The sequence below is a fragment of the Burkholderia sp. L27(2015) genome (assembly GCF_009765705.1).
Taxonomy (GTDB): Bacteria; Pseudomonadota; Gammaproteobacteria; order Burkholderiales; family Burkholderiaceae; genus LMUX01.
On sequence record NZ_LMUX01000008.1, the window covers coordinates 145,149 to 202,819 of the forward strand.

Annotated in this window: 51 protein-coding genes, 1 other RNA gene and 2 pseudogenes (1 of these 54 only partly in view); 18 read left to right on the plus strand and 36 right to left on the minus strand. The window is 58.4% G+C overall.

The genetic code is table 11. The features are described 5' to 3' along the window. The 4 genes and pseudogenes from GSQ77_RS03690 to GSQ77_RS03705 all read right to left on the minus strand — a co-directional run. A pseudogene (locus GSQ77_RS03690) lies at nt 1-299 on the minus strand (hypothetical protein); the annotation flags it as partial. Nucleotides 300-572: 273 nt separating this feature from the next. Next, on the minus strand, nt 573-1,787 hold the full coding sequence (locus GSQ77_RS03695; protein WP_158899172.1) for an NAD(P)/FAD-dependent oxidoreductase: 1,215 nt from the start codon (nt 1,785-1,787) through the stop codon (nt 573-575). A gap of 8 nt (nt 1,788-1,795) precedes the next feature. Beyond that, nucleotides 1,796-2,992, minus strand: coding sequence for an amidohydrolase family protein (locus tag GSQ77_RS03700; protein ID WP_158899174.1), 1,197 nt, complete (start codon nt 2,990-2,992; stop codon nt 1,796-1,798). A 43-nt stretch (nt 2,993-3,035) separates the two neighbouring features. Continuing rightward, on the minus strand, nt 3,036-3,611 hold the full coding sequence (locus tag GSQ77_RS03705; RefSeq protein WP_158899176.1) for an amino acid synthesis family protein: 576 nt from the start codon (nt 3,609-3,611) through the stop codon (nt 3,036-3,038). A gap of 129 nt (nt 3,612-3,740) precedes the next feature. Between GSQ77_RS03705 and GSQ77_RS03710 the strand changes: the two genes are divergently transcribed. The 4 genes from GSQ77_RS03710 (at nt 3,741) to GSQ77_RS03725 (ending at nt 6,376) form a co-directional block, all read left to right on the plus strand. After that, on the plus strand, nt 3,741-4,403 hold the full coding sequence (locus GSQ77_RS03710) for a DUF4286 family protein (protein WP_158899178.1): 663 nt from the start codon (nt 3,741-3,743) through the stop codon (nt 4,401-4,403). Nucleotides 4,404-4,421: 18 nt separating this feature from the next. Beyond that, nucleotides 4,422-5,087 carry a GntR family transcriptional regulator gene (locus GSQ77_RS03715; protein ID WP_158899180.1) on the plus strand — a complete coding sequence of 222 codons (666 nt, stop codon included), beginning with the start codon at nt 4,422-4,424 and terminating at the stop codon, nt 5,085-5,087. A gap of 122 nt (nt 5,088-5,209) precedes the next feature. Then, nucleotides 5,210-5,568, plus strand: a transfer-messenger RNA (tmRNA) gene (ssrA, locus tag GSQ77_RS03720). Between the two features lie 319 nt (nt 5,569-5,887). Next, complete coding sequence (locus GSQ77_RS03725) at nt 5,888-6,376, plus strand: hypothetical protein (protein ID WP_301951137.1); 489 nt, start codon at nt 5,888-5,890, stop codon at nt 6,374-6,376. Between the two features lie 167 nt (nt 6,377-6,543). On the opposite strand, the gene GSQ77_RS03730 is transcribed toward GSQ77_RS03725, so the two are convergent. The 9 genes and pseudogenes from GSQ77_RS03730 to GSQ77_RS03765 all read right to left on the minus strand — a co-directional run bounded on the left by GSQ77_RS03730 (nt 6,544) and on the right by GSQ77_RS03765 (nt 17,302). Continuing rightward, nucleotides 6,544-7,455, minus strand: coding sequence for a LysR family transcriptional regulator (locus GSQ77_RS03730; protein WP_216854844.1), 912 nt, complete (start codon nt 7,453-7,455; stop codon nt 6,544-6,546). Between the two features lie 49 nt (nt 7,456-7,504). Next, nucleotides 7,505-9,529 (minus strand): hypothetical protein, encoded by a 2,025-nt coding sequence (locus tag GSQ77_RS03735; protein ID WP_158899184.1) that lies wholly within the window; start codon nt 9,527-9,529, stop codon nt 7,505-7,507. Between the two features lie 17 nt (nt 9,530-9,546). Beyond that, nucleotides 9,547-10,836, minus strand: coding sequence for a YadA-like family protein (locus GSQ77_RS03740; protein ID WP_254067423.1), 1,290 nt, complete (start codon nt 10,834-10,836; stop codon nt 9,547-9,549). A gap of 24 nt (nt 10,837-10,860) precedes the next feature. After that, a pseudogene (locus GSQ77_RS29885) lies at nt 10,861-11,388 on the minus strand (ESPR-type extended signal peptide-containing protein); the annotation flags it as partial. Between the two features lie 134 nt (nt 11,389-11,522). Further along, nucleotides 11,523-11,987, minus strand: coding sequence for an EAL domain-containing protein (locus GSQ77_RS03745; RefSeq protein ID WP_158899188.1), 465 nt, complete (start codon nt 11,985-11,987; stop codon nt 11,523-11,525). 149 nt (nt 11,988-12,136) lie between these two features. After that, a complete protein-coding gene (locus tag GSQ77_RS03750; RefSeq protein WP_158899190.1) occupies nt 12,137-12,865 on the minus strand; it encodes an EAL domain-containing protein in 729 nt (242 codons plus the stop codon). Nucleotides 12,866-13,320: 455 nt separating this feature from the next. Beyond that, nucleotides 13,321-14,232, minus strand: coding sequence for a LysR substrate-binding domain-containing protein (locus tag GSQ77_RS03755; RefSeq protein ID WP_158899192.1), 912 nt, complete (start codon nt 14,230-14,232; stop codon nt 13,321-13,323). A gap of 182 nt (nt 14,233-14,414) precedes the next feature. After that, nucleotides 14,415-15,677: a RimK family alpha-L-glutamate ligase gene (locus GSQ77_RS03760; protein WP_158899194.1), complete on the minus strand. Its 1,263-nt coding sequence runs from the start codon at nt 15,675-15,677 to the stop codon at nt 14,415-14,417. A 662-nt stretch (nt 15,678-16,339) separates the two neighbouring features. Continuing rightward, on the minus strand, nt 16,340-17,302 hold the full coding sequence (locus tag GSQ77_RS03765; RefSeq protein WP_158899196.1) for a GlxA family transcriptional regulator: 963 nt from the start codon (nt 17,300-17,302) through the stop codon (nt 16,340-16,342). Between the two features lie 85 nt (nt 17,303-17,387). Here GSQ77_RS03765 and GSQ77_RS03770 point away from each other — a divergent pair, with 85 nt between their 5' ends. Next, the gene (locus tag GSQ77_RS03770) at nt 17,388-17,804 is read left to right on the plus strand and encodes an MAPEG family protein (protein ID WP_254067424.1); all 417 of its coding nucleotides are present in this window, start codon (nt 17,388-17,390) and stop codon (nt 17,802-17,804) included. A gap of 63 nt (nt 17,805-17,867) precedes the next feature. Next, entirely contained in the window at nt 17,868-18,809 is a 942-nt protein-coding gene (locus GSQ77_RS03775; protein ID WP_158899200.1) for a PLP-dependent cysteine synthase family protein, read from the plus strand. 208 nt (nt 18,810-19,017) lie between these two features. On the opposite strand, the gene GSQ77_RS03780 is transcribed toward GSQ77_RS03775, so the two are convergent. Then, nucleotides 19,018-19,566: a hypothetical protein gene (locus GSQ77_RS03780; RefSeq protein ID WP_158899202.1), complete on the minus strand. Its 549-nt coding sequence runs from the start codon at nt 19,564-19,566 to the stop codon at nt 19,018-19,020. Nucleotides 19,567-19,663: 97 nt separating this feature from the next. Next, a complete protein-coding gene (locus GSQ77_RS03785; protein WP_158899204.1) occupies nt 19,664-20,560 on the minus strand; it encodes a LysR family transcriptional regulator in 897 nt (298 codons plus the stop codon). Between the two features lie 184 nt (nt 20,561-20,744). Between GSQ77_RS03785 and GSQ77_RS03790 the strand changes: the two genes are divergently transcribed. The 3 genes from GSQ77_RS03790 to GSQ77_RS03800 all read left to right on the plus strand — a co-directional run bounded on the left by GSQ77_RS03790 (nt 20,745) and on the right by GSQ77_RS03800 (nt 23,325). Further along, on the plus strand, nt 20,745-21,428 hold the full coding sequence (locus GSQ77_RS03790) for a haloacid dehalogenase type II (RefSeq protein WP_158899206.1): 684 nt from the start codon (nt 20,745-20,747) through the stop codon (nt 21,426-21,428). A gap of 51 nt (nt 21,429-21,479) precedes the next feature. Further along, nucleotides 21,480-21,905 (plus strand): cupin domain-containing protein, encoded by a 426-nt coding sequence (locus GSQ77_RS03795; RefSeq protein WP_158899208.1) that lies wholly within the window; start codon nt 21,480-21,482, stop codon nt 21,903-21,905. Nucleotides 21,906-22,017: 112 nt separating this feature from the next. Next, nucleotides 22,018-23,325 carry an MFS transporter gene (locus tag GSQ77_RS03800; protein WP_158899210.1) on the plus strand — a complete coding sequence of 436 codons (1,308 nt, stop codon included), beginning with the start codon at nt 22,018-22,020 and terminating at the stop codon, nt 23,323-23,325. Nucleotides 23,326-23,341: 16 nt separating this feature from the next. Here GSQ77_RS03800 and GSQ77_RS03805 read toward each other — a convergent pair whose 3' ends face one another. Beyond that, nucleotides 23,342-23,602, minus strand: coding sequence for a hypothetical protein (locus GSQ77_RS03805; RefSeq protein ID WP_158899212.1), 261 nt, complete (start codon nt 23,600-23,602; stop codon nt 23,342-23,344). A gap of 363 nt (nt 23,603-23,965) precedes the next feature. Here GSQ77_RS03805 and GSQ77_RS03810 point away from each other — a divergent pair, with 363 nt between their 5' ends. Then, complete coding sequence (locus tag GSQ77_RS03810; RefSeq protein ID WP_158899214.1) at nt 23,966-25,156, plus strand: porin; 1,191 nt, start codon at nt 23,966-23,968, stop codon at nt 25,154-25,156. Nucleotides 25,157-25,726: 570 nt separating this feature from the next. Here the strand turns inward: GSQ77_RS03810 and GSQ77_RS03815 are convergent. Continuing rightward, nucleotides 25,727-26,413 carry a M24 family metallopeptidase gene (locus tag GSQ77_RS03815; RefSeq protein WP_158899216.1) on the minus strand — a complete coding sequence of 229 codons (687 nt, stop codon included), beginning with the start codon at nt 26,411-26,413 and terminating at the stop codon, nt 25,727-25,729. Nucleotides 26,414-26,723: 310 nt separating this feature from the next. Between GSQ77_RS03815 and GSQ77_RS03820 the strand changes: the two genes are divergently transcribed. After that, nucleotides 26,724-27,719 (plus strand): GlxA family transcriptional regulator, encoded by a 996-nt coding sequence (locus GSQ77_RS03820; RefSeq protein WP_158899218.1) that lies wholly within the window; start codon nt 26,724-26,726, stop codon nt 27,717-27,719. A 103-nt stretch (nt 27,720-27,822) separates the two neighbouring features. Then, complete coding sequence (locus GSQ77_RS03825) at nt 27,823-29,226, plus strand: MFS transporter (protein ID WP_158899220.1); 1,404 nt, start codon at nt 27,823-27,825, stop codon at nt 29,224-29,226. 29 nt (nt 29,227-29,255) lie between these two features. On the opposite strand, the gene GSQ77_RS03830 is transcribed toward GSQ77_RS03825, so the two are convergent. The 12 genes from GSQ77_RS03830 to GSQ77_RS03885 form a co-directional block, all read right to left on the minus strand. Next, nucleotides 29,256-29,957, minus strand: coding sequence for a response regulator (locus tag GSQ77_RS03830; RefSeq protein ID WP_158899222.1), 702 nt, complete (start codon nt 29,955-29,957; stop codon nt 29,256-29,258). Then, the gene (locus GSQ77_RS03835) at nt 29,954-31,498 is read right to left on the minus strand and encodes a DUF4118 domain-containing protein (protein ID WP_254067425.1); all 1,545 of its coding nucleotides are present in this window, start codon (nt 31,496-31,498) and stop codon (nt 29,954-29,956) included. Before GSQ77_RS03835 ends, GSQ77_RS03830 begins: the two co-directional genes overlap by 4 nt. A 79-nt stretch (nt 31,499-31,577) precedes the next feature. Beyond that, complete coding sequence (kdpB, locus tag GSQ77_RS03840) at nt 31,578-33,662, minus strand: potassium-transporting ATPase subunit KdpB (protein ID WP_158899224.1); 2,085 nt, start codon at nt 33,660-33,662, stop codon at nt 31,578-31,580. 13 nt (nt 33,663-33,675) lie between these two features. Beyond that, nucleotides 33,676-34,347 carry a potassium-transporting ATPase subunit KdpC gene (gene kdpC / locus GSQ77_RS03845; RefSeq protein WP_158899226.1) on the minus strand — a complete coding sequence of 224 codons (672 nt, stop codon included), beginning with the start codon at nt 34,345-34,347 and terminating at the stop codon, nt 33,676-33,678. Between the two features lie 10 nt (nt 34,348-34,357). Then, the gene (gene kdpA, locus GSQ77_RS03850) at nt 34,358-36,061 is read right to left on the minus strand and encodes a potassium-transporting ATPase subunit KdpA (RefSeq protein ID WP_158899228.1); all 1,704 of its coding nucleotides are present in this window, start codon (nt 36,059-36,061) and stop codon (nt 34,358-34,360) included. 142 nt (nt 36,062-36,203) lie between these two features. Beyond that, complete coding sequence (gene kdpF / locus GSQ77_RS29890; protein WP_158899552.1) at nt 36,204-36,284, minus strand: K(+)-transporting ATPase subunit F; 81 nt, start codon at nt 36,282-36,284, stop codon at nt 36,204-36,206. A gap of 202 nt (nt 36,285-36,486) precedes the next feature. Beyond that, nucleotides 36,487-37,350, minus strand: coding sequence for an amidohydrolase (locus GSQ77_RS03860; protein ID WP_158899230.1), 864 nt, complete (start codon nt 37,348-37,350; stop codon nt 36,487-36,489). 88 nt (nt 37,351-37,438) lie between these two features. Continuing rightward, on the minus strand, nt 37,439-38,749 hold the full coding sequence (locus GSQ77_RS03865) for an MFS transporter (RefSeq protein WP_158899232.1): 1,311 nt from the start codon (nt 38,747-38,749) through the stop codon (nt 37,439-37,441). A gap of 82 nt (nt 38,750-38,831) precedes the next feature. Then, on the minus strand, nt 38,832-40,610 hold the full coding sequence (locus GSQ77_RS03870; protein ID WP_158899234.1) for an IlvD/Edd family dehydratase: 1,779 nt from the start codon (nt 40,608-40,610) through the stop codon (nt 38,832-38,834). 131 nt (nt 40,611-40,741) lie between these two features. Continuing rightward, on the minus strand, nt 40,742-41,773 hold the full coding sequence (locus GSQ77_RS03875; protein WP_158899236.1) for an isocitrate/isopropylmalate dehydrogenase family protein: 1,032 nt from the start codon (nt 41,771-41,773) through the stop codon (nt 40,742-40,744). An 11-nt stretch (nt 41,774-41,784) separates the two neighbouring features. After that, the gene (locus GSQ77_RS03880) at nt 41,785-42,612 is read right to left on the minus strand and encodes a 2-keto-4-pentenoate hydratase (RefSeq protein ID WP_158899238.1); all 828 of its coding nucleotides are present in this window, start codon (nt 42,610-42,612) and stop codon (nt 41,785-41,787) included. Then, nucleotides 42,609-43,529, minus strand: coding sequence for an NAD(P)-dependent oxidoreductase (locus GSQ77_RS03885; RefSeq protein ID WP_158899240.1), 921 nt, complete (start codon nt 43,527-43,529; stop codon nt 42,609-42,611). The genes GSQ77_RS03880 and GSQ77_RS03885 overlap by 4 nt, the downstream gene beginning before the upstream one ends. Before the next feature lie 167 nt (nt 43,530-43,696). On the opposite strand from GSQ77_RS03885, the gene GSQ77_RS03890 reads away from it, so the two are divergent. Further along, on the plus strand, nt 43,697-44,602 hold the full coding sequence (locus GSQ77_RS03890; protein ID WP_158899242.1) for a LysR family transcriptional regulator: 906 nt from the start codon (nt 43,697-43,699) through the stop codon (nt 44,600-44,602). A 125-nt stretch (nt 44,603-44,727) separates the two neighbouring features. Here the strand turns inward: GSQ77_RS03890 and GSQ77_RS03895 are convergent, their stop codons facing one another. The 4 genes from GSQ77_RS03895 to GSQ77_RS03910 all read right to left on the minus strand — a co-directional run bounded on the left by GSQ77_RS03895 (nt 44,728) and on the right by GSQ77_RS03910 (nt 48,858). Beyond that, nucleotides 44,728-46,086: an acyclic terpene utilization AtuA family protein gene (locus tag GSQ77_RS03895; RefSeq protein WP_158899244.1), complete on the minus strand. Its 1,359-nt coding sequence runs from the start codon at nt 46,084-46,086 to the stop codon at nt 44,728-44,730. Continuing rightward, nucleotides 46,083-46,448 (minus strand): hypothetical protein, encoded by a 366-nt coding sequence (locus GSQ77_RS29360; protein WP_254067426.1) that lies wholly within the window; start codon nt 46,446-46,448, stop codon nt 46,083-46,085. The genes GSQ77_RS03895 and GSQ77_RS29360 overlap by 4 nt, the downstream gene beginning before the upstream one ends. A gap of 31 nt (nt 46,449-46,479) precedes the next feature. Next, on the minus strand, nt 46,480-47,430 hold the full coding sequence (locus GSQ77_RS03905; protein ID WP_174246386.1) for an amidohydrolase family protein: 951 nt from the start codon (nt 47,428-47,430) through the stop codon (nt 46,480-46,482). Nucleotides 47,431-47,511: 81 nt separating this feature from the next. Beyond that, nucleotides 47,512-48,858 carry an MFS transporter gene (locus tag GSQ77_RS03910; RefSeq protein WP_158899246.1) on the minus strand — a complete coding sequence of 449 codons (1,347 nt, stop codon included), beginning with the start codon at nt 48,856-48,858 and terminating at the stop codon, nt 47,512-47,514. 97 nt (nt 48,859-48,955) lie between these two features. Between GSQ77_RS03910 and GSQ77_RS03915 the strand changes: the two genes are divergently transcribed. Then, nucleotides 48,956-49,858, plus strand: a complete 903-nt coding sequence (locus tag GSQ77_RS03915; protein ID WP_158899248.1) for a LysR family transcriptional regulator — start codon at nt 48,956-48,958, stop codon at nt 49,856-49,858. 27 nt (nt 49,859-49,885) lie between these two features. Here the strand turns inward: GSQ77_RS03915 and GSQ77_RS03920 are convergent, their stop codons facing one another. Beyond that, entirely contained in the window at nt 49,886-50,434 is a 549-nt protein-coding gene (locus GSQ77_RS03920; protein ID WP_158899250.1) for a carboxymuconolactone decarboxylase family protein, read from the minus strand. Nucleotides 50,435-50,734: 300 nt separating this feature from the next. On the opposite strand from GSQ77_RS03920, the gene GSQ77_RS03925 reads away from it, so the two are divergent. Next, nucleotides 50,735-51,601, plus strand: coding sequence for an oxaloacetate decarboxylase (locus GSQ77_RS03925; RefSeq protein ID WP_158899252.1), 867 nt, complete (start codon nt 50,735-50,737; stop codon nt 51,599-51,601). A gap of 108 nt (nt 51,602-51,709) precedes the next feature. Here GSQ77_RS03925 and GSQ77_RS03930 read toward each other — a convergent pair whose 3' ends face one another. Both GSQ77_RS03930 and GSQ77_RS03935 read right to left on the minus strand, forming a co-directional pair. Further along, nucleotides 51,710-53,155 (minus strand): MFS transporter, encoded by a 1,446-nt coding sequence (locus tag GSQ77_RS03930; RefSeq protein ID WP_216854845.1) that lies wholly within the window; start codon nt 53,153-53,155, stop codon nt 51,710-51,712. 60 nt (nt 53,156-53,215) lie between these two features. Continuing rightward, a complete protein-coding gene (locus GSQ77_RS03935) occupies nt 53,216-54,295 on the minus strand; it encodes a TauD/TfdA family dioxygenase (RefSeq protein WP_158899254.1) in 1,080 nt (359 codons plus the stop codon). Nucleotides 54,296-54,414: 119 nt separating this feature from the next. Between GSQ77_RS03935 and GSQ77_RS03940 the strand changes: the two genes are divergently transcribed. The 3 genes from GSQ77_RS03940 to GSQ77_RS03950 all read left to right on the plus strand — a co-directional run. Continuing rightward, nucleotides 54,415-55,290 (plus strand): LysR family transcriptional regulator, encoded by an 876-nt coding sequence (locus GSQ77_RS03940; RefSeq protein WP_158899256.1) that lies wholly within the window; start codon nt 54,415-54,417, stop codon nt 55,288-55,290. A 299-nt stretch (nt 55,291-55,589) separates the two neighbouring features. Continuing rightward, nucleotides 55,590-57,470 carry a PAS domain S-box protein gene (locus GSQ77_RS03945; protein ID WP_158899258.1) on the plus strand — a complete coding sequence of 627 codons (1,881 nt, stop codon included), beginning with the start codon at nt 55,590-55,592 and terminating at the stop codon, nt 57,468-57,470. Beyond that, nucleotides 57,470-57,671, plus strand: the start of a protein-coding gene (locus GSQ77_RS03950) for a response regulator transcription factor (RefSeq protein ID WP_158899260.1). Its footprint extends 431 nt past the window's final position; the window shows 202 of its 633 coding nt (coding positions 1-202); it begins with the start codon at nt 57,470-57,472; its stop codon lies off the right edge, out of view. The genes GSQ77_RS03945 and GSQ77_RS03950 overlap by 1 nt, the downstream gene beginning before the upstream one ends.

Genomic DNA, 57,671 nt, shown 5'->3' on the forward strand with positions numbered 1-57,671 from the left:
CAAATAGCCGTAGAGATCGCCAACATTCGACCCGGCCCCCAAAGGTCGCCGACAACACTCAGCACCACCGACGAGATGCCGTATGCGGTGAGAAATGCGCTCATGAGCAATCCCAGCTTTGTCGGATTGAAGCCGGTGCCGATTGCTGTATAGAACTCGGGATTATTGAACAGCACGGCGACACTGATACGATCGAAGAATCCGACCAGGACCGACGAGAACAGTACCAGCACGATGATCCAGCGCACCTTGGAAGCCACCGTTCGAGACTTGATGCTTTCGGAAACCACGTTTGACATTTAATTTTCCGGTTGTGGTGAGTCTTACGTCACAGGGGGAAAGTACCGCGCATAATTATGTCCGCCAATCTAATAGTATGATTGTCGTACAATTTAGACAAGCGACCAAAAATAATCCGATGGGAATATGTCGAGAGGCTTGGGCCGAGATGTAGAACCGCGGCGGTGCAGTCGCCTGCCCTCACAGGAAAAAACGGTGTGGCTCAGCGCGTGAAGGAAAATAAACGCGTGGATGAAAAACGGCGCCCGTTGCTGGTCGCCGTTGAAAGTTGGCTAAGCGATGTCTTTCGAACTGCGCACGCTTTGCAATAACGATGAGCGCATCAGAAACGCTCTGTGACGGACCGGATCCGCCGCTGACTGCGCAAGCTCACGCAGGTTTTGCGTACGCGCGACGGGGTCCTTCTCTTCGAGCCGCTTTTTATTCGCCACCGTTTGCTGCTGGACGAACTCGATATTAAGCGTGCGTCGCCGCCGTTCGTACCGATCGAGCAACGTCGCCGACGTGGCAAAGTCGCCAACCTCGCTCAACGTATCGGCCAATTCAAGTGCATCGTGGATGCCGCAATTCAAACCGAGGCCACCGATCGGATTATTCACATGCCCGGAGTCGCCGGCCAGGAACACGCGGTGCTTGCGAAACGAGGCAGCAACCCGCTGATGCACGCGATAAAGATTGCGGTGCAACAGGGTATAAGGTTCCTCCCGCGGCAAAAGCCGGTTGAGCCGCGTTTGCGCTTCGTCTTCGGCGAGCGCCGATTCGTCGCTGAGGTCCGCATGCACCGGAAACACGGCGCGCCAACGACCGCGCTGATCGTCGCCGGCAATCTTGAACAGATTGCCCCATTGATCGGGGTCGGAGATATAGCTGCGATACGAGCAGCCAATCGCCGCCGCAAAATCAAACGACGTCGTCAAAACAAGGAAGCGCTCGGGCCAGGTGTAGCCTTCGAACTCGATCTCCAGCATCTTGCGCACCGTGCTGCGGCCGCCATCCGCGCCGATCATGTAATCGGCCGTGATCACCTCTCTGCCCTCGGCCGTCTGAAGCGTGGCACGCACCGAATCCGCGGACTGCTCCATCCCTGTCAGTGCCGTCGAAAACCGCACATCCACATCGGGACAACCGCGTAATATCGGCAGCACGATGTTGACGAGCTTATGCTGCTCGGTCTGCACGACAAACGGAAAATCCGTGTCGTCGCGCAAGGTGTTGTGATCGAAACGCGCAACCAGTTCACGTTGCGTCTGGTCCCAGAAATCGAAATATCTCGCGACCAATCCCACCTTGATGAATTCATCGATGATCCCAAGACTCGCAATCATTTCCAGCGTCGAGGGATGGGTAGTCGCGGCGCGCGGGCTGGTATCGACTTCGGCTGCGGCGTCGATCAGGGTCACCGCGAAGCCGCGTTGCACGCACGCGAGCGCGGCGACAGCACCGACCGGGCCGGCGCCGACCACGATGATTTTCTTACGCTTCGACATGCTGATCCTCAGTGTTTGGGGGTGGCGAAGTCCTGCAGGAGCGTCGTATGCGCGACGCGCACGTTCTTCTCCGATGCAGGCGTGTTGCGGCTGCGTCCGACAAAACGGGGCACGCCGTCGGTCACGACTGCAGCGACCGCCGCGATATCGCCATTGGAAAGCGCGTCGAGGGCCGTGTGCTGGGTGCCGCCTACGCACGAATCGAGAATCACGACATCCGCGTCGCGACCGGCTTCGATAAACCCGGAGTTGATGCCGTACACCCGGGCGTTGTTGCCGGTGGCCGCGCAAATGGCCGACTCGACCGGCATCTTGCCCAGGCTCGCCAGATGCGTAATCGTGTACATCATGCCCAGCGGCATGATGCCGCTGCCGGTCGGCGTGTCGGTCGCAATCAGGAAGCGATCGAACTGTTCGGCCTTGGTCGCCAGTTCGGCGATCAGCAGCAAGGTCCTGAGGTTGCCGGCGGTGCATACCTGCAAGGCGATCTCGCTCTCGTCGATGATGCGCGAGAAGTCGCGGTCGGGCATGGCGACCGGGCCGCCGTTGATATGAAAGGACACATGCGGTTGCATCGCCAGCAAATGGTCGGCCCATATTCCAGAGGAACCGGGGATCGATGAACCGCCGGTATGAACCGTGGTGATCATCCCGTGTTTTTTCGCCCAGCCTATCATCGGCGCGTAGTCGAATGGCGTGGCCACGCCGCCGAAGCCCGCCTTCGCCAGCCACACACCTTGCGACGCGATATCTTCGAAGTCCGCCTCGACCAGACCGGGCTCGAGAATGATCGAGCCCGCGAATACCCGCATCCCGCCCGGACGGTAATGTTCAAAGCAGCGCTGCGCCGCAACCGCGAGCGCCTTCACGCCTTGCGGGTCGGTGGGCCGCCCCGGCACGTGCACCTCGGATGCGCTGATTGCCGTGGTGGTGCCACCGTGCAAGTAGCTTTCCAGAAACCCGACGGTCTTTTGCCGCGGCGTGTAATCGCCGAAGGTGTTGTGGATCTGCGAATCGATCAGGCCGGGGATGGCGGTGGCGCCGTCCGCATCGATCACGACGTCGCAGTCCTTCAAGGCATCGGCGGACAGCGTGCCGACCGTGACGATCTTGCCGTGCTCCATCAGGATCGAGTCGCCGCTGGCGAACGGGTTGCGCCAGTCACCGGTGACGATGGTCTTCAGGTTAACGATGGCAGTCTTCATGGGGAACTCCGAAAGCGGGGATCGCGTGATGGGTTTAGAGGGGTTAGATCAAGGCGCGGGCTTGCGTCACTTCGTTGGCTTTCAAACCACCAACGCGGGCCGTCAGCCGCCCACGGTTGGCGACGCAGAAGATCACGGCGATTTCGTCCGGCATCGGTGCGCCAGGCAAGGTGACGCTCATGCCGTCGTAATGTGACCGCACGTAGAGCTCGTCCTTATGCGCAAGCGGCACGTCGATCGATTCGCCCGATGCGGCGCATTTGGTGAACGACGAGATCCATGCCGTGCCACCAAGTGCCGCGCGCAACGGCGTGGCAAAGACGGTGGTGAGCAACGCGTTGGCGTGTTCCTGTTCGCCGTCGGTACCGACGATGCCACCTTTGCCGTAACTTTCCACCGGGTACTCGCCCATGGCGCTGCGTGCCATTTCCGCGAGCTTGGCGCCCAGCGCCTCGCTGTCCTCGATCATGGCCGACAAGTCGGCCGCGAATCGGCCTGCGTGAGGATTCTTGACGATGGCAGCGACCGCTACCTTGCGCAACGGTGTGTCATCGAACGCGGCATGTTGTTGCAGGTGGTCTTGAACGACGGTATGGAAAGCTACGATTTGCAAAGGCATGAACACTCCAAAATTGCGCCGCGCGAAGGTCGGCAATGACTGTTTCACACACTATACTATTGTCGTACAATGTGCGCAACGCAGCTTCCTTCGTTTGATTGTGTTACAATATGATTGGAGAAGTAAATCATGGACAAAAAAGCCGTGCTGTTCTCAGAAATGACGCCAGATCAAGCTTGGGAAGCCGAGTTCAACGCTTGGTATGACGAAGAGCACATACCGATCCGCATGAAAGCGCCGGGCTTTACCGGCGCGCAGCGCTATCGCCGCGTGGATGGGCCCGACTACCTGGCCATTTACGACATGACCACGGCCGGCGCGCTCGCCACCCCCGAATATCAAACCATCAAGGGCCAGCCCAGCGAACGGACGAGCCGGATGCTGCGCGACGTACAAGGATTCACGCGCTACATCGGCGAAGAAATCGACTGTGTCGCGCGGCCCGATGCGGTTGCCGGAGAACTGGCGCCGTACGTTTATGCAGTCTTTTTCAATGTGCCCGACGCGCGCGCGCCCGAGTTCGAAGACTGGTATGCGCAGGATCACATCCCTACCCTGCTCAAATGCAAAGACTGGTTGATGGTGCGGCGCTTCCGGATTCGCGACGGGTCGCCGGAACAATGGAGCCACCTGGCCTTGCACTATCTGGCTTCGACCTCCGCTCTAGACTCGCCTGAACGCGCGGAGGCCCGGGCTTCGGCATGGCGCGATCGGCTTGCGACAGAAAGCTGGTTCAAAGGTAAATATGCAGTTTTTGCACGACATGGGGACCGTTTTGCGGGATCCCAATAAAACAGGAAGGAGACGCCAATGACCGTGGACATGAGGATTACGCCGCAGACGGTACTTGTACAGACTGCGAGTAAATTGCGCGAGGCGATCATGCAGGGGCATTTTCGTCCGGGCGAAAGACTCGTCGAAGCGGTGCTGTGCGACCGGATGGGCGTAAGCCGCACGACGGTGCGCGAAGCGTTGCGCCGGCTTGAATCGGAGCGACTGGTTACGACGGCGCCGAACAAGGGGCCCTCGGTCGCGACGATCAACCTTGAGGAAGCGGATCAGATCTACGACGTGCGCCGACTGCTGGAAGGCGAAGCCACAGCGCTCTTTGCGGCGCGGGCGACGCCGCCCGAGATAGAACAGCTCACGAAATCGCTGAAGCTGTTCGAGCGCGCGGTCAAGAATGAGGCCGCGGTTGAGCGGGTTCAGTTCACCGGTGAGTTCTACGATGTGATCCTGCGCGGCTGCGGCAACAAGATCATCTGCGAGGTGCTGGAATCGCTGTTAGCCCGCGTGAACGCGTTGCGCGCGACTTCGATGTCCAATCCGGGCCGGGCTAAAGTCAGCCTGGCGGAAATGCGCAAGATTTTGCAGGCGATCGAGCAGCACGATCCGGTTGCGGCCCGCGCTGCGGCCGAGGCGCATGTGATTGCGGCGCGCGAAGCGGTGCGCTTGCATTTGGGGAAGGTTGGTTAGGCCCCTTATTGGGTGGATTCGGTGGAATTGGCGGCCGGGAAGTGGTTAGTTGGGTCTGATTCCCGTGTCAGTGACAATCGCGTGCCGCTGTACTGGACGAACTGTGGGATAATTGACTTCTTGGGGCCGACTTGGTTTCGACGTGGGTTGCAAAGCAGCGCAGGGCATACCGAGGACCCGTCACCTCGTAAATACAACGGGAAATAAGTAACTGCAAACGACGAAACGTTCGCATTAGCCGCGTAACACCGGCTAACCTCACACTGACTTGCTGATGGGTCAGGGTCGCAAGACTAGTGAGGTCATATACGTCAGCTAATACCGGTTGGTGTCACGACGTCCGGTCCGAAAATTTAGTGAATCGCCGTAGCAGAGCGTGTTCGTCCGCGCTGATGCGGTTAAATTAAATGATAGAACTAAGTATGTAGAACTCGTTGTAGAGTACTTACGGACGCGGGTTCGATTCCCGCCGGCTCCACCAAAACAGCATCCAAAGCAGTCCAGGAAAGTCTTAAGAAACCCGCCAAGCCTAGCTTCGCGGGTTTTTTCTTGTCCAATTGTGTTTATAACCATCCAGCAGAATCCAAGGGTATCCGGAGGTACCTTCGGGGGTACCTCGGTACCTCTGCCATCTTGGTACCCCCAACTGCGGATTTGGGCATTTTAGCCTTCTTCCTAGACGAGATTATTCATGCCGCTGCCCATGCAGAAGGTCGACATCTGCGACCTCAACACGGAGTCGTTACCCTACGAGGCAGATAGCATTGATTTATTGACCTGCACCGAGGTGCATTGAGCATCTGGAGAATTTCAGACACCTGTTACGAGAAACATTTCGAGTGACGAAACCCGGCGGCTGGATCCTTTTTTCCACCCCCAACATCCTAAATCTCAGATCGCGGCTGCGGTACCTGAGTTTCGGATTTGCGAACTTGTTCGGTCCGCTGCCGGTCGGCCGTAAGGAGCGATTCTCGACGGTTGGCCACATCACTCCGATCAGCTTCTTCTACCTCGCCCATGCACTCGCCGAAAGCGGCTTCGAGGACATCGATCTGTCGATCGATAAGGTGCAAAAGAGCAGCCTATGGAAATTGCCATTGTTCTACCCGGCGATCGCCCTATTCGGCTCAATGGAGTGGCGGTGCGGGGTCCGAAAATATAGAACCATAGATCCAAGCAACCGGCGTTACGTCGCGGTACAAAATCACCTGCGGGTGCTTCTGGGCCGGACGATTATCGTGAGCGCTCGAAAGCCAGATAATTTGCCGGGTCGGGCTCGCAGTACGTGATTGTCACACTGGGCGTGACCTTGTTGCGCATCGATAATCTGAGCCTGTTACAGGATCTCGCGGCCGTGGCGGATCTCCTATAATCACACGCACGCGCCTTGTCCGGGCGCGCAGGGCGCGTGAGGGGCAAAGCCCGCAAGATAAGGGAGAAGCCCAAAGAGATCCAGCTACAATCCGGCCTTGAAACACTCGATGAAATATTCCGCCGCCTCGGTTTGAATATACGGTTGCCTCTGAAATACTCCCACCTGTCTCATTGGAAGCGTCTCACGAATTTTTATTTGGACGAGGTTGTATCGCTCGAATTGAATATCTGCAAATCGCTTCGAAAATACCCCGATAAGATCCATTTTTCCAAAAAATTCCATTGCCGCAGCATAAGAATGGCAACGAATCGGCCTATTGGGCACCTTCAGACCAAATTTAGCGAAATCATGCTCAAGGGATAATTCGTCCAGGTTAGTGCTTTCAAATGGTATTAACCAGTCAACTCCCATCAATTCACTGATAGATTGTGAACTCGCAAGAGGATGATTTGGCCCTGTCCCAAGAATTAAAGGTATATCGATCTCAGCCAGTCTCTCGATCTCGTCAGGGAGCGGATAAAAATAGGGCGCAGTCAGTGCTATTGCAAAATCGAATTCCCCTTCTACCAGCCCGTCAATTAACGCAGCTCTACCCGATATTTCGCCTATCCTTACTTGTACGTTTGGCATCTTCTCGCGAAAGCGCAGCAACACGTCAGGAAGAACTGTAGAGGAAATGGTGGAAGAAATAGCGATAGAAACCGCCCCCCCCTTTTCGCTCCGCAAGCGCGCCATTTCTTCGCCCACTCGATCCATGTCTGCCAGAATTGCACGACCTCGACGGTGCAATAAAGCGCCAAGTGTCGTGATTTCCACACCCTTAGTCTTGCGTATTAACAGTGATCCGCCGTAAATCGTTTCGAGTTCGCGTATAGCCATGGAAACAGCCGGTTGAGAAATACCGAGCACGGATGCGGCCCGGTGAATGCTTTTTGACTCAACAACAGCAACGAACAGGCGGAGCTGTTTAATTTTCATCATCTCGTTGTGCATTTCGCGCAAGCCTTAAATTTTACCCAACTTCAACGCAATACTAAGAAGCCTAATCACGCTTCGGTTTGACGGACTGCAAATTACAGGAATCCTCAACATAACAAGTACTTTGGCGTATCGGGACTTTAAAATTCGGCGCTGGTGTAATAGGAAAATCGAGGTTGCTGAGCGGCCATATATAGCGCTCCGCCAGCCTATCCATCTCTAGATCTGGTGTGCAGGTTGCGGCCAAATCTCTATTTTCACCGGAGTCAGTCAAGCAATTACCGAGGACAGCGCCGGTCACGGCGTCCAGATCCCATGCGACCTGTTCCAGGACCGGAGCCCACTGACCATGTTTCTGTTGCCGATACAGACGAATGGAGGGATACCACGGACTATCGCTGCGCTCGGTCATCCAGACCCAATGTGGGTTCACATCCAGTAATACCCATGTCGGCACACCGAGTGAACCGGCCAGATGTGCCGCCGACGTACACACAGTAATCACCAGATCCATGCTCTGGAGCAAGGCGGCCGTGTCGTCGAACGAGCTCAATTCACCACAATGATCGATCACGCGTAAGCCCTCGTCGCACATGGCTTGCACGTCACTTCCTCCGTCGAGCTGCACGCTGACAAAATCGATGGATTGGAAATGATTGAACGTTCTCGCATAGGCAAGGGGATCAACTGCGCGTAACGGATTGCGCTGGTGCGTCCGGCTGCCGCTCCACACCAGCCCGACCCGGAACCGGCCCGAGCGCGCTGGCGAACTTACACGCCACGCGTCGACTTTCGCGTCGTCAGCTTTCAGATACGCTTGGGCTACCGGAAGTTGGTCCAGTGTCACGTTCAACATCAACGGCAGGCTCGCCAGAGGCAGGTGAAAATCGGGCGGGGGATATGGCGGAGCCTGGTCATGGGATACGATCGTATCCACGTCTCCACCCAAACTACGTCTCACCAGCGTGCACAGGCCCGAGTAACAGCAGAAGACAAGCTTGCCGCCCTCGCGCCGAACACGCTCGGCGATTGACGGCAAAAATCTCACGAACTGTATGACATCGCCGTAGCCCTGCTCGCTCCAGACAAAAAGTGTCTTGCCTGCCAGGGACTGGCCTTGCCACCGTGGCGCAGGTATATTCGGCAATGAGTTGCGTAACTCGGGAGAACCGTCCCACCGCGCTTCATGGCTCGACCAACCCGCGGCATAGTCACCGCGAAGCAGTTGCAGCATCGCGAGCGACCACAACATGGGAGCATTGCCAGGCTCGAGGGTCAACCCGCGCTGGACGAGAGCAAGAGCGCGGTCCCACTCCTGTAGTTCCTTGTGAACGTTCGAGCCTATTTGCAGCGCAACCAGATAGTTGGGTGCGAGCGCACAGGCGCGCTCCACAGCCACCTGCGCGGCAGCAGGATCCATGCCGCGCAGCAGGACAATAGCGAGATTGGTCCATGCAAACGCGTTGGCCGGTTCTTCGCGAAGTGCCTGCTCCAGCAACAATTTCGCTTGAGCATGCGCCCCTGTCTCGATATAGGACGCGGCCATATTGTTACGCAGCATAGGGACTGTTGCATCGAGCTGTAGCGCGCGGTCATAAGCGGACAGTGCCAGATCGTGTTGATTCTGCAACTGGTACGTCAATCCCAGAACGAACCACCCATGCGCGCTCGCCGGTACACATTCGCAATATGCCAAGACGACAGACTGCGCCACTTCGAACCGCTTAAGACGACACAATAGGTCGACCCAGTCCAGCACCCACCGCTCACCAATAGCCTCGTCACCATAGGCGCGTTCATACCAGGCATGCGCGACTTCATCAGGTTCGCCAAAATCCAGCGCGATACGCGCGAGCTCAACTTGCACAGCACTGTCGCAGGGAGAATCCAGCAGCCTTTGCTCAAGCGAGACACGGGCTTCGAGGTGACGACCCCGTAAACGCAGGAGCCGGGCTCTAGCGACCAGCACGCCAGAATGGCCGGATTGCCCGAGCTCGCCCGCATTCAACAGACGCCACGCTCCGATCAAATCTCCCTGCACGGTCAACTCATCGATCCGTGCAAGGCTCACCGCTATCGAATCGCTCATGAGGTCAGATCCCCCCACTACCACTGGTAACCGACCCCTGCGCCGTACACAGTGCCTGCGTCGGTCACGCTGACACCCCCCTTCACCTTCATGTTTTGGGCAACTCGCGCCGTAAACCCGATCGCCACCGCCGAGTAACCTTGATAGCTCCCCATACCAATCCCGACCGAGAGGGTCTTGCCTTGATCAACCTCAGGAATCATGGTCAACGCAGTAGCGGCGGCGATACCGGAGTAGGCGGTACGCGCGACTGAGTTCACAGAATCCTGCACGCTGTTCAACTGCGACATATTGACCGCATCGGTCGGATTTACGCCTGGCGCCACGTTGGTGATGGTGCGCTCATTGCCCGGCGAGCCCACCGATACCGAGTTCGCCTCGCTTGCTACCGAGCCCGCGCCGAGCGCCACTGAATTCGCCCCCGACGCTACCGCGTTGGCGCCCACCGCCGACGAACCGGACCCGGTTGCCTGGGAGCCCGAACCCACCGCGACGCCGTTGCTCGAACTCGCCGTCGAATTGCCGCCAATCGCAACCGACTCCGTGCCCGTAGCGCTCGCCGCGCTGCCCGTCGAATTCACGGCTACGTACTTCGAATTCGCTGCCGCCGCCGACGACGACGCCGCCGCCGACGACCCGCCCGTCGTCGTCGTGGTTTGCGACATCTGCGTGACTTGGCCGCCGAGCGTGCCGATTTGCGTTTCGAGCGCAAACAATTGGCTGCCGTTGACCGCATCAGTACTGGTCGCGGTAATGGCGCCTGCGGCGATATTCGTGAGCGCGACCGCAGAGGCTGCACCAACGCCGCCGAGCGTCACACTCGTATGCGAGTTGCTGTCGTACATCACGGCATCGCTTGCCACAACCTGCAACTGGCTTACGGTGACCGCGTCTTGCGGCGCGGAGCCGTCGGCCACGTTGGTGATCCGGCGCAACGCGGTGGGGCTGCCCACCGATACCACGGAAAGCGGCGCGGCAGCGCTCGTCAGATAGCCCGTGCCCGTCGGCGCAGCCAGCCCGGTGACGCTGCCCGCGCCAATCGCCACGCTGTTAGCGTAGCTGGCGCTGCTGCCCGCGCCGAACGCAATAGCGTTTGTGGCAGTGGCCACAGCGGCCTGCCCGAGCGCAATAGAAGCAGTCCCGGTGGCATTGGATTGCGCCCCCACCGCGATAGCGGCCAGCGAACCAGCCGAAGCCGATGACCCAACCGCTACTGAGTTTGTGGCAGTCGCCACAGCGATCTGCCCGAGCGCAATAGAAGCAGTCCCGGTGGCATTGGATTGCGCCCCCACCGCGACTGCGGCCACCGAACCAATCCCAGTCGAAGCCGATGACCCAACCGCTACTGAGTTACCTCCTGACGCGGTCGCGAAGGCACCAAAGGCCGAGGAGTTGACTAGACCGCCAGCGCTAGCGCTCGTGCCGATCGCGACTCCGTTTACTGCTGTTGCGACGCTCGCGGATGTGCCAATGGCGATGGACGAGCCGACCCCGACCTTAGCGGCCGTGCCAATCGCGGTTGCATCAGTCCCTTGTGCCGTGGCCGACGTTCCTATTGCAATACCACGCGCGACGGTGGCGGTACCGGTGGTGGTAGCACCCGTGCCAATCGCGGTTGCGTTAGTCCCAAATGCCGAGGACGATGATCCTAGTGCAATACTACCCGCGCTGGAGGCGGTACCGCCATCTGGGAAGTACTGCGCATACGCGGCGTGACCGTGCACTAAAGACACCACCGCCAGCGTGACAGGACCAAGCAACCTCGCTTTTCCCGGTTTTCCTCGCGCGGAAGCCAATTCCGATATGGCAACCCACGCGCCTAAGGCCTGGTTCCAAATAGATCGATATGCTCTGTTCATACGTTTTCACCTAAACAAAAATACTCAGATTTAAGACAGAAGGGAAAACATGCGAGCAGTTTTCCTAATTAGCACTCCTGTGCACATAAAATTTGAACATCAGAATAAATGCTCACTACCTAACCTCGATGGCCTCACGAAACCGAAACGGGACATCCGAGTTGCTGCAAGCGTCGCGCGAACGCCCACACCCTCGACGCATCAACCGAAGCTGCATTTGAAATCACCACAACGAGTCGATGCGCAACGTTCGGCGTGTCGGGTAGCGAAAGAAAAACCGCCTCCCATGACACGTCGACCACCGCACTCAATGCCGACACATTCACTTCCACCACCAGGTCCGGCTGCTCACCAAGCAAAGCCACAACGCGCCGGAATACATGACGATCCAGCAGTCGAATCAGCCCGCACTCCTCCAGAGCGGGAACGAATTCCCGCGCCGACATCTCACGCGTGTCGCGGCCCGGACACGCGACCAGACATTCGTGATATCGGACCGCATTACGATTTACCCATCGATATGTAGGCCGGAGCGTAATCTCAATACCACCGCTTCTTAGTGCACCCCACACGAGATCACACACGTCCAAGTTGTTCATTACATTCTGCGAAAATCAAAGACAAAGAACATCAAAAAGCGCTTTCGTCGAATTCGATAGATGTGGGTATCGATGGCCCTCGATACGATCTCGTGCTCTTGCGGGAACACGCCCAATATCTATCTATAAAATAGCAGTACTAATTTTATTCAATATGGAAACGGAAAAATTTCGCAAGACGGCCTGCCAAAGTAGTAGCCCTGCACCCATTCAATGCCCGCGCCACGAACTAGCGAGAGATCGCCTTCATTTTCGACTCCCTCGACGACGATGCAATCGACGAACTTCAATGCCGACGCAACAATCGCATCGAATCGACACAATGCATCCACGCTGCGCCCAACCCTGTCGATGAATGAGGCATCGATTTTGACGATATCGACTTCCTCCAATGCCGTTGCTGCCTGCAATGAATATCCCGCGCCAAAATCGTCCACCGCGACACGACATCCCATTTGCCGCAGGCGTCTCGCGAACACCCACGCCCCCGCAGGATCGACGGGAGCCGTTTCTGTAATCTCAACAACGAGTCGGCGAGCGATGTCCGGCGTATCAGACAGTCTAAGAAACACAGGGTCCCATAGCGCATCGCCAACCGCGCTCAATGCTGAGACATTTACGCCCAACGTAAGGTCAGGGTGCTCGCCGAGCAAAGCCACAGCGCGCTGAAATACCTGAACATCGAAAAGGCGGATTTCCCCGCTCCGTTCCAGATCCGGGATAAATTCAACGGGCGATATCACACGTGAATTTTCATCCATGCACCTGACCAGACATTCGTAATACAAGACGGCGCTGCGATCGGCCGAATGACATATAGGCTGAAACGCGAACTCGACCCTGCCCTCCCTTACAGCACTCCACACAAGCTCAGACACACTCCAACCTTTCCCGACGAATCGCGATAATTAATGTTGCCTGCGGCTCACACGAGTACTAACGAGCCATTGCCGCCATGATAATGTTTTTGAGACCGCCCGAAAATGATAAGAATTTCGAGCGTGCCATAAGAAAATATTATTCGTTAGCAACGGTCAGGACGTTGGACCTCACTCACTGGCAGCGCGAAGCTTGCCGCAAGCGCGGCATTTCTGCAGGGATGTTTTATCGATAGCGTCGCCGATACGACGGTGTGACCGTGTCAGAACCACAGCAGCGACCGCAATTGCAGAAGGCATAACCCGACACTTCGGGTCGAGCCTGAACAATTAGGAGAGCCTCGGGCGACGGAGCTTTGAGGCCGGAATGGTGTTGTGAGATTTACAAGAGATCATCCAGCCGCGGACCGCACATCGGTGGCGGCTGGATAAGAGTGCAGCCCAAAGAGACCCAGCTACAAGGCAGCCCTGAAACACTCGATAAAATATTCCGCGGCCTCGGTTTGAATATACGGCTGCCTCTGAAATAGTCCCGCATGTATCATTGGAAGAGTCTCACGAATTTCTATCTTGGCAAGGTTGTATCGCTTGAATTGAATATCTGCGAATCGCTTTGAAAATACCCCGATAAGATCCATTTTTTCAAAAATTTCCATTGCCGCAGAAAAAGAATGGCAACGTATCGGTCTATTGGGTATCTTTAAGCCAAATTTAGAAAAATCATTTTCAAGGGATAATTCCAGTTGATTGGTGTTTTCAAACGGAATCAGCCAATCAACGTCCATCAATTCGGTGATCGATTTTGAATTCACAAGCGGATGATTGCTCCGTGCTCCAAGAATTAGAGGTATATCTATTTCTGCCAATCTCTCGATGTCGTCAGGAAGCGGATAAAAATAAGGCGCGGTAAGTACCATTGCAAAATCGAATTCCCCTCCTACCAGTCCATCAATTAGAACATCTCTCCCCCAGATCTCACTTATCCTCACCTGTACGTTTGGCATCTTCTCGCGAAACCGCAGCAACACGTCAGGAAGAACTGTACAGGCAATGACGGAAGACACAGCGATAGAAACCACGCCTCCCCTTTCACTCTGCAGGCGCGCCATTTCTTCGCCCACTCGATCCAGGTCTGCCAGAATTGCACGACCTCGACGGTGCAATAAAGCGCCTAGTGTCGTGACTTCCACACCCTTCGTCTTGCGTATCAACAGTGATCCACCGTAAATCGTTTCGAGTTCGCGTATGGCCATGGAAACAGCCGGTTGAGAAATACCGAGCACGGATGCGGCCCGGTGAATACTCTTTGATTCAACAACAGCAACGAACAGACGAAGCTGTTTAATTTTTATTGTGTCGTTATACATGTCACGCGAGCCTTATATTTTTAGCCATACTTCGACGCAATACTGACGGACTGCAAATTGCAGGAGCCCTCAACATAACAAGTTATTTGGAGTACCAAACCTATAAAGTTCTATAGCAGTTAAATGTTTTTTCACGAACTCAAAGACATATTCTGGATTCGATGGCACCGACTTTATGGCCATCAGATGCGTCGCGCAGTGTGTAACCGCCCGGCGGCGAGCTCCAGTAGCCGATAACATGCGGCGAACACCTGGGTCATGTGCCCAGCTTTGTAAGCGAAGACATCTGTGGGATCCATACGATGGATCAACATTGCACTTGTCACTTCGAAAATCAGTAAGCGGCCATCCGGTGTCTCGGCGCAATCCAGTCCCCAGTAATCCAAGCCGATACGCTGCTGGATTGTCCCAAGTGCCAACGCGTGTCGTTGTGCAAAATCGCGTTCGAATAAGGTCATCACTGACGCCTCCTCGGCACGCCGCGATGCCTGGGCGATCATCTCTTCGTAAGGGTAGTGAACCATCCAATGTTCTGAAATACCCATATGGCACAGATACGGCTTCCCATCGATTAGAACCAACCTGAACTTGCGAAACAGGCCGTCTTTCGATGCATAGTCGATAAATGGCGAGAGAAAGAACGTCGCTGCGCTTTGTTCCTCGAGGTAACTGTTCACATGTTCAGCGCATTCGATTTTGACCAAGCCGCTTCCCGCATGCGAGCCTACCGGCCGCGCGATCAACGGAAATTGCATGCCAGCCAACAGCGCTGTCGGCAGCACCACCCCAGCCGCCAGTTGCTCCAGCGCAATGCGGCTCACGCGTACGGTTTTCGGCATCATGACGCCTGGTGCATCGCTTAGCGTCATACAGGAAACATCGCGCGATAGACGAGCAATCAGTGCGGGTTGGTTCAGCACCGGACGGGGCCAATGTGCAAGCAACGTACCGAGTTCCTCCAGCAAAACTCGATTCGCATCGGATTCGGCGACCACGACCCATAGCACGTCATGGTCGGGCAATACCGCAGGCAGCGGTAAGCCGGCATCGACATAGAGCACGTCGACGATCAGGTCATAGTCATCGAGCAGCAATTCAAACGGCGTGTTGCACATGAGGTCGCCGGCAGCCTTGAGCACCAGTAAGTGCAAGGCATCGGCACTCCACGATTCGGCCACGCGATAGAGTCGCTGCTCGTTGAGCGCCATGGCTTGCGCTTTCAACGCCGTATCGCGTTGAAATTCCAGCTGCAGCACATTCGATAGATCAAGCAAAGCATGCGGGTCGCCACGCTGTCTCACTCGTTCGATCAGCGCCTCCCCAAGAGCCGCGACCCCGTGTCCCGAAAACGCTTTGCTCCATAGCGAAGAGAGACCGGTACCCGACACATCGCTGACGTGAGCGGTAAAAGCAGGGTCCAGGAGAGGGAGCTCGGAATTGTCCATATTGCAAAATGGGTTAGGACTTTGTCGGAGCATCTCAGACCCCCGCAACGAGTATTTCGATGGAACGGCCCATAGAAAAGGCTAGCGAACTCCGCGCCATCAGCCTGCATTCCGCTTACGGTCAAAAGCGATGGTAGCAGCAGATGAAAGCATTCAATCGAGGCGTGACGACGCGAAAAATTACGCATCGTTAATTGGTACAACGAGGCTTGGAAATGCCACGTCATGTCGATCTGCCTGAGGACGTTATAGCGCCTCAGGCGCCGCCGGATTCGTCACTGTCTGGTCTCGCACGCCGCGTCATTGCGCATAATTTTCGGTAACTCTGGGCACGCCCCATGTAATGCCATTCGTCCGCCGCGCGTCTAAGCTGCGTGAAAATCTCGTAGTCACTTTTCTTATGCGTGGCGTTTCTGCGCTTGTTGCGATCGCTACAGAAAGCCGTTCGAATACTTGCGGCGAACCGGTTGAATCCGCCACCGCTGATTTATGGGTGGAATACCTCAGCACATACCGGCAAATTTGACGGCACTCGCTCACGTTCGGCGAACTTGTCGAAAAGGTACCGTCAAATTCCGTAAAAAATGCACAAACTCAAAGACATACCGTGTAAGAAGGCTAGGCGTGATCGCAAAAGAGTGTTTCAGACCTCTATCACGCTGCTAGCGCATTTCTGCCCGGAGCTCACGAACGCCGCGGCCTAGCCTACGACGCAATAGCGCGCGTAACGTTGCGGAGTCGGCGTAACCGACTTCGCGCGCAACGGTCTCAAGGTCACAGCCCTGCGTGACGAGCTGTTGCGCGCGCTGGACTCGTAAGTCCTGGAAAAACGCCAATGGCGACTTGCCGAGAACCATCTGGGTACGCCGCTGCAATGTGCGCGTGTGTACCGACAGCGCGCTGGCGGCTTTCTGGAGGGAAAATCCTTCAGCCAGGTGCTCGCGTGCCCATCGGTCAAATCGCATGGTCAACGGATCGGCGTGCGCAATGTGGTCGGGGATGATGTACCGCGCCTGCGACGTCCGGTTGTCGATCAGCATCAAGCGAGCGACGAGCGTCGCCAGCTCGGGACTCGCGTGTCGTACCAACCATAGTGCAAGATCTAGGTGGCCCATCATCGCGCCTGCGGTAACGATCTGTCCCGATGCAAGAACAATTTGGGAATCGTCGAGACGCACCGCTGGGTAGCGCTGACGAAACAGCGGTGCCAATGGCCAACTGGTGGTCGCCTCGCGTTGATCCAACAAGCCAGTCTCGGCGAGTAAGAAGGTGCCGATGCAGGCAGCCGCCATACCGCTGCCTTCCGCGTGGCTTAGGCGCAGGAACTCGACAGCCTCGCGCACGTCACGGCGCCCCAACGCCCCAACTAGCTGATCCGGGTCTTTCGCATTGAGCGCCGGCACAACGACCCAGTCTGACCGGCGAACCGAGCCGATTGATTCGACCGTAGTTGAAAAGCCCAACGCAGTGCGAATACGCCGACGAACGCCGACGAGGCTAACGTCAAACGGTGCCGAGGCAAAACCTTGCGCTGCCGCTAGCTCATTTGCCATCGCGAAAGTGTCGAGCAATACAGTCAGGCCGGTATCGAACACACCGTCCAGCGCCAAAATTGTCAGTCTCATGTCGCAAATTATGCCAAAAATGTCATTTACGACTATAGCCCGGGGACCTTGCGGCGTCTAGACTAAGAAGCTCTTTCACCACTCCATGTTCCCAATGAAGCTTACGCCCGAACTCTATTTTCTGACGCTCGTCGCCACTGCAACCGCACTCATGTGGATTCCCTATACGCTCGCGCGCATTGCAACACGAGGCGTGATGGGAGCGATGGCCAATCCTGATCCATCGTTGCCACCCGAACCCGCATGGGCGCAGCGCGCGAAGCTTGCGCATGCGAATGCGATTGAGAACCTCGCGGTATTCGCGCCTCTGGTACTCGTTGCGACGGCCATTGGGATCAGCACGCCTGCCACCGTGTTCGCTGCGAAGCTCTACCTGTTTGCGCGGCTCGTTCATTACGTCGTCTATGCCGCGGGCATTCCCGTCGTACGCACGCTTGCTTTCGTCGTCGGCGCCGGCGCGACGCTGGTACTCGCCGCGACTATCCTCGCAAGCGCAACCTGATCGTGCACCGTCGTCCAGTCTTCCCCCGCATCTGCCCTATCAACCTGATAAACGAGACCCATCATGAATACAAAACCTAGCTCCATTCTCGGTACGATTGGCAATACCTCTTTGCTTCAGCTGCGCAATGTTGTTCCCAGCAACGGCGCACGGATTTTCTTGAAGCTCGAAAGCCAAAACCCGACCGGCAGCATGAAGGACCGTATCGCGCTCGCGATGATTGAGACGCCCGAACGCGACGGCAGACTTAAGCCGGGTGGCGCAGTCGTCGAATACACGGGCGGCAGCACGGGCGTGTCGCTCGCGCTCGTGTGCGCGGTGAAGAATCACCCGCTGCATCTGGTCTCGTCCGATGCGTTTTCGAAGGAAAAACTCGATCACATGCGTCTGTTGGGTGCGAAGCTGACGCTCGTCCCTAGCGACAACGGCAAGCAGACCGAGAAGCTGACGAAAGACATGATTCGTGCAGCGCATCAGATCGCCCATGATTTGGGTGCATACATCACCGCTCAGATGGAAAACACAGACCAGCTACAGGCTTACACGAAGATGGCCGACGAGATTTTGGATCAGGCCGACGGCCGTATCGACGGTTTCGTGCAGAGCGTTGGCACGGCTGCGTCGCTGCGCGGTATCTCGCAGCGCCTGCGCGAGCACGACGCACGCATTCGCGTTGTTGGGGTCGAGCCTGTAGAGTCGGCGGTATTGTCGGGCGGTCCTACCGGTGCGCACAAGATCGATGGCATCGGTGCGGGCTACGTCGTGCCGCTGTGGCACGACCGGATCGCCGACGAACTCGAGCGTGTCTCGACTGGGGACGCCAGGGCGATGGCGTTCCGGCTGGCAGCCGAAGAGGGCCTCTTCTGCGGCACGTCCACCGGCGCAAACGTGACCGGTGCATTGCGGCTCGCCGAGCGCCTCGGTCCTGACGCAACGATCGTCACCATTATGTGCGATACCGGCATGAAGTACCTAAAGTCGTTTGCGCAAACATTGGATCATTGATGAAGTGTGGGCACGGGCTCGCACAAGGTCGACCGCGTGCTGGAGACCGGCGGCACCATGAGGCAGATATCGCGAAAGTCCAGGAATGGTTCGGGCACGCAAACATCGCAACAACCAGACTGTACGACCGGCGGTTTAGCCGGCCCGAACAATCACCGACGTTCAAGATAGTCTACTAATCGGCGCTAGTTTGCCCCGTTGCCTCAGTTCATCGATTGACAACTGCGCCGGACAACGTGGATCCCTCCGCACTGACCACGATCGGGCAGTTAATTACAATTGCGGTGCGCGTGATGGTCACTGCCCCTTCCCGCTCGGCCTCCAACACAGCCGCTTCGCTCATTAACGCATAGGGGTGCGTTGTCTTACCCCAACTAACCGTGTACAGCAACCACAGGGGACTGTATTGCTTATCTGTGCTCGCCGCTCCGACGGGATTGGGCGCTGAGGCGAACACAGCATCCTGTTCGCCGGCAGGGAATTTATAGACACGCTCAAGAACCGTCTTTAATTCCGGCGGTTTTGGATAAGAAGGTACAGCATCGCGCAACCGTGGCGTGAGCGTGATTCCCGCTCCGGATGCCATTGTTGGATCTGTGATCTCGGTAGTAATGTAATACACCTTCTCGTTGTCGTACCACGCGGCCGACAACGGCAATGTAATGCTCTTAGGTGCCCGTGAGTCCGACAACATGGATTTGCCGCCGCACGCGGCCAATCCACACACTATAAAAACCATCGACCACTTTCGATACATTTGATCATTCCCAGTGAGATGTGTCGGTAGGTAACCGAACCGTGAGCGTATTTATCGAGCGTACAACAGCCATTGCCTAGTGGGCTGTCGTGGCATCTCACGCGAGCTGGCACGCAAGCTCATGAATGAGCTGCCACAACGCATCTGCGGCCGGTGACAAAGATCGGTCCGGGCGCCGAACTGCGACGATCGAGCGCAGCAACTCCGGATGACCAAGCGGCTTTGACACCAACCCAGGATGTTGCGTCGTCGAGATGGCCAGCAAGGGCATGATCGAAATGCCCATGCCGGCGTCCAGCATACCGAGCACCGAATTGGGCTGCGCCAGTTCAAGCACAATCTCGACCTTGACCTTCTGTTCCACCAAGTGGCGACGAATCATTTCGTGGCTACCCGACGTGCTGCCCAACATCACCACCTTCTCGCCGCCCAGATCGCTCCACCGAACGTTGCGCTTTCGGGCAAGCCGATGATCGCGTTTGCAGACCAGGTACATCGGATCTTGCAGCAACGGCGAACAATGCAGATCCGGCGTGTCGTCGATACCTCCTATGATACCGATCTCCATCTCGCCAAGCCGCACCCGCCGTAATACTTCGGTCGCCGAGTCGTCACAAAGCGTTACCTGAACATGCGGCAAGCGCACTTGTGCCGCCCTTACCCAGTCCGGCATCAGCGAACTCATCACTGAGGGCACGCAGGCGAGCGTCACCCGCCCCTTGCGCTGCGCACCGATATCGCGGATCTCGTGCAAGCAAACGTCGAGCTCGGCGATCAGCCGGGTACTGGTAGCCGCCAGCATCGATCCCGCATCGGTGAGTCTGACTTGCCGTGTGGTGCGATCCAATAGTCGTACGCCCAGCGCCTCCTCCAGCTCGCGCACCGTAATGCTGGTGGCCGACTGGGATAACCCGATCGCTGTAGCCGCTCGGGTGAACCCACCCAAATCTGCCACGGCGAGAAATGCGCGGAGCTGTCGGAACGTAATATTCATACGATTTTTCAATTAAAAGATTGGATATTTCAATTTGCAATATAGGTAGCATAAACCTAATCTTTCTTCATGTTCTTCCGACAGTCAGGCGCTCCCCGCTCGCGGTGGCGTTGCCTTCTCGGCAGTACAAAAGCCCGAGCGCCGGTTCGGCAAATCGGATCCCCTACTTATTGGTTAAAACGAGATGACTTCGTCTATCGACACCTATGTCTTCGATGCGTACGGCACACTGTTCGACGTGCACTCGGCCGTTGCTCAATACGCTGCGCGCGTCGGCCCACATGCCCCTGCCCTATCGGAACTCTGGCGAGCGCGCCAAGTGGAATACTCCTGGACGTATAGCTTGATGGGGCATAAGAGCGATTTCTGGACTTTGACGCAGCTCGCGTTGGACTACGCAATGCAACGCTATGACGTGGCCGACAGTGCACTACGCGCAGACCTGCTCAACGCTTACCTGAAACTGCAAGCATTCCCCGAGGTGCCCGAGGCACTGCGCTCGCTCAAGGAAAGCGGCACGCAGGTGGTAATACTCTCCAACGGCACCGCCGAGATGGTGAATAGCGCCGTGCGCTCCGCCGGTCTCACCGACCTGATCGATCAGGTCATCTCAGTAGACGAGGCCGGCATCTTCAAAACGCATCCGCGCGCGTATGAACTCGTCACTCGTCACTTCAACGTGCCCGCGCATCGCGTCAGCTTCCAATCGTCCAATCCGTGGGATGCCGCGGGTGCGGCGGCGTACGGGTTCCGGGTCGTGTGGGTTAACCGCAAAGGCTGGCCGGCCGAATACCCTCTTACCGGCGAACGCCGCGAGGTCACCTCGCTTGCCGGTCTTTCCGAGATCTGGCTGGAAGCCGAGACTTAAGCCGCATTCTGTAGCGCCGTTTTATCCAACCACAAAATAAAGGAGTCGAACATGTGTGAATGTCCGCTTTGCAACTGGGAAACGTCCACCAAAATCCGCCCTGGAGACGTCAAATTCCTGGTCAATCCCGAAGCGCCAAACGGCGTCCAGTCGGCAAATCTGATTGGACAGGTCAAGAAACCAGGGTTCTACGTTGCGCGATTCAAGCTGCCGCCTTTCGAGCAACAGCCCGCGCATACTCACCCAGACGACAGGACTTATACGGTGATCTCCGGAATGATGTACTCGGGCGTGGGGGATAAATTCAATCCGGAAAAGCTGATCGAACTCCCCCCCGGCAGTTTCTACAATATGCCCAAGGACATGCCTCATTTCTCCTGGACTCAGAAAGGTGAAGTGATCATGCAGGTAACCGGGACCGGTCCGAGCGGCTTCGTGTATTGCGACCCCGCAGACGACCCGCGAAACAAAAGCTGAGGCAGACCGCGATCCTCGTCCGGGGTGGAGCATTTCGTATCGCTATCAAATCAAGACCAACAGTTTGCACGCGTGGGCGATGAGCTTGCGACGATGAGAACGTGGAGACAGCATGAACAAGATTCAAACGATCTTTAGACACTCCGGCGAGGCTATTACCGATTCGACGCTGAGCGCCATCAGTCTGCCCGCACGGGCGCGCGTCACGTTCTTGCTGTCCACCATCTATGCGCTCATGTATCTAGACCGCGTCAATTTGTCGGCGGCTGCCAACGCCGTCAAAACGGAGTTCGGGCTCTCGAATTCGCAGCTTGGCGTGGCTTTTACTGGTTTTTCCTGGACTTATCTGGCCACCGTGCTGTTCGGCGGTTGGGCCGCGCGACGTTACGGCCCACGCGTGGTGCTGCCGTGCTGCGCAGTACTGCTGGGCGTATCCACGATCGGCACCGCTTTCGCCGCGGGCGCCGTGAGCTTGTTCCTGATTCGTATGCTGGTGGGCGCCGGTGAAGGTCCGGCGTTTCCTGCAGCCACGCAAGCCATGCGCAATTGGTACCCGGCCGAGAAATTCGGCTATATCCAGGGGATTACCCATAGCGCGTCGCGCCTGGGTGCCGCTATCGCACCGCCGCTGGTCGCGTGGCTGATCGTGGCAACGAATTGGCGCATCTCGTTTGTGATCTGCGGGAGCGCAGTCCTGGTCTGGGGGGCATTTTGGTGGTTTCAGTTTCGCGACGATCCGCGCGAACACGCGAGCGTCGAGCGCGCGGCGCTGGCCGGCGTGGAACCGGTCGCACCCACTGCAAAAACCCCTGTCCCGCTTTGGGCGCTGACCACTCGCATGTTGCCGGTTACTTTAGTGATGTTCGCCTATGGGTGGGCTTACTGGATTTTTGTCTCCTGGCTGCCGCTGTACTTTATCAATCACCATCACGTCGAACTGAAAGCGTCGGCCTTTCTGACCAGCGTACCGTTGGTAGCCGGCATGTTCGGCAATACCGCAGGCGGCATGCTCTCCGACTGGCTACTGCGGCGTACTGGTAACCACCGTATCGCGCGCTGCAGTGTGGTGGCGGGCTCACTTGCCGGTTGCGCATTGGCGTTGATACCCGTGGCCTTGACGCCCAACCTGGCGGTTGCGCTGCCCTGCCTGGCACTGGCGATGTTCTTCCTGGAGCTAACCATCGCGCCTATGTATGCCATTCCCATGGATATGTCGAGGGAGTTCGCCGGTATGGGCAGCGCGTTCATCATCATGGGCGTCGCGCTCGCCGGTATCACCTCGCCGTGGGTCTTTGGGTGGCTGATAGACCTGACTGGGAACTGGAACGTGCCGTTTGCGACCGCGATTGGCGTACTGCTGCTTGGGGCCGGCGGTGTGCTTTTGATAAGGCCCGATCGCCCTTTTCTGCCGCCGGCATAGCGCGTGTTGACTGAAATTACTGCTGCTCGCGCGGCAGTAGCGACACGGCGACGTTGACGCACCATGCCCATCTGTAGGGAGTTAAGGTGAGCGTTCGCCGCTCGATCATCCAAACTAAAATCGACAGCAGGTCGCGATATGCCTCGATCCGCATCACCAGTACTTGAAAGCGATCGCCTGCTTTCGTGCCCGGCTCCGGCTCGTTGTCAAAATACGCTGACGCTTGGCGAAGAGCCGCACTGTACTGAGCTTCAGTTCGAATCGGTTTCAGTTCCATATCGCCACTCCATTTCGGGCCATCTCGACGTCGGGTCGCTACCCATCTTGCGCTAGGGGCGTCGCGATAGCACAACGCATAAGCATCGCTCCCCTAAAAAGGCACCGCAACCTCCCATCGTCCAGCCAACCCCCACAAGCCTTCCCATCGTTCTCCCAACCACTATTCCCATTTCCTGAAAGACAGTCTTCCACCTTTTGGCCTCTGCCAATCGGAGCCCCTCTCCTAAACTCTGTCCCGTCGCGGAACAAGAGCGTCACCGAATGCGTTGTCGTTCCCAAGCTCTTGCGCGCAATCGCACTAGCACGATGCGCATTTACATCGAGTGCAACTACTCGCGACATATAAAGGAGATTCAGTCAGATGAAAAAAGTACTATTGGTGTCTGCTATAGCCAGCCTGTTCTGCGCGACCGCACACGCGCAAAGCAGCGTGACGCTATACGGCATCATCGACGAAGGCGTGCAATTCAACAGCAACGCCAAGAACATTGTCGGTACAACCAACGTTGGTGGCCGCCAAGTCGCCCTCGATTCGGCCAGCGGTCTAAACGGTAGTCGCTGGGGCCTGCGAGGCGCCGAAGATCTAGGCGACGGTTTGAAGGCCATCTTCACCCTCGAGTCAGGCGTCAACCTGAACACCGGCGCATTCGGCCAAGGCACCACACCATTCGGTCGTCAAGCATTCGTCGGTTTGAGCAGCACGAAATACGGTACGGTTACCCTGGGTCGCCAATACGATTCCGTCGTAACCTACGTCCAACCGGTAACAACAATCGCCTATGTCGCCGGCACCAGCCTGTTCGCGCACCCGGGTGACTTGGATAACACCGACAACAGCCTGCGCACCAATAACACCATCAAGTACGCAAGCCCGAGTTTCAGCGGGTTGACCTTCGGTGCTGAAGTCAGCTTGGGCGGCCAAGCAGGTAACGTGACCGGCGGCGGCGGATACTCCGCAGGCGCAGCGTACGCGAACGGCCCAATCACCTTGGGTGCTGCATACAACTACTTCAAGAACCCGACGGGCACAGCCGGCAGCACGGGCTTGTTCACGGATAACGTGAACGGCACAAGTTCGCTGAGCGGCACGCTGAACAGCGCTTACCAATCCGCTAGTTCTTACCAAGTTGCAGCAGCTGGCGGTACGTACGCAATCGGACCCGCCGTCTTCGGCCTATCGTATTCGAACACCAAGTACCAGAGCATCGTTACGATGAACGGCGCGACCGCTACGTTCAACGACGTGGAAGCAGGCTTGAAGTGGAATTTCACGCCGACGTTCTACACGGGCGTGGCGTACAACTACACGAAGGGCGACAGCCTGACCAATGCGGCCGGTGTCAGAGTGGGTAACCAGCACTATAACCAACTCGGTCTGGTTGCCGACTACGCACTGTCCAAGCGCACCGAACTATATGCTATTGGCACGTTGCAAAAGGCAGCCGGTACCAGCTCGACGGGTGCGGCTGCAGTGGCCAACATCGGCAGCTTGGGCGATTCATCTAACGACCGTCAGGCTGTGGTCCGCCTGGGTATTCGTCACAAATTCTAAGTGGACTTTTTAGGATCTAGAGATATGTAAATTTGGCGAAGTACGCTTTATCTTCATTTAATACTGCTAATTAACCCCAGGCTTCTCCGGGCTTGGGGTCTTTTTTCCTGCACGGCGCACAGCTTCAAAACCCCTACCCCCCCTACCCTGTGCAATCGCGGCAGTTGGCACAAAACACCCCCACTTTGGCGCAATTCGCCCCCGTCTTTCACCCAGCTTCGCGCAAGCTCATCCGATAATTCTCTAGCCCGTAAAAGTGGACTTCAATCATCGAAGCCCCAACCACGCCGCATGGCAACGATCCCGAAACCTTAAGAAAGCGACAAGGACCGTTCAATCAATAACGATCGCTCATATCACCCATGGAAATCCTACTGCTTGTGCTTGCTGTTGGTTTAATCCTGCTGGGGGCATTCACGACATACATCATCGCGTCCGAGATCCCACAAAAAATTCTCGAGCATATGCAGCGCAACGGCCGCTATACAGGACTCGGCGAACAATCCTCCAACATGGAGTCTGCTCGCCGTACTGAGCTGCCCACACGGATGCGCACGCAGCCCTCCCCCCTCACGCATAGTATTCGTCGGGTAAAAGCATATCTTCGAAGAACGCCCCGAACTCGCCCTTAGGATCACGGATATGAATTTCCAGAATCCAACGCATGGCAGCGGGGCTTGCATCGAAATCAGCAAGCGAACCCGTATGAATCGCCGCATGCGGGAAATCAGAGACCCTGTGCCCCGGAAGATCGAAGTTCAGATGCCAGCCCATTTCGCGAGCCGCCTTATCGGCGAACTCATATAGCTTCTTGCCGCTCAGCTTCTGCGTATTCCAAACAGACCGAACTTCATGAAACAGCCGTTCCGCATCCCGAGCGCACCGTGCATATTCGGCATGTTCACCCACAATAAAAGACGCCCCGCCGTCCCCTTCCCACGCATCCACGCGCGGAGCGATATCCAGGAAGAAAATATCGTTTTCCTTGAGAACAACCCCCGGCACCGACGCTTGCTTCATCGGTTTAATCGTATTGATACCGAACCGGACACGGGTCGGGTGCCAGCTCAGTGCCAGCCCGGCATCAGTCATTGTTTGACGCGCCAAAGCCACGGCGTCTTCCTCTACCATCCCGGGCTTGATAAGCGCTGAGATGTCCCTTATAGCCTGACGCGTTTTCTGGCGTGCGAGCAACATACCGTCAACCGAGAACGCGGGACCGACTCTTTCAGCGGCCGATGTAGCAGCGTTAACCATTTTGTAATTCTCCAAATACAGCTCCGCAAAATGCCGAACTGTGACTAGGAGGAATTATGAAAACTCCCGCTCCGGAATGCTGTGCTGATGTAGTCAAGAAACCGCCACTATGGGCGCGTTTCAAGCCACACGCGACTAAGCCGGAACCGAATTCGAAAGGGGGAAGACCTTTAGCATTCGTCTTCTGCCAAACAGACGTCGTTTACGGACACCACCTCGCCCGCATACGCACGACCGACTTTGTTCCGATAACGTTAGCGGCGAACGTGATTTTTCCCGCTAACCGAAGTGAGAACACTGCAACGTATCTATGACTAAAGTCGCCATCCTCGCCTTCTCAGGCGCGCAATCTCTGGATATCGTCGGGCCGATGGACGTATTCTCGGAAGCGAACCGGTTCCTGCTTCCTGAATCCCATTACCAGCTCGAAATACTCGGAATCGAACACGGACCGCTGCGGTGCTCAAACGGCATCAGCATTACTGCAGACCGACATTACAGCGAAGTCGAAGACGCATTCGATCTGCTACTGGTAGCGGGCGGCCCTGAACTCGTCCAACAGGAATTCAGCGAAGAGCTCTACGCATGGCTGCGCCGGGCAACCGCGAAAGCCCGAAACTATGGTTCCATTTGCAGCGGCGCATTCATCCTGGCACGCGCGGGCCTGCTCGACGCAAAGACAGCGACTACGCACTGGAATTACGCCGACGCCCTCGCCTCGTTTTGCCCTACCGCCCACATCGAGGCAGACCGCTTATACATTCAGGACGGCCGCCTCTATACCTCCGCAGGGGTAACCGCGGGTATCGATCTATCCCTCTACTTGCTGACTCAGGAAAAAGGACCCGAAGTCGCATTGAACGTCGCCAAGCGGCTGGTCGTGTTCATGCAGCGAGCTGGAGGCCAGTCGCAATTCAGCCCTTACCTAACCCCTTATGCCGAGCCGCATTCTCCGGTCGCGCAGGTTCAACAATACGTGCTGGCAAACCTCACCGAGGATCTATCTGTCAAAGTTCTTGCCGGCGTTGCGAATATGAGCGTTCGCAACTTTGCGCGCATGTTCGCCCGAGACGCCAAAGTTTCGCCGGCTGAGTTCGTCGAAGGTGCCCGCATGGACGCCGCCCGTGTGAAGCTCGAGCGCACGACAACGCCCTTGAAAACCATCGCCTACGAGTGCGGATTCAACGACGCGCATCGCATGCGTAGTGTCTTCCAGCGTCGGTTTGGTGTATCTCCACAGCAATACCGTCACAGCTTCGGAACGGCGCATTTCGGCGTAGAATCCACTGTCCGAGCGGGCATGTGACGTGATCAAAACACGCCTTTGGCATATGGCATCAAGGCCCTCGCCATAGAACCCTTAGTCACTGTCCCGCTTATTGTGTAGCCAAAGTCCTACTCCTGCGACCATGTCTGATCTGACCGAGCGAAACAGTAAGGAATCGTTTTGGATAGTGGTCATCGTAGCGACAGCGTTCTTCATGGAGAATCTGGACAGCACCATCATCGCCACCGCATTGCCGCAGATGGCGCGCTCGTTCGGTGTGGGGGCCTCGTCGCTAAGCATAGGCATGTCGGCCTACATGGTAACGCTGGCGCTGTTTATCCCTGTGAGCGGCTGGATCGCTGATCGATGTGGGGCACGCGCAGTTTTCGGCGTGGCGATCGCCATTTTCACGCTGGGCTCGGCACTGTGCGGCCTGACTTCCGATGCAACGATGTTCACGATCGCCCGCGTCCTCCAGGGAATCGGCGGCGCTGCCATGGTGCCGGTTGGACGGCTGCTGGTCCTGCGCAGCACGCCCAAGCGAGATCTGATTCAGGCGCTAGCCACCGTCACCTTGCCCGGTTTGACCGCAACGGTCATCGGGCCACCGCTAGGTGGGTTCATTACGACCTTCGCCTCGTGGCGATGGATATTCCTCCTGAATCTGCCGCTGGGTCTGCTGGGCATACTATTGGTCGCGACCGTAGTGCCGTATTTCGCAGCGCAGGACTCTCGCCGGTTCGACTGGCTCGGGTTTTTCCTGAGCGGTGCATCGCTAGGCAGCCTGTTGGCCGGCGCCGAATTGTTAGGTCGAGACCCTGGCAGCGCTGCGATCGGTCTAGCCTTGTTTGCCATCAGCGTAGTGTTCGGCTATTTATTATTTCGCCACGCACGCAGACATCGCAGCCCGTTGATCGATTACTCGGTATTGCGGTTCCCGACGTTTTCCGTCACCGTCATCAGCGGCTCCATGACGCGGGTGGCCATCGGCGCGGTGCCGTTTCTGATTCCTCTATTGCTGCAGGCTAGCTTCGGCATGAGTGCATTCAAGGCCGGCGTGTTGTTCTTGGCTTTCGCTGCGGGCACGGTGGGGATCAGGGCCGTCACCACTCGCATCGTCAAACGCTTTGGTTTTCGCAGCACCATGACGGCGAACGCGATCGCTGTCTCGCTCACCCTAGCCTGTTGCGCCATCCTATCGAGTGGCTCTTCACCGATTCTGATCTTCTTCGTGCTGTTCCTCGGTGGGATGGCCCGTTCCATGCAATTCGCGTGTCTGAACTCACTGGCTTTTGCGGATATCGAACCGGGGCAGATGAGTTCGGCCAGTACGCTCTATAGCACGATACAGCAGGCAGCGATGGGCATGGGCATCGCGATGGGCGCGCTGGCGCTCCAATGGGCAGGACGCTTAAACGCAGGTATGTCGCGATATGCCGTGTCGAATTTCAGAATGGCGTTTTTGTTCATCGCCGTCATCGCCTTCGTCTCGGCCTTTGGTTACGCAAACTTGCCGCAGGGAGCCGGCGACAAGCTTCGTGTTTGAGACCAAGAGCCTCGCAAGAGACGGGCGCCTTAGGGGTTCAAGCCCGCCAGCCGGTAGCCGACTTGAAGTTCCGTGATGAAATGGCGCGGCTGGGTCGGATCATCCTCGAGCTTTTGACGCAGGTTGCCCATATAAACCCGCAGATACTGCGGTCGATTGCCATACCCGGGCCCCCAGACATCCACCAGCAACTGGCGATGCGTGATAACTTTTCCGTAACCGCGGATCAAAGCCGTCAGTAAGCGAAATTCGATCGGTGTTAAATGAACCATCGCGTCCCCACGCTTTACCTCATAGGTGGCGAGATCGACTTGAACCTCGCCGAACCGTACAACCGAAGACGCCTCCCCTCCAGTGGTCACCAGGGCCGCGCGACGCAGTTGCGCACGAACGCGGGCGATCAGCTCCGGTACGCCGAACGGTTTGGTCAGATAGTCGTCCGCACCGACATTCAACGCGGCGACCTTCTCAGATTCCCGGTCGCGAGCTGACAATACCAGCACAGGTACGGACGACCAGACCCGTAGCTCTTCAATCAATATTTTCCCATCGTCATCGGGCAAGCCCAGATCGACGATCACCAAGTCCGGCTGACGGGTGCTGGCTTCGATCCGCGCCTCGGCCGCGGTGGCGGCTACAAACACGGTCATGCCTTCGCGCTCAAGCGACAGACGCACAAAGCGGCGGATGTCCGCCTCGTCTTCAACGATCAGAATGCGCGATTTGCTCATACCGCAGTCTCCGTTTCAATCGTGGGCGCTGGGGCCAGCGGCAACGCGATTTCAAAGCTTGCGCCATGCGGCAAAAGCGGCGCTGCACAAATGGTGCCGCCGTGCGCGGCAACAATGGTGCGGCATAACGCCAGCCCAAGACCCACGCCGGTGATGGTCGATTCGCTCTCCCCGCGCGTGAATGCCTCGAACAACTGCTCGTGGTCGCGCTTGGGCAGGCCGGGCCCATTATCTTCAATAAATAGACGCATGATGCTTCCCGATGCTTGGGCACGAACCGAAATGGTCGAGCCCCGTGGCGTGTATTTAGCGGCGTTATCGAGCAGATTCACCAGCACCCTCTCGAAAGCGATCGCATCGACTTCGACCAGCGGCAGGTCAGCAGGTAATTGCGTACGCACGGTGTGATCGGCAAGCACGTTGCCAACTCTGGCAAGTGCGCTGCCGACTATTTCGTCCAACGCGTTCCACTCCTTGTTAAGCCTGACGCCTTCGCTCTGAATGCGCGCCAGATCGAGCAGGTTGGTCACCAGACGATGCAATCCCTCAGACTGCAAACGAATACCGCGTGACACCGCAACACGATCGGCGCTCGGCAGGTCAGTGGTCTCCAAGGTTTCGGCCAGACCTCGAATGGCCGTAAGCGGCGTTTTCAGATCGTGCGAGACCGACGACAGCAGCGCGTTGCGCAGCCGCTCGCCTTCCATCCGCACGAGGGTATCTTGCGCTATTTCGACAAAATGGGTGCGCTCGAGCGCCAGCGCAATCAACGAGCAGCAAGAGTCCAACAGGCGGCGGTCATCAGGCTCGAGCGTCAGGGTTCCGTCATCAGTCAGCAGAACGAGCACGCCGCGTGTACGCATCGGCGCATTCAGCGGCAGATAGAGCGCTGCCGCCCCGGCAAGCGTCTGAGTGCCGGCACCGGCAGGTTGGACGTGGTCGTACACCCACTGCGCGACAGAAAGGTCGGCGAAATCGCCGCGGTAGGTCAATACCAAGCGCTCGGCCCCGTCCGGCAAAACAAGCGCCACACGTGCCGCGAACATCGGCGCAATGGTTTGCGCGCAGATCTCGGCGATCTGGTCGATCTCGATCGCACCGGACAGGTCGCGCGCAACCCGCGCCACGGCGCTCGCGTGTTGCTCTCCAGCGGTCGCCGCTTTGGCCTTGCTGCGCAATTGCGCAGCAAGCTGGCCCGTGACCAATGCAACGATCAGGATCAGCACAAAGGTAAACAGGTATTGGGTATCGGAAACAGCGAATGAAAAGCGCGGCGGCACAAAGAAGAAATCGAAACTCGCCACGCTGAGCAACGCCGTCAGCGCACCGGCAACCCGTCCGAAACGCAACGCGACCAGGATGACCGTCAATAGGAATAGCGTAACGACATTGGCCAGATCAAAAACACGCAGCAGAAAACTGGCGATTAGCGTCGTTACCGCACACGCGAGTATGGAGAGGGCAAGTTGCCAGCCAAGCGAGCGTGCTGAACGTTGCAGCAGGCGCTCGCGCGTGGGCCGTACCGGGCGGATTTCTTTCACGATGAACTATCACTGCCGTTGAGCGTTGCGGTGTGGAGGGCCATCGCAAGCGCCCTATCCACCTCACAAAAAAGCCATCTCACAGAAAAGGCGTGATGAGCAAATCGATCAGCTTGATCCCAATAAAGGGCGCGATCACGCCGCCTACACCGTAGATTAGCAGGTTGCGCGTGAGCAGACGCTGCGCCGGCTCGGCACGATATCGAACGCCCCTGAGCGCCAGCGGTATGAGCGCCACAATGATCAACGCATTGAAGATGACGGCCGACAAGATCGCCGATGTCGGGCTGTGCAATGCCATCACATTCAGCGCGCCAAGCGCCGGGTAGGTCGCGACAAACGCCGCCGGGATGATCGCAAAATATTTGGCGAGATCGTTGGCCACGCTAAAGGTCGTCAACGCACCACGCGTCATGATCATCTGCTTGCCGACCTCGACCACGCGCAACAATTTGGTCGGGTTGCTGTCGAGATCGACCATGTTGCCCGCTTCCTTCGCCGCCTGCGTGCCGCTGTTCATCGCCACCGCGACATCGGCCTGCGCCAGCGCCGGAGCATCGTTGGTGCCATCGCCCGTCATCGCGACCAGCCGGCCTTCGGCCTGATACTCGCGTATCAGCTTCAACTTGTCTTCCGGCGTGGCCTCGGCGAGGAAATCGTCCACGCCCGCTTCGGCCGCAATGGCCGCGGCGGTCAAGCGATTGTCGCCGGTGATCATGACCGTCTTGATGCCCATGCGGCGCAGCTCCGCAAAGCGCTCCTTGATGCCGCCCTTGACGATGTCCTTGAGTTCGATCACACCCAGTACAGTTTTGCCGTCCGCGACCACCAGCGGGGTGCCGCCACGCCGCGCGATCTCATCGACATGCTGATCGACTTCCTTGGGGAACACGCCGCCGAGGCCGCGTACATGTTCCCGAATCGCGTGTGCCGCGCCTTTGCGGATCTGCCGCTCACCGATGTCCACGCCGCTCATGCGCGTATGCGCGCTAAACGGCACCGCCACGCTGTCCTGCAAGTCGCGGCCGCGCAAATTGAAACGTTGCTTGGCCAGCACCACGATGGAACGGCCCTCTGGCGTCTCATCGGCGAGTGAAGCGAGCTGTGCCGTATCGGCCATCAACTGTTCGTCGATGCCGGGAGCGGGTAGAAAGGCGCTCGCCTGACGATTGCCCAGCGTGATCGTGCCGGTCTTGTCGAGCAACAGCACATCGACATCACCTGCGGCCTCGATCGCGCGGCCCGAGGTCGCAATCACATTGGCGCGCAGCATGCGGCTCATGCCCGCGATACCGATTGCCGACAGCAACGCACCTATCGTGGTCGGTATCAGGCACACCAGCAGCGCGATCAGCACGGTCAGACTGACCAGTGTCCCGCTGCCGGTGACCGCCACGCTGAAATGCGAGAACGGCAGCAACGTTGCACACACCAGTAAAAATATCAGCGTCAACGCTACCAGCAGAATGGTCAACGCGATTTCGTTGGGTGTCTTGCCGCGCTTGGCGCCTTCGATCATCGCGATCATGCGGTCCAGAAAGGCTTCGCCAGGGTTCGCCGTAATGCGCACGATGATCCAGTCGGAAAGCACGCGGGTACCGCCGGTCACCGACGAAAAATCTCCGCCGGACTCGCGAATCACAGGTGCCGACTCGCCCGTAATCGCGGACTCGTCAACCGACGCAACGCCGTCGATCACTTCACCGTCCGCGGGAATCACGTCGCCGGCCTCGACCAGCACGATTTTCCCTGCAACCAGTTCGTCACTGGGTACCGGATACGAGGTGCTGCCGAATTTCGGCTCATTGAGCACCTTGGCATAGACACGCTTTCTGGCCGCTCGCAACGCGGCCGCTTGCGCTTTGCCGCGTCCCTCGGCCATCGCCTCGGCGGCGTTGCCGAACAGGACCGTGAACCAGAGCCACACCGACACGGCGAAGATGAAGCCCGCCGGCGCATCGCCGTGACCGCGCAGCGCCTGCAGCCATAGCAATGTGGTTACGATGCTGCCGAGGTAGACCACGAACATCACCGGGTTTTTCAACTGCGCCCGCGGTGACAACTTCTTCAGCGCTTCGCCCGCCACGGCTCGCCACTGAACCGGAATGACGACCGGCAGTGTTATTTCGGTGTCGCTAATCAACTCTTTATTTTGCGAAGTCATACTAGTCTCTCGATTACTGAGCAGCAGGTCGTTGGGCCACCAACGCGTCCAGCGCGAGGTTAAGCTGCAACACATTCACACGGGGGTCGCCCAGGACCGCCAACTGGCGCGGTGTCGACTGCTCGTCGACGAGCGTCTGCACCCGTGCTTCGGACAAGCCGCGCGCCTGCGCCACACGCTTCACCTGCTCCATCGCATTGGCCAGCGAGATGTCGGGATCCAGGCCGGACGCCGAAGCTGTCACGGCGTCCACCGGCACCAACGCAGTCGGGCTCAGGTGATTCTCGTTGCGATAGGCCAGCGCGCGCGCGGTGACCTCGGCTATCAATTTCTTGTTGGTCGGGCCGTAGTTACTGCCGGCACTGAGTGCCGCGTTGTACGGCTGCGCGACTGTCTGGCTCGCGTTGGCCGGATCAGTACCTTGAGTCTCACTCGGACGCGGATGAAAATAATCCGGCTTGGTGAAATTCTGGCCGATCACGGCCGACCCCACTGTCGTGCCCTCGCGTACGATCAGGCTGCCATGCGCCTGCGTTGGAAATAGCACTTGTGCCACCCCGGTAGTCGCCATCGGATATCCGAGGCCGGTTACCAGCATGAACAGAATGGCCGAGACAACTGCCGGGCGTGTCAGGCCCTGGAATACCTTCGCGCCAGGCGCCGTCGGTTGATTTACTGCTGTCATGACAAACTCCTTAGAACACATGGCCGCTGGCCATCAGCAATTGTTCGACGATGGGGCCCAGCGCGAGCGCCGGGAAGAAGGTCAGGCCGCCCACCAGCAACACCACGAAGACCAGCAGACCGGTAAAGAGCGGCGTAGCGGTGGGTAGCGTTCCCGGACCCTCCGGCACACTCTTCTTCGCAGCCAGCACACCGGCTACGGCGAGCATCGGCAGCAGAGTGAAGAACCGGCCGAACAACATCGCCAGACCGATGGTGGTGTTGAAGAATGGCGTGTTGGTGCTCAGCCCTCCGAATGCCGATCCGTTATTAGCGGTGGCGGAGGTGTAGGCGTACAGCACTTCGCTGAACCCATGTGGGCCGGAATTGTTGAGCGCGTCGGACGTCCCTGGCCAACAGATCGCGAGCGCCGTGAAAGCCAGGATACAAAGCGGGTGAGCCAGCACCGCCAGCATCACGAACTTCATTTCGCGCGCTTCGATCTTCTTACCGAGAAACTCCGGGGTACGCCCTATCATCATGCCCACCAGGAACACCGTCAGGATCGCGAATGTCACCAGGTTGATGAAACCGACGCCATCACCGCCGAACACGTCGTTCAGCATCATTTCCGACAGCGGCACAAGACCACCGAGCGGCATCAACGAATCGTGCATCGCATTGACCGAGCCGGTCGTGGCTGCCGTGGTAATGGCGACAAACAGGCTGGTTTGGCCGATACCGAAGCGCAGTTCCTTGCCTTCCATATTGCCGCCCGCTTGCAGCGCGCTTTGCTGCTGATCAACCCCGAGAGGCGTCATCAGTGGATTACCGTGTTGCTCGGCGGTATAGACAAGGGCGAGGAAACCCACCAGCATCACCATGAAAACGGCGAAGAAACACCAGCCTTGGCGACGTCGCGCCAGCATGCTGCCAAATGCATAGGTCAGCGCGCCGGGGATCAGCAACATGCTCAGCATGTGCAAGGTGTTGGTCAGCGGTGTCGGGTTCTCGAAGGGATGAGCGGCGTTCATACCGAAAAAGCCGCCACCATCGGTGCCGATATGCTTGATCGACTCCAAGCTCGCCACAGGGCCCATTAAGATATGCTGCTTCAGCCCTTCGAGCGTCGTGGCAACCGTTTCACTGGTGAACGTTTGCGGCATGCCCTGCCACACAAATACCAGTGCGAGGAAAAAGCATACGGGCAACAGCACGCGATAGATGATGCGTGTGAAGTCGACCCAGTAGTTGCCGATATCGAGCGCATTCTTGCGGCTCAATCCGCGGATAAAGCCCGCGCACGCGGCTATGCCGGTGGCGGCACTGACCACCATCAAAAACGTGATCGCCGCCATCTGCGAGAAGTTGGAAAGACTCGATTCGCCTGAGTACGACTGCCAGTTGGTGTTGGTGACAAACGAGGCGGCCGTGTTGAATGCGAGGTCCGGAGTCTGCGCGGCACGTTGCAAGGAATCGAAAGGCAACCACCCCTGTATGCGCAGCAGCATATAGCCGAGCAGCATCATGGCGGCGTTGCTAAGCAGCAAGGCCATGCCATAGCGCTGCCATGACATTTTTTCCGCCGGGTTCACGCCCAGCGCGGCATAGGTCCAGCGTTCCGGAGCGCCGTGATACGCGCCGGTCAGTACCCGTGTCAGCCATTTCCCCATGACGACAGCGAGGCCCGTTAAAACGAGGAGTATGAGTACAAATTGAGCAATATCGTTGACCATGTTGACGCCTTTCAGATCTTGCCCAGCGCAACGACAAATGCGGCCGAGATAGTGAAGAAAACGAGTCCCACGACCAGGAAGGTCAGATCGTTCATTAGAATTACCCGTGGTTGTTTTGAGTGGTATGCGGCGATGCGGACGATCAGAATCGTTCCGGCTTAACCAGCGCAAAAAGCAAATAGGCGAACAGCGCAGCGGCGCACAAACTGGCGAGCCAGATCATGGCGTGCCCCTCGGAGCCTGTTGCGCACGCGCAATCACAAACGGTCCAGAGCGGGATTTACAGGGTGCGATCGAGAGATTCAAATTCGATGGCGGGTGCATGGTCAAACTCCTCTTTGAGAATGACCCGCAGTCTACGAAAATCGATATCAAGAGGGCGGTGAGTTCTGCCTCTCAACGTTAAGATCGCGTAAAGAACCCCTTTATCGGGGTCGAGCTGCTGCCGCAGGCTCGGGAAACCCATATAGCGCAGCGGGTGCTGTACACAGCACGATGTGACGAGCAGGGGGATCGGGTATCCACGTGTTCAATTGCGCTCGGGTCTTCTCATAGGTGATCTCGTCTTCGAATAGCGTGTGCGGCCAGTCGCTACCCCACACCAGGCGTTCGAACCCGAACGATTGCTGCAGCAACGCTGTTGCTGCTTGGGCAAGGCTGTCACCGTTGCTGTTGGGGCTGCGACTATCGAAGTTACCGAAGTTACCGAGATTACGATAGCCGCCCGAAAGCTTGACCCACACACGGCCGCTACCGCCCAGACTCAACAGGTAGCGAAAACCGGGATCGTCAACGCCCAGCGCAGGGTCGGGGCGGCCGAAGTGGTCGACCACGACCTTCACACCCGCTTCGAGCAAAGCGGGGATAATCCGCGGCAAGTCCGCAGCCTGCCGGTGGACCTCAACCTGCCAGCCGCGTTGCGCCACCGCTTCGATCAACTTGCGCCACCCTGCCTCGCGCAAATCGCATAGTTCTCGCCCGATCCAGTTCAGACGTATCCCCACCACGCCGGCGGCGCCCAACGCATCCAGTGCCGCCGCGTCGATGCCGGGCTCGACCACGGCGATGCCGCGCAAGCGCTGCGGATGAGCACGCAAAGCCGCGCACATATAACGGTTATCGGTGCCGAGAAAACTCGGCTGCACCAGGACGCCGCGCGCTATGCCATTGGCGTCGAGCCGAGCCAGATATTGTTCAACGCGGGCATCGTGGACGGGCGTGTAGCGTCGATCGCCGGCCAGCGACTGGGTAGTTTCGAATATATGGGCGTGGCTATCTACCGACTCCATGGTTTCCTCTCGGGTTGCTGGAACGTGGACTGCGCATGCCGCGCTACCAGTGCGGCGGCATGCCCCGCTGCGGCGTGTTATTGACGCGCTATTGCTTGGAGAACCGCCACAGGAATGCCGTGAGTCCGGCCGAAATCAGAAAGGCAATCGCCATGGCCCAAATACCGGCGGCGAAAGTGCCGTAGATGTCCTTGAGCTGGCCGACCATCACAGTGCCAACGAATCCACCTAGCGTACCGATCGAGTTGATCAACGCGAGGCCGCCGGCCGCCGCCCTCCCCGCCAAAAAGCTCGTGGGTATGGTCCAGAAGATGGCTCGCGCGGCGAACACGGCCAACACCGCCAGGCTGATGCCGGTCAGCTTCACGACGATGCCCAGCGTAGCTGTCGAAAGCGCCAGACCCACCGCGCCAAGCAGGCAGGTCAGCATCAAGTGCAGGATGCGATTGCCGGTCTTGTCGACTCGCTGTGCCCAAACAAAAGTGCCGATGGCAGCGAATACATACGGTATCGCCGACAACATGCCGATCTTTATGTAGCTGTAGCCGAATTCCTTCAGGATCAACGGCAGCCAGATACCGACGCCATACGTGCTGATCACGAAACCGAACTGGATCGCGCCCAGCAGATAGATGCGTACATCCTTGAGCGCCGCAAAAGACGACGACATATGACTTTCCTGCGACTCGGCCCGCAGCGTCTCGATCAGCGCGGTTTTTTCCGGTTGCGTGAGCCACTGTGCGTCTTCGGGTCGATCGCGCAGGCAATAGAAAATCGCAACACCGACCAGCGCAGCGGGCACCCCTTGGGCGATAAACATCCATTGCCATCCCTGCAGACCCAACACACCGTCGAGCTTGAACAAGAACCCCGACATCGGCCCACCGATGACCGAAGACAACGGTGCGCCAAGCATGAATATAGCGAGCACGCGCGCCCGGTATTCGGCGGGAAACCAACAAGCAAGCAGGTAAGTCACGCCAGGAAAAAATCCCGCTTCCGCCACGCCCAGCAGAAAACGTAGCGCGTAGAAACCGTGAGGGCCAGTGGCCAATCCCGTGGCCGCAGTGGCGAGGCCCCAGGTCACCATAATGCGGCCGAGCCAGCGCCGAGCGCCAAAGCGGTACAAAGCAAGATTGCTCGGCACCTCGAACAGGCAGTAACCGACGAACAGCAAACCGGCTCCCCAACCGAATTGCCCGGACGTCATGTGGAGGTCCTTGATCATCGTCAAGGCGGCAAAGCCCGCGTTGTTCTTGTCGATGTAGCTGAAGATCAGCGCAGCGATCAGCAGAGGCATCATGCGCCAGATGTTCTTCTTCAGCGCGCTCTGACGTAGTTTCAATTGCTCATCGACCCAAACCCGGTCCGATGGCGAAGCAGCAACGGTGCTCGACATTTTCGGCGTGTCTCCTTGTTGTTAGCGATGGGCTCGACGGCCCATTTACGCTTGTGACGGATGATGCGGGCAATAAGCCGTCTTACTTCTCAGGCACCTTTCCGCGCATCTCGACGCTGCGCAGGAAATCGAAGTCGACGCCTTTGTCAGCCTGAGTCACGGTTTCCAGGAACAGCTTGCGATAGCCGCGCTCAGCACTCGGCACGACAACCGGGTTGCTTGCCGCGCGCCGTTCGAGTTCTTCGTCGGATACCAACAAAGCGATCTCCCGAGCACGCACACTCAGGCGAATGCGGTCGCCGGTCTGCACGTGCGCCAGTGGGCCGCCGATCGCCGACTCGGGCGTGACATGCAGAACGATGGTGCCGAAAGCCGTGCCGCTCATGCGTCCATCTGAGATCCGCACGATGTCCTTCACACCTGCGCGTGCCAATTTCTTCGGAATCGGGATGTAACCCGCTTCCGGCATGCCCGGTGCGCCCTTGGGACCGATGTTCTTCAATACAAGGATGTCGTCAGCCGTTACGTCGAGGTCGTCGGTGTCGATACGATTGGCCATATCCGCGGCGTTCTCGAAGACGACGGCACGCCCCTCGTGCTCCATCAGTCGCGCATCGGCAGCAGATTGCTTGATGATCGCCCCACCCGGCGCAAGATTGCCGCGCAACACTGCGATGCCGCCCTGCGGGTAGATCGGGTTGGCCGCAGTGCGTACGACATCCTGTGCAAAGCCTGGGCCCGAGCGCTCGATCTCTTCGCCGAGCGTGCGGCCGGTTACCGTGAGCGCCTCCAGGCGCAGAAGCGGCTTGAGTTCACGCAACAGCGTGGCCATGCCGCCCGCATGATGGAAATCCTCCATGTAATGCTGGCCCGATGGCTTGAGATCCAGCAGCACCGGCGTTTCACGGCCCATGCGATCGAGTGCGTCGAGATCGATATCGAAGCCCAGTCGCCCGGCCACCGCTGTCAAATGCACAATCCCGTTGGTGGACCCACCGATCGCCAGCAATACGCGCAAGCCGTTTTCAAACGACGCTTTCGTGAGCACCTTGTCTATCGTCAACCCGTCGCGGGCCATCTGCACAGCCTGCATGCCCGTTTCTTCAGCGATCCGCATGCGATCGGCGGTCACTGCCGGCGGCGAGGCGCCGCCCGGAACCGTCATGCCCATGGCCTCCGCAATGCAGGCCATCGTGCTGGCGGTGCCCATCACGGAGCAGGTGCCTACGCTGGCGACAAGCTGATTATTGACGTCGGCGATTTCCTGCTCGTCGATCTCGTCCGCGCGGAAACGTCCCCAGTAGCGCCGACAGTCCGTGCACGCGCCAACCCGTTCACCGCGATGCGAGCCCGTCAGCATCGAGCCGGTGATGAGCTGGATCGCAGGTATGCCCGCGGACGCCGCACCCATCAATTGCGCCGGCACCGTCTTGTCGCAGCCGCCGATCAGCACCACGGCATCCATCGGCTGCGCCCGGATCATTTCCTCGGTGTCGATGGACATCAGGTTGCGCAAGTACATACTGGTCGGCTGCGAAAAGCTTTCGTGGACCGAAATCGTCGGAAAGTCCATGGGCAAGCCGCCCGCCATCAGGATGCCGCGCTTGAGTGCCTCGATGAGTTGAGGCGCGTTGCCATGACACGGGTTATACGCGCTGCCCGTGTTGGCAATGCCGATCACCGGGCGATCCAGCGCCTGATCCGTGTAGCCCGCGCCCTTGATGAAAGCCTTGCGCAGAAACAACGAAAATCCAGCGTCGCCATAGTTGGTCAATCCGGCTCGGATCCCCGAGGTTGGCTCTGCGGGTTGGGTCGGATTGGCTACGCTTGCGCCGGCCTTGGATTCGGGAATCTTTTTCATAATGTGGGTCCAGCAGAAATTGAAAGGATGAACGCTGCCCGCTTAACTGCCAGCTTAACTGCCCACTTAATGCGGGCAACGCTGAATCGGCTCGATGCGCGATGCGCGATTACACTGCGCAGTCCAACGCTTCACGCCAGCCGCTGGATCAACGCGGTGGTGAAACTATCGGTTGTCGCATCGCCACCGAGATCGCGCGTTCGCACGTTGTCGTCGTTGAGGGTTTGCCGGATTCCGGTGCTCAAGCGCTCGGCCAGATCGTCACGACCCACATGCGCCAGCATCAAGCCCGCCGCCAGCATCTGCGACACCGGATTCGCAATCCCTTTGCCGGCGATGTCGGGCGCCGAGCCATGCACCGCTTCGAAGATTGCCGCATCGGCGCCGATATTGGAGCCTGGCGCCATGCCCAAACCGCCGACCAGACCCGCCAACTCGTCGGAAAGAATGTCGCCGAACAAGTTGGTGCACAAGAGCATGTCGAACTGCCAGGGATTGAGCACGAGTTGCATCGCGCACGCGTCGACGATACGGTCATCCACGGCAACCCGGCCTTCGTACTCGGCCGCGACCTGCAGCGCAGTCTCCAGGAAAATTCCGGTCAGCGCCTTGAGGATATTGGCCTTGTGCACGATGGTGATCTTCTTGCGGCCATGCTTGACGGCGTACTCGAAGGCGAAGCGGGCGATGCGACGGCATCCTTCCCGCGTGTTCATGCCTTGCGAAATCGCGACTGCGTGCGGGTCGTCGCCGATCGGGATGAAATGTTCGTAGGCGACATACAGCCCTTCGATGTTTTCGCGCACCAGCACGATATCGATATCTTCATATCGGCCCGGCACGATGGTGCTGGCCGGACGCACATTGGCATAGAGCTTGAACTCTTCGCGCAGGCGCACGTTCACCGAGCGGTAGCCCCCGCCACTGGGCGTGGTCAGAGGGCCTTTGAGCGCCAGACTATTCTTGCGGATGCTGGCGAGCGTCGCGGCGGGCAACGGGTCGCCGCTTTGTTCGATGGCGGCCATACCCGCTTGATGAACTTCCCATACAAACGGTGCGCCCAATGCCTCGAGTACACGTACGGTTGCCGCTGTCACTTCTGGGCCGATACCATCCCCAGGAATCAAGGTCGCCGGTATCGTGCTGCGTTTGTCTTTACTCATTTAGGAATCCTTTAAATGCTTTTCACCCGGGATGAAAATCCCGTATCCAGATAATGTGCCGAAATCTCGAACTCGTTCGCAAGAACATCGAAGGGGCTGGCCGCCGCACCCGTGGTCACGATATCACCGCGGTGCAAGGTGATACCGCGCTCGCGCGCATGATCAAACAGGTGCCCCAGCGCGGTGAGAGGGTCGACCGCGTCGTCACCGTAAAGTCCGCGTGCGGCGCATACGCCATCGAGCTGTACTTCCACTGACGCCACGACCTCGGCGATACGATGGGGATCGATCTGGCCACCGCACAGATATGCCTCGAATCCGACGTTGTCGGCCGCGAAACTCGGCTGGCCCACTATGCGCCGATCGACAAAACGCGAAAGTACCAGCTCGATCCCTACGTGCACCGCCGCTACCGCGTCCATCAGATCGCGTGGGGCATCGCCGGGGCTAACATCGCGCCCCAACACAAAAGCGATTTCGAATTCGACGGTCACCGGACGAGCGGCCGCAATCGTCACGATAGGCGCAGGCACGGAGAAGTCGACCATCGTGCAGCGCGAACACAGCAAGCGCCCAATCAACGCCCGCTCGGTGCCCGCCTTGCGCATCGCGGCCGGGCTGCCTACACCTAGCTTCCAACCCGCCACCGCGTCGCCGGTCATCGCCACGAATGCGTCCTGGACGTCGTAACCTTCGGATAAGCTTCGCGGCCGTAAATCCGCGCTCAACGCGTCGAGTCGGCCCCCGTCTTGCCAGCGCTGCAGCAAAGTGGACGCAGCCGACGCCGGTGCTGCAGGTGCATAAGCGCGGTCGCCACTATCAGATCGCAAATTGCTCATCGGTCAGCCACCGTCTTGACGTCAGTTGCCGCATGGGGATGCCGAAAGCGTGTGCCATTCAGCTCTTCGAACACATGGATCATGGCGCCCTTGTCGTGGTCGCCAAAGCCCTTGAGCAACGCCATTTGATAAGTGGCCGTGGCGGCGGCCAAGACCGGCATCGGAATTCCTTCCTTGGCGCCAAGTTCGGCTGCGCTGATAAGGTCCTTGTACGCGTGACGCATCGGATAACCGGCCGAGAAATCGTTCTCGAGTATGCGCGGAATAAAGAACTCCGATGCGTAGCTGCGGCCCGTGCCGTTATTGACGATTTGGCCGATGCTTTCTGGGTCCAGACCCAGCTTGCTTGCCATGGGCAAGATCTCGGCCAAGGCGGCGCAGTTGATATCGAACAGCAGTTGGTTGACCAGCTTGGCCAACTGCCCGCGGCCCACCGCTCCCATGTATAGGATATGGTTAGCGAAACAAGCCAGGTAGGGCTGGATCGCGTCAAAGACCTCAGGTGCACCGCCGCACATGGCAGTCAGGGTTCCGTCGACGGCGCGCGCTTCCATCCCCGAGACCGGCGCATCGATAAAGCGGATGCCGCGATGCTCCAACGCGCTCGCGATCTCGATCGTAGCGCTATAGGCTGCGGTGCTGGTGTCCACCACGATCTGTCCGGCTTGCATGACATTCACCAAACCGCCGTCGCCCAACACGACATCCGATACCGCCTGTGCGTGAGGCAACGAAAGGAACACGATGTCGGCGCCGGCCAGTTCTTCCAGCGTGCTCGCCGTGCTTGCGCCCACGCGCTGGAATTCGGCGTAGCTTGATATGTCCGCGGCGAACACGCTCAGAGGCGCACCGCTCTTGAGCATATTCATCGCCATGGGCTTGCCCATCTGCCCCAGCCCGACAAACGCGATTTTCATTGATTTTTCCGTGGTTGCGTTCTGTATGTTGCATACTGCCAAGGCTCGATCACCTTACGATAAAGTTACGATCGCACCTTGTTATCGAATGAAGCAGCAGATCATTCTAGTCAGCGGCACGCGCCAAGGGAAATACTTTTCATGCATTGTCAGCATCGCTTTTGAATATGGACATTCGTGTTCTGCGCTATTGCGAAGCCGTAGCCCGGCTCGGCAATATCACGCGAGCGGCCGCTGAATTGCATGTCGCCCAGCCGGCCCTGAGCGTCGCCATCCGCAAACTGGAAGAGGAACTCGGCGTCACCTTGTTCACCCGCACTCGCAACCGTCCGGTGTCGCTTACGCCGGAGGGGGAATTGCTGATGCGCCGGGCGGCACGCCTGTTTCATGAATACGATTCGGCACGCCGCGAGCTTGCGGACGCGATCGGGCTTCGGACCGGCACGGTGCGTGTGGGCATGCCGCCGATGTACGGCATCGGCTACTTTCCGTCGCTGATGAAAGCATTCCACGCGGCACATCCGGGTATTACCGTCACCGCACTCGAAGGCAGCGCCGGCGAAATCAAAGGTTTGCTCGAAGATGGCAAAGTGGACCTGGCGATACTCGAGGAGCGTCGCGTGCAGAAAGGCTGGGCGCATGCAACCCTCGATGAGGAAGAGGTCGTGCTCTGCGTGCGCGCCGATCACCCGTTGGCGAAGCAGACCCAGGTAGCCGACCGGGATCTCGACGATCTGCCGATGATCCTGTTCGAAGGCAGTTTTTTGCAACGCAATGTGCTTGAACAACGTTGCCAGAAAGCCGGTGTCAAATTCCGCATGGTCATGCAGAGCAATTATGTGCCGATGGTGCATCAAGCGGTCGTCGATGGTCTCGGCGCCGCGACTTTGCTGCGCTCTATCGTCACGGCCGACGAACGGCTTGCTGCTTTATCGTTCGAGCCGCGGGAGCGCTTTCGCTTCGATCTGTGCTGGCTCGACGAGCACTACCTCTCGAAAGCCAACGAAGCGTTCATGAATTTCGCTATTGCGCATCGGCGCAGTACTGCAGCGGCTGTCGTGCAAGAATCATGACGCGTCATCGCCGCTCCCTCGACTAACGCTTGCGCCATAGCTTCTGAATTCGTCGCAGCAGCGCGGGGCAAGCGCGCTGCTGACGACGTTCAGGCTCGAGCGTGCGGCGGGGGCCTTGCTCGCGTCTACAAACTATGGATCGACACGTGGAACGGCACGCGTTCACGCGGAACCAGCGCCGAACTGAGGCCAACCACAGGCCGTACGCGCGAGCCCGGTGAACTGGTCGCCCATTTGCCGGTTCCTGATGCCCCGTTCACTGCCAGCGGGTCGACTTCGCGGCGCAGCTTGTCAGCTTCCTTGCGCGTCCGGGTCTTCAACGCGATGCGCAGCACTACCTCATACGGCGACGACGGCGCTTCACCCGACGATTCCCGATGCACGGCGTTCAAACCGATATAGTCCATGCGGATCTCTTCAGTCACAAGGGCCACGCGCTTGAACCGCTCAGTTAATATCTCCCGGGTCAGTTCGGCGCGCTCGAGTGCGCCGGGCCCGGCGAACAGCACCATTTCCTCGGTCATGAAGCCTTCCTCGATACCGATCAGGGCCTTGAGCGTCGGCGTTTTAGGTAAGCCTGCCTGGTCGATGAACACCTCGACCTGGTCCTTGCCCACTTGCTTAAACGTGACGCGGGTCAGGTCGGCAATGACATCGGGGCACAGGTAGCGCGACGGATCCTGCACTTCATACAGCAGTTGTTCCTTGCAGGTCGCTTCGCAGACAACTCCACCCGTGTTCGGCAACTTGCTGATGATGACGTGATCGTCGGTGACCTCGACGATCGGATTGCCGACGTTATGCAGGTCGGGCACGTCCTTGTAGCCCGGATCCGCAAAATAACCGCCGCTCACCTGGCAGCCGCATTCGAGCAGATGGCCGATGATCATTCCCTTGGCCATCAGGTGATGGTCATTGAAGTCCCAGCCGAATTCATAGGCGAGCGGGCCCAAATAGACACAGGCATCGGCAACGCGGGTCGTGATGACAATATCGGCCCCGTCGCGCAACGCCTGCACGATTCCTTCGGCTCCGAGATAGGTTTCCGCCGAAACGATTTTGTCGGGACTTGCCAGGACGCGTGCGCCATTTTCAATGAATGTGAGGTCCAATTCCTCGAGCCGGTCGAGCAGCAGACCGCCGCTGACCGCCACGACCTTGAGGTCGGAGACGCCTTCTTCTCGCGCGATAGCGAGCACGCGCTCGGCTGCCGCCTGCGGGTCGAGCCAGCCCTGGTTGGTGATGATCTTGATGCCCTTCTCTTTACAGGCCTTGATGATGGGCCGCATGCGATCGTCGAGGTAGGGATCGTAGGGGACGGTCTCGCCATTCTCCATACGCGCCACTTGAGCCGCGCTCATCGTCACTTCGGACATTGAATCGAAGCACAGGTAATTGATGTTGCCGTCGCGTACCAGCGCGCTGGCCGGCTCAAAGCGATCGCGCGACCAGCCGGTGGCCGATCCCAGTCGTATGCGTTTCATTGCGTGTCCTTCTTCAGCATGTGGGTCGATCGCTCGATATAGCTATCGGAAACGCTCATGGGCATCGTCATCATCAACGACGAAAGCGCCTTGCCCGATTCTTCGAAGGCCAGCGTTCGCGACCGGCCGCCTTCGAGCACGTCTTCAAGCACGAAATTCAGTGCGCCGATCGACGGCACCTCATAGCGCGTAATGCTGCCCTTGGTGATCGGCCCGTAGAGCTTCTCGACCGCCGCAACGGTGACCTGCTGCAGCAGGATGGGGTAGTCGGCCAGTTCATAGGCGATCACCGACACGTTCGAATGGTTGCCCTTTTCGCCCGACCGGGAATGAGCGATTTCTCGCAAGGTTGTCCGTTTCACGTTGGATAGTCTCTGGTTATCAGGAGTAGAGTTAGGCGATCCGTGGCCCGGCATTGGCATCGCCGTTGACGCCATCGCCGGCTGCCGTTTCAAAGCCATAAAGCCGCGCAGGGTTGTCGACCAGCAAGCGACGACGTGCTACCGGATCGGGCAGCCACTGAGGCAGGAGGTTAAGCAATTGGCCAGTGTTCGGCCATTGAGTCACGCCGACATGGGGCCAGTCGCTGCCCCAGAGCACACGATCAGGCGCCGCCTCGGCGAGCGCGCTGGCCAGTGGCGTCGTGTCAGCAAAGTCGGTGGCCGCTGTCATCCGGGTCATTCTGTTAGCCGCCGACAACTTGACCCAGCGACCGTGATCGCGCACCAGCGCCAGCAGCACTTGGAATGCTTGCCCATCGCATCCTTCTGCCGGATCCACATGACCCATGTGGTCGAACACCACGTCGCAGGGCAGCCTTTCAAGCGTCGTGCGCAGCGCGAGCAGCGTTGGACCGTCCACATAGAGTTGCAGGTGCCAGCCTAGCGGCGCGATTCGTCGCGCAAGCACGTCGATATCGGACAGCGACGCACCGCCGCCGAATAGCGCGTTGATGCGAACGCCCCGCACGCCGGCGGCGTGCATGTCGGCCAATGTCTCGTCTGCGGCATGACGATCCGCTGGATTTTGCGCCGACCCGCCAGCGGTAGCGCCCAGCACCGCGACACCCCTCAAGCGTTGCGGATTGCGCCGCAGCGTCGCCAGCAGGTGACTGTTGTCGGTGCCGTACACGCTGGGCTGTATCAACACGCCGTAGCGCACCCGCAAACTGTCGAGCATGCGGAAGTATTCTTCCTCGGGAGCCGGAGCCGGTGTGTAGCGCCGTTGCGCGATGAGTCCGCTGCCGTCGGGCGCGATCACATGCGCGTGCGAGTCGCACGCACCCTCCGGGACATTGAACGCTGGCGCCGCGTAAGTCCAGTCGCTGGGCCGGTCCGTCATCATCGGTTCACCTCACCTGTCAGAACCACGGGTGGCCGCACCTGCTGCGTATGCATTGCCTGTCTCCCCCTCATGCGATCACCTTCATGCGACCACCTTGCCGCGGACCACGTTCGCCTCATGGCGCGCCCGGCGCAACCCGGGCAGCCACAGCGTGATCAGCGCGCCGGCGAACAACAGCATGCCGCACAGGAACAGCGCGTATTCAAGGTGCCCCGTAGCCTGCTTGATCCAACCGAGCAGGAACGGACCGACATAACCGCCGAGATTGCCGACCGTCGTGATGAGGGCAATCCCGGCCGCCGCGGCCGCGCCCGACACCAGCAGGCCAGGCAGGCTCGACACGATCGTAAATGATGTCAGGATGCCCATCATTGCCAGCGACAAACCGGCCATCGAGATCCAGGCATTGTGCGAGAAGAAGCTTGCCACGCACAGCCCGACGCCCGCCGCGATAATGGCCCCAGCCATGTGCCAGCGATGTTCGCCGCGGCGGTCCGAATGGCGAGCCACGCAGATCATGCACACCGCAGCCAGCGCGGACGGGATGGCGACGATCAAGCCGTTCTCGAATGCGTTCGACACGCCCAGGCTTTTGACGATTTGCGGCAGCCAGAAAGACAGCGCGTATAGCGAGACCACGATCGAAAAATTGACGAACGCCAGCAGCCATAGAGTGCCGTTGGCAAAGGCCGCGCGCGTGCTGTGCATATGGGCCACCTCGGGACGCTCGCGCAATTCCGCCTCGCGCTCGGCGGCCATCAGCGCCCGGTCGTCGGCCGTGAGCCAGCGCGCTTTGTCCGGGTTGTCGTCGAGAAAGAAATAGGTAATGACGCCCAGCACGGTCGCGGGCAGGCCGGTCAGTACAAACAGCCATTGCCAGTTTTGCAGCGCGGCCACTCCGCCCATATGCGCCATTACCCAGCCGCACATAGGGGCACCGATGACGCCGGCCAGTGGAATGCCAATGACGAATATCGCCGTGGCCTGGCCGCGCAGCCTGCGCGGAAACCAGTACGTCAGGTAGAACACCACGCCCGGATAAAAGCCGGCCTCGGCAATGCCGAGAATGAAACGGGTGACATAGAACGTGAGCGGCGAGTGCACCCAGGCCATGGCCGCGCACACCAACCCCCAGATGAACATGATGCGTGCAATCCAGAAGCGCGCACCGACGCGACGCAGGATCAGGTTGCTGGGAATTTCGAACAGACAGTACGCGATGAAGAAGATGCCGGCGCCCAACCCGTAGGCAGCATCGCCGATGCCTGCATCGGCCGCCATGCTCAGTTTCGCGAACGAGACGTTGATCCGGTCGAGGAACGCCACGATATACAGCAGCAAGAGAAACGGTAACAGACGAGTCGCAGCCTTGTTATACAAGGTGTATTCCTGGTCCGAGCGAAAGCCGGCAGCGCTAAAGAACTTCATACACGTCTCCAATTGTTTTTTTCTTATTAGCGGGATACTAAAATCGATCCACTTATAAGACAATTGTCGTTTTTTTATAGATTGATACAATCTGTTTATGAATATCACTCTACGACAGCTCCGTGCACTCGTGGCGGTGTCGCGTTTCGAGAGCTTTACGAAAGCGGCCGAGCTGCTGCACGTCACCCAGCCAGCCCTCACCGTCCAGGTGAAGCAACTGGAAGAAGCGCTCGACCTGAAGCTGCTCGACCGGACCACACGGCAAGTCAAGCTTACCGAGGCCGGCAAGGACATCGTGCCCATCCTGCAGACTCTCTTGCGCGAGCTGGACAGTGTCGTCAGCCGCTCGAAGGACCTGTCGTCCAAGCGCGTGGGCTCGATCCGCCTCGGTTGCCTGCCGTCAGTCGCGGCCAGTGTCCTGCCGCTCGCGATCGCCGCGTTTCGCGAGCAATTTCCGAATGTATCGTTCGTCTTGGCTGACGGCCTGGGCAAGCGCATCGTCCAGGACGTGCGCCAGGAGACCATAGAGTTCGGCATCACCGATGTCGACGTCGACGCGCCGGACCTGGCCTCGGTGTGGCTCTTCGACGAAACCATGCATGTGTTCTATCCGCAGGCCCACCCCATTGCGCGGGCTAAGGCGATCACCGTCGAGGAACTCGCGAAATATCCGATCATCCTGTTGGCGCCGGAGAGCAACGCACGCACCGCCGTCGACGTCGCGTTCGCGAGCCACGACAGGCGTCCGGATGCTAGCTGCGAGGTCGTCTACATGTCCACGGCGATCGGCATGGTGCGAGCAGGCCTGGGGATAACCGTACTGCCGCCGATGGCCGTGCAGTTGGAGACCATGCCCGACCTGGACTCGCGCCCGGTCGACGACCCGGGTTTTATCCGCAGGATCGCGGTGGTGACCAAAGCCGACCGCTCGTTGTCGCCAGCGGCCGCGGCGTTTGTCGATATCCTGCAGGCGACGGTGAACCACCGGCGCTTGTCCTGATCCCACTGTCCTGGTGTGCTTACCCGTTCAGGCTTTCCAGGCATGCTCTTGGAACATAGCTTCCAACCGGGGTTGGGTAACGCTGCCCGTATAGTTCGTAATAGTCGACGCGGCGACCACCAGAATCACGTCCAGCACCGTATTACGGGTAAAGCCCGCTTGCGTGAACATGGCGATATCCTGGTCGTCAACACGACCGCGCTTCTCGATTAGCGTACGCGCCATATTCGAAAGCGCTGCGTGTTTGATATCGCTGGGCGCACGACGCTCGCGAATCGCCTGCACATCTGACGGGTCGAGACCTTCCTTGAGCGCGAGTGCCGTATGAAATGCAACGGCCCACGTACTAGCATTTGTCACTGCGTTCGTCAGTAGTAAAGTCTGGATCTCTGCCTCTGTGAAGCTACCTGAGTGAACTTGTTGAAAGACGCCGACAAACCCGCTGATGAGCACAGGAGACCCAGCCATGGCTCCTGCGATGTTCGGGATCAGGCCAAACGCCTGTTGTAGCTGCCGAAGCACCGGCTTCGACTTTTCGGGCGCAGACTCGATGGTATAAATCGGATAAGCAGACATGGTTTTTTCCTCAATGTTTAACCGCGTGCGTCAGGGGTGATCACACGATGACTGGAGGATATTCAACCGAGCTACAAGCCTCAATTACCTCTCAGGTAATAAGTGGGAGCGGCCGATGCAACATGGCGCTGGGTATTGAATCGGGGAAGGCTTAGGCTTGCAGGGATCAGACCGCGCATCGACGATACTTTCCTGTGAAGCCGGTTCAGCACAATTTTTTTGAACGCCTACAACAAAAAAAGTCGCTTTCCTTTGATGGCTCCAAGCCATAAGCTCGAAGGTCAAACAATGGGAGACCCGATGGACACGAAATCGCTCAAGATACGGCTGCAGCGCTCACCGGCTGTGCTGGCTCCTGGGGTGTACGACGCCCTCACCGCGCTGATCGCCGAGCGTGCGGGCTTCGAGGCGCTATATCTGTCGGGCGGTGCCGTGTCCTACACACAGTTCGGTCGCTCCGATGTCGGACTCACCACAGCCAAGGAAGCCGTCGACACGCTCGCACGCATTACGGACCGTGTCAGCACGCCTATCATCGTCGATGCCGATACCGGCTTCGGCAACGCGCTTAACGTGCAACGCACCGTGCGCGATTTCGAGCGCGCCGGCGCCGCGATGATACAGCTTGAGGATCAAGCTTTTCCCAAGCGCTGCGGGCACCTGGAGAATAAATCAGTGGTGTCGCAGCAAGAGATGTGCGGAAAACTGAAGGCGGCGCTGGATGCACGCCACAGCGACCAGACATTGATACTCGCGCGCACCGATGCGCTTGCCGTGGAAGGTTTCGATGCCGCGCTGGAGCGCGCCGAAGCGTATTACGCTTGCGGCGTGGATGCGCTGTTCATCGAGGCGGTGAAGTCGGCTGAGCAAATGGATATCGTGTGCAAGCGTTTTGGCCCGCGCGTGCCCCTGCTCGCCAACATGGTCGAGGGCGGCAAGACGCCGGTGCAAAGCGCCGCGGAATTATCGGAGCGCGGCTACCGCATCGTGATTTTCCCGGGTGGCGTGGCGCGTTTCGTGGCGCGCAAGCTCGAGCTCTACTATGCCAGTCTGTTTGCACACGGCACCACGGAGCCAATGCGCGGCGAGATGTTCGACTTCGACCAACTCAATGAACTGATCGGTACACCGGAGTTGCTGGCCAAGGGCAAGAAGTACAGCGAGTGATAGTGATTGGGGCTCGCGGCCACTATCGTTCTTTGTCCGTTACGAGCCCTGCTAACTCAACACCTGGGCTCAAGCAGATCCTGTCTTCCCCGCTCAAGACTTTGCGCCCTAGCGTGCGTCTTGCAGCGGAGTCGTCGCGCGGTTTGCCGCGCTATTCGCCGACCCATCCGCCTCATCCACTGCCTCGGGTGCCAGTTCTTCCAATGACCGCGAGCGCGTATTCACGCCCCACACCAGCAAGGCCACGATCTGCAGCACGATCAGCACCACGAGGAAACCCGATACCCCGATGATGCCGCCCAGGCCAAACATGACCACGATCGCAATCTGCGCACCGGCTGACGAAAGCCGGCCAACCGCAGCGGACAAGGCGGAGCCGCGCATACGCAATTCCGTTGGGAACAGTTCAGGGATATACACGGCGAAGGCCAGTGAAGTAATCCATGCCGAACACATCATGATCGCGCCACCCACAAGCATCAGCGCCACCGGCGACTGCATGAACGGGTAGCAGCCTGCAAACACGGCTTCCAGCACCAATGCCGCCACGATGCTGTCGCGTCGGCCCGCGCGGTCAGTGAGCAGTATCCCGATCACGCACCCGATCGGCGTGCCCAAGCCCATCACGGCGGTGTAACCCAGTGTGGACGTCACCGCAATGCCCTGCTTGACCAGGAACGTAGGGAACCACGCAATCAGGCCGTAGAGCACGGTCTGGTTCACCGCGCCCATCAGCATCGTGAGACAGGTGCGGCTGAGCAGTTTGGGTGCGAACAACGCGCGATACGGCGCCTTGGCCACCACTGCCACAGGTTTTGCCGTATCGGCCGGCGGCAAGTTCGTATAGCGGGCTTCGATTGCATTCAGCAGTGCATCGGCTTCTGCGTGACGCCCCTGGGCTTCGAGCCAGCGCGGCGATTCCGGCATCGATTTGCGCAAAGCCCAGATACCGATTGCGCCCAGGCCGACGATCGCAAACATGGCGCGCCAGCCAAAGGCGGGAATCGCCCAATAGCCGACCAGCCCCGTCGCCGTCACCGAAAGATTGGTCAGCAAGGCCAGCAGCGCGCCGAACCGGCCGCGCGCTTTGGTCGGTACAAATTCGGTCAACGTGCCATAACCGATCACCAACTCGGCACCCAGACCTACCCCCATCACGAAGCGAATCGCAATCAGCCAGGTCATGCTGGGTGCGAACACGGCCGCGATCGACGCGACACCGAACAGGGCAAGGTTGAATTGGTAAGCGGCACGGCGACCATACTTGTCGCCGACATACCCGCCAATCAACGAACCCAGCCACATGCCCACCAGCGTGCTCGAAATGAACGCCGCGTTGCTGTGCAACGTCGACCAACCCGATTTAACCAGCGTGGCCAACACACCGCTTTGCAGGTAGATGTCGAACGCATCGAGAAACAGGCCGGAGCCGATCAGCAGCAGCAAGTGCCAATGGAACCAGCTTATCGGCAGGCGGTCGAGCCGCGCGCCAGAATTGGCGCTCCCGGCCTGGGTTGGGCTCTGGACTGCCCTTTGGACATCTATCCTATTCACAGCGTGTCTCCTTCTTATCCCCGCTACTCCGTGTCCGGGCAGCGTGTGGTGGCCATCCTGCTACTTCAACATCATATGCATGCGCTGGGCCTGGCGCGCTTCATACTCAAGAAACTCAGCGGTGATGTAGCTGCCGCGTACCCCACCGCGCACCGAGCCTGGCCGCACATCGCCGAAGTATTCTTCCCACTGCGGCGGCAGCGGCTGCGCCTGCGGGATCGACAACCACAAGCGCAGCAGATGACGCCGTTTCTCCGGTTCGTCGAAATCCTCGAATTCGGTGCGCGAGTGCAACATGACGTAGTTGTTGAGCAACTGAAGATCGCCGCTTTCCAGCCACATCGAAAAACACAGTTGCGGATCGGCGGTCAGTTCGTCGATCAATGCGAGCACTTCGAGCTGCTGCTGCGTGAGGCGGGGCACTTCGGGGAAATCGCGTTGCGCCGCATGGGTGTTCTTGCGATTGGCGCGGAATGCAAAGTAATCGGGCAGGCTGCCGAGAATCGGACAGTTATAGAACGGTGGCTGGTCGGGCGATTGCGTGCCCTGGTAGCTATGATAGAACGGCCCCTGGAGCGCGGCGATCAAATCGGGGCGCCGCCGCGCGATCTCGTCGCGCACCGCCATCGTGCTGGTGATCTTGCTCTGGCCGCCGGACTTGGCCGGCTGCAAGCACAACAGCCCCACCACATCGCAGGAATCGGCATGGAAGTCTAGCGCCGCATTGGTGTTGTAACCGCGGCCGCCCTTGGTCTTGTAGGAGCCGCCTTCGTTGCGCACGTCGTTCATGATCTCGCTGGCGCGATTCTGGGTGCGCGCCACGCCTACGTGTAAGCCCATGCCCCAGAACGCCAGCCGCGCGTCCTCGGCGCTCCAGGCATTCACGGGAAAGCCCTTGAGCAGACACAAGCCCCAGCGCCCCTGGGTTGCCACGAATGCGCGCTGCAGCGCCGCCAGGGACGCCTCACCCAACGGGAAATCGTCGGCCGTCATCGACAGCATGGGCTTGCCGAGCGACTTTGCATGCTCCAGCGCCGTCGAGAAACCTGTTGCCTCTTGCTCGTTCAGGCGCATTACCCAGGACGAGTCGCGCTGCAGATCTTCGCTATACCAGGCGCGCGGTTGAAAGGCTTGACTCATTTATTCATCTCCAGATCGTCCGTGGCGGTCTCTTGCCGCCTGGCACCCTCTTTGCAGCTTATGACAAATTTAAAACTGCTAATATCGAATCTTCATTAGTCAATACAACAAAAAATTTGATGAAGATTGAGACCTTCCTGACACTTCAGTCTGTTCTCAAGACCGGCTCGCTGGCCGCCGCAGCCAAGGAACTGCATCTCACTCCCAGCGCGGTGAGCATGCAAATGAAGCAACTGGAAACCTATATTGGCCATCAGTTGTTCGATCGCTCGGGCTTGTCGGTCAAGGCCTTGCAGAGCGCTTATGAGCTTTCTGATTCGATGGCCGAGGTGCTCGCGCGGCTCGAAGCGTTCCGCTACCAAAAGACCATCGTGGTGGAGGGCCACATCCGTATGGGGGTAATCGAGTCGTTGCAGCCGGTGGTGCTGCCTGGGCTGATGCGAGCAATGCAAGTGCGTTATCCGGCGCTGAAATTGCAGTCGCATCGCGGCAAGAGCTTCGAGCTGACCAATGCGGTGAAGGCGGGCGAGCTGGACGCGGCCGTCGTGGCACAGCCGGAGGACGGCGGATCGTCACGACTGCACTGGCATCCGCTGATGCAGCAGGAGCTCGCGCTGATTGTGCCGCCGCGCGAAAAGGAGCGTTCGTTCACCGCACTGCTCAAACGCTACGATTGGATACGCTACGACCGTGCCACCGTCTCGGGCCGCATGGCCGCCCGGTATGTGAAGCAGCGCATGCGCCAGAAACAGAGCACGATGGAGCTCGATGTGGTGCGCGCTATCGTGGCGATGGTCAGCGCGGGCCTGGGTTTCTCCATCGTACAGCTGAGCGAACCTGGCATCTGCATGGTGTACCCCGTCAACGTACTGCCATTGCGCGATGCGCCGGTGTTGCAGTTCTCACTGGTCACGCGCAAGGACGAAACCGAGAGCCGGCCGCTGCTGGCATTGCGCGAATTGCTGATGCAGACCTTCGCGCCGATTCCGTCCTGAAACGCCGGTGGATTCAACCGGGGTGGCAGAACGGTCGCGGCGCACTGCCCGCCCCCGCCCCGATGATCCCGGCGTTTTTACCTCTCTGCGGATCGAGTCCACATGACGTGGCGACGGGGGCGGCCATCTAACGCGCGCTTCGTACCGTCACTCGCTATCCTCGTACTTTTTCCAGCGCGTCGGCCACGTGCTATTGAACCTTCGGCAAAGAAACTAGGACTGAGCGCCTTATAAGTTCCGGATACAATTAAAATAAATCGCTCAGCCTTATATAAAACTTAAAAACCGATGAGGTGTACGTGTTCAGTTGGCGCCATTTATCCTTCACCAAACGCGAAGGGTTTGTACTTGTTTTCATGGCATCAGCGCTGCTTATTACCCGATGGATGAGGCTCCACTTTCCCGGGGCACAAGGGTCATTGCTTCTCTGCTCAATCGCATTGAGCGCACGAATCGGAGGCACCCGATCGGGCATTTTTGCCGTTGTCCTTTCCATAATCGCGTTCGATAACCGTTTCGCCCCTCCTGGCCACTCTCTGTTCATCGACGCCGCGGATGCACCGCGGTTGATCATTTTTTCGATGACCGGTCTTTTCATTGGCACGCTCGGCGTGGCTCAAAACAATGCAACGAAAACGCTACGACGCACACACGATAAATTGGTTGCCACTCTTGGAGAATTGAAAGAAGCCAATACGGCGTTACAACTGGAAAATACCGAGCGCAAGCAAGTCCAAGAGCAATTGGCGTGGAGCGAGGCCTTTCTAACCGAAGGCCAGAAGATCAGTCATACCGGTAGCTGGCGCTGGAATCTTTCTCTGGGGCGGCTTATATGGTCCGACGAGCAATTCCGCATTTTTGGCTATGAGGTGCAGGCGCAAGCCCCAAGCATTGAATCCATTACGAAAAGAATTCATAGCGATGACAGAGACGAGTTGCGGCGCATTGTTCAAAAGGCCGTCAGCCAGTGGGAACGCTTCGAATGCGAATATCGCGTCGTCTATCCAGACGGAACGCTGAAATATGTACAAGGCGTGGGCTGTCCAGTCTTGCAGGATCTGCACGGCTCCAGGGAATACATCGGCACCACGGTAGATATCACCGCTCGTCGACAAGCCGAAGAGGTTTTGCGCAAGAGTGAGCGGGAATTCCGCACCTTGGCGGAAAACTCACCGGACGAGGTGATTCGATACGATATGAATTGCCATCGGATTTATGTGAATCCGGCTTTCGTGCGCTCCCGAGGCACAGACGCCGAACAGGTACTCAACCAGCCCTTGGAAGTCCACTGGGGTGCCGATATTCCAGTCGACCGATTCAAAGAAATTCTGCGGCAAGTCTTGCAAACCGGGACCCCTCATCAGTTGGTGGGCATATGGACAACCGGACCCGGCATGCCGCTTCACTTTGCGCTCCATATCGTGGCGGAGAGGAACGGCAACGGAGAGATCATCAGTGCCTTGGCGATCGGCCGAAACATTACCTCTCTTAAGATTGCTCAGCAGCGCCTTGAAGAGTCACGCCTCCTGCTGCGACAATTAGCGGGTCGCAGTGAATCGGTTCGCGAGGAGGAGCGCAAACATCTAGCTCGCGAATTACACGATGAATTGGGGCAGTATCTTCTCGCTCTGCGCATGCACATATCGCTGCTCAGCATCGAGTACGGCGGTAGTAATCATGCTTTAGAGGCCAAAGCACAGAGCATGATAGGACTGGTGGATTCGACGATCAAAACGGTGCGCAACGTCATGACAACGTTGCGCCCGGTCGAGTTGGATATGGGAATACTCGCCGCTCTGGAATGGTTGGTGGGCGAGTTCGTCAAACAGACAGGCGTGCCGTGCGAACTGCATAGCGACGTTACCGAAATCTTACTGTGTGAAAGGAGTACCACGGCCATTTTTCGTATAGCTCAGGAGGCGCTGCGCAATGTGGGAAGGCATGCAGATGCAACCAAAGCCGAGGTATGTTTTAAACAACAAGATGGCGATTACATACTCGAGGTGCGGGACAACGGTATGGGCTTCGATCCTTCCGTGAAAACATCCGGCTCGTTTGGCTTAGTAGGTATACGCGAACGCGTCTTGATGCTCGACGGCGAAGTGAGCATAACTACGGCCTTGGGTGAAGGATCGACAATCCGGGTACACGTACCGGTTTCCGCAGTTCCACAATACTGATGATAAAAATACTAATAGCCGATGATCACGCCATCATGCGTGAGGGACTGAAACAACTCTTTGCATTGGAAAAAGGCATTTCGGTGGTTGCCGAAGCTGCAAACGGGAACGAGGTTTTTGAAGCCCTTCGACGGGTGGAGGTCGACCTAGTATTGCTCGACATGTCCATGTCCGGTATTAGCGGCGCAAACCTTATCAATC

Coding starts and splice junctions, on each gene's coding strand:
- GSQ77_RS03695 (WP_158899172.1), bottom strand. CDS start 1,787: ATGTCGAAGCGTAAGAAAATCATCGTGGTCGGCGCCGGCCCGGTCGGT.
- GSQ77_RS03700 (WP_158899174.1), bottom strand. CDS start 2,992: ATGAAGACTGCCATCGTTAACCTGAAGACCATCGTCACCGGTGACTGG.
- GSQ77_RS03705 (WP_158899176.1), bottom strand. CDS start 3,611: ATGCCTTTGCAAATCGTAGCTTTCCATACCGTCGTTCAAGACCACCTG.
- GSQ77_RS03710 (WP_158899178.1), top strand. CDS start 3,741: ATGGACAAAAAAGCCGTGCTGTTCTCAGAAATGACGCCAGATCAAGCT.
- GSQ77_RS03715 (WP_158899180.1), top strand. CDS start 4,422: ATGACCGTGGACATGAGGATTACGCCGCAGACGGTACTTGTACAGACT.
- GSQ77_RS03730 (WP_216854844.1), bottom strand. CDS start 7,455: ATGCACAACGAGATGATGAAAATTAAACAGCTCCGCCTGTTCGTTGCT.
- GSQ77_RS03735 (WP_158899184.1), bottom strand. CDS start 9,529: ATGAGCGATTCGATAGCGGTGAGCCTTGCACGGATCGATGAGTTGACC.
- GSQ77_RS03745 (WP_158899188.1), bottom strand. CDS start 11,987: ATGAACAACTTGGACGTGTGTGATCTCGTGTGGGGTGCACTAAGAAGC.
- GSQ77_RS03755 (WP_158899192.1), bottom strand. CDS start 14,232: ATGTATAACGACACAATAAAAATTAAACAGCTTCGTCTGTTCGTTGCT.
- GSQ77_RS03760 (WP_158899194.1), bottom strand. CDS start 15,677: ATGGACAATTCCGAGCTCCCTCTCCTGGACCCTGCTTTTACCGCTCAC.
- GSQ77_RS03765 (WP_158899196.1), bottom strand. CDS start 17,302: ATGAGACTGACAATTTTGGCGCTGGACGGTGTGTTCGATACCGGCCTG.
- GSQ77_RS03770 (WP_254067424.1), top strand. CDS start 17,388: ATGTTCCCAATGAAGCTTACGCCCGAACTCTATTTTCTGACGCTCGTC.
- GSQ77_RS03775 (WP_158899200.1), top strand. CDS start 17,868: ATGAATACAAAACCTAGCTCCATTCTCGGTACGATTGGCAATACCTCT.
- GSQ77_RS03780 (WP_158899202.1), bottom strand. CDS start 19,566: ATGTATCGAAAGTGGTCGATGGTTTTTATAGTGTGTGGATTGGCCGCG.
- GSQ77_RS03785 (WP_158899204.1), bottom strand. CDS start 20,560: ATGAATATTACGTTCCGACAGCTCCGCGCATTTCTCGCCGTGGCAGAT.
- GSQ77_RS03790 (WP_158899206.1), top strand. CDS start 20,745: ATGACTTCGTCTATCGACACCTATGTCTTCGATGCGTACGGCACACTG.
- GSQ77_RS03795 (WP_158899208.1), top strand. CDS start 21,480: ATGTGTGAATGTCCGCTTTGCAACTGGGAAACGTCCACCAAAATCCGC.
- GSQ77_RS03800 (WP_158899210.1), top strand. CDS start 22,018: ATGAACAAGATTCAAACGATCTTTAGACACTCCGGCGAGGCTATTACC.
- GSQ77_RS03805 (WP_158899212.1), bottom strand. CDS start 23,602: ATGGAACTGAAACCGATTCGAACTGAAGCTCAGTACAGTGCGGCTCTT.
- GSQ77_RS03810 (WP_158899214.1), top strand. CDS start 23,966: ATGAAAAAAGTACTATTGGTGTCTGCTATAGCCAGCCTGTTCTGCGCG.
- GSQ77_RS03815 (WP_158899216.1), bottom strand. CDS start 26,413: ATGGTTAACGCTGCTACATCGGCCGCTGAAAGAGTCGGTCCCGCGTTC.
- GSQ77_RS03820 (WP_158899218.1), top strand. CDS start 26,724: ATGACTAAAGTCGCCATCCTCGCCTTCTCAGGCGCGCAATCTCTGGAT.
- GSQ77_RS03825 (WP_158899220.1), top strand. CDS start 27,823: ATGTCTGATCTGACCGAGCGAAACAGTAAGGAATCGTTTTGGATAGTG.
- GSQ77_RS03830 (WP_158899222.1), bottom strand. CDS start 29,957: ATGAGCAAATCGCGCATTCTGATCGTTGAAGACGAGGCGGACATCCGC.
- kdpB (WP_158899224.1), bottom strand. CDS start 33,662: ATGACTTCGCAAAATAAAGAGTTGATTAGCGACACCGAAATAACACTG.
- kdpC (WP_158899226.1), bottom strand. CDS start 34,347: ATGACAGCAGTAAATCAACCGACGGCGCCTGGCGCGAAGGTATTCCAG.
- kdpA (WP_158899228.1), bottom strand. CDS start 36,061: ATGGTCAACGATATTGCTCAATTTGTACTCATACTCCTCGTTTTAACG.
- kdpF (WP_158899552.1), bottom strand. CDS start 36,284: ATGATCTGGCTCGCCAGTTTGTGCGCCGCTGCGCTGTTCGCCTATTTG.
- GSQ77_RS03860 (WP_158899230.1), bottom strand. CDS start 37,350: ATGGAGTCGGTAGATAGCCACGCCCATATATTCGAAACTACCCAGTCG.
- GSQ77_RS03865 (WP_158899232.1), bottom strand. CDS start 38,749: ATGTCGAGCACCGTTGCTGCTTCGCCATCGGACCGGGTTTGGGTCGAT.
- GSQ77_RS03870 (WP_158899234.1), bottom strand. CDS start 40,610: ATGAAAAAGATTCCCGAATCCAAGGCCGGCGCAAGCGTAGCCAATCCG.
- GSQ77_RS03875 (WP_158899236.1), bottom strand. CDS start 41,773: ATGAGTAAAGACAAACGCAGCACGATACCGGCGACCTTGATTCCTGGG.
- GSQ77_RS03880 (WP_158899238.1), bottom strand. CDS start 42,612: ATGAGCAATTTGCGATCTGATAGTGGCGACCGCGCTTATGCACCTGCA.
- GSQ77_RS03885 (WP_158899240.1), bottom strand. CDS start 43,529: ATGAAAATCGCGTTTGTCGGGCTGGGGCAGATGGGCAAGCCCATGGCG.
- GSQ77_RS03890 (WP_158899242.1), top strand. CDS start 43,697: ATGGACATTCGTGTTCTGCGCTATTGCGAAGCCGTAGCCCGGCTCGGC.
- GSQ77_RS03895 (WP_158899244.1), bottom strand. CDS start 46,086: ATGAAACGCATACGACTGGGATCGGCCACCGGCTGGTCGCGCGATCGC.
- GSQ77_RS03905 (WP_174246386.1), bottom strand. CDS start 47,430: ATGATGACGGACCGGCCCAGCGACTGGACTTACGCGGCGCCAGCGTTC.
- GSQ77_RS03910 (WP_158899246.1), bottom strand. CDS start 48,858: ATGAAGTTCTTTAGCGCTGCCGGCTTTCGCTCGGACCAGGAATACACC.
- GSQ77_RS03915 (WP_158899248.1), top strand. CDS start 48,956: ATGAATATCACTCTACGACAGCTCCGTGCACTCGTGGCGGTGTCGCGT.
- GSQ77_RS03920 (WP_158899250.1), bottom strand. CDS start 50,434: ATGTCTGCTTATCCGATTTATACCATCGAGTCTGCGCCCGAAAAGTCG.
- GSQ77_RS03925 (WP_158899252.1), top strand. CDS start 50,735: ATGGACACGAAATCGCTCAAGATACGGCTGCAGCGCTCACCGGCTGTG.
- GSQ77_RS03935 (WP_158899254.1), bottom strand. CDS start 54,295: ATGAGTCAAGCCTTTCAACCGCGCGCCTGGTATAGCGAAGATCTGCAG.
- GSQ77_RS03940 (WP_158899256.1), top strand. CDS start 54,415: ATGAAGATTGAGACCTTCCTGACACTTCAGTCTGTTCTCAAGACCGGC.